This window comes from Bacillus cereus group sp. MG4, assembly GCF_040460055.1.
In the GTDB taxonomy this organism is placed as follows: Bacteria; Bacillota; Bacilli; order Bacillales; family Bacillaceae_G; genus Bacillus_A; species Bacillus_A wiedmannii.
On the sequence record NZ_JARVGZ010000003.1, the window covers coordinates 57672 to 115342 of the forward strand.

Genomic DNA, 57671 nt, shown 5'->3' on the forward strand with positions numbered 1-57671 from the left:
GGATTGGACTTCTTTCGACGCCCAATAGAGTCTTTGGGCCTTCTCCGCCGTTACTTGTTGGCCCGTTCGAATGATCATAGATCCGTTATCAAATGTGTAAGCTTTCGGTATATATTTTTTCTTCCCTGCTTCTTGGATTTGTTTATACGAAATCAGATTTCCTTTATAATCTTTTCCATTATATCTTTCGTCAATTTGTTGAGCGGCAGTTAGATATGCTTCACTTAAATAGGGATACACTTGTAATGCATTCGTAATAATTTGTAATCCCTTTTGTGCCGTGGCATGAAAGACACCCATTCTACTTGTATAATAAATTCCATTATTAATAATCCATCCCGTGTCGGCATTGACTTGACCGTATAATGCCATTTTTCCAATCTCATCGATAAAGGTGTTTATTTTCCCATACCAAGGTGATTGGTTAGATGATGTACCCGTTTGGTACAAATACGTTTGAAGATCATAGTCAATGCCACTTAAGAGACTGTATACCGCTGTTCCTTTTGAATATTCTTTCGCGTACATTTGTAAATTTTGATTAAATTGATTTAAAATGGGAACCGCTAACGATACAATTTCTGGATTACTCGAGGCATTTCCAATTAAATTCCCATAAGCCGTCACGACTCGATCTTGTTCCATTGTTCCAAGTCGAAAAGCGGGGTTGCTTGCGATTGCTTGTAAAGCAGGTAAGCATGTATCATGAAACGTTCGCTCATTGAGATAGGCAAGCTCTTTATAGTAATAGCCTAAATAGAATCCTGAACGCAATACTTCCACTAACGTTTCTATCCCATTTGAATTGGTTGCGGTATACGTCGCTCCTCTTTTTTCTAATGCTTGAATTAAGAATTGAACACGACTTTTATCCTGATAGAATGCGAGTGAGTCTGTATTAAATTGAAATAAATCCGTAATGTCACTCCAACGTATGGTTGAAAGTACTTGTACAAGGTTTCCATAGCTAAGTGCTTGTAATTGTGCCATCGTATATGTTTGTTGAGTGGCTGATGTAGCAGTGAGCGTTGCAAAGTTTAGTTTCTCATCAGGTGGTTGAATCGATCGGTCGATTTGAAATGGTGTAGGGAACAAATTTGAAGTATAGAGATATGGCTTGTGAAAAGGTTTTTGGGACATATATTGTCGTTTTATTTTCGATGAATGTAAATGTAAATCATATGGGCTCGGATTGGATGGTGGTACCCATGCATTCCCAAGCATACCTTGCGCTACGCTACTAACCGGCCTAGATACAATTAATTTGCTAGAAACTTGTATAGAACTTGCCTGTACAACATGTACGGAACCTAACATCGTACAACACAACAACATGATCATAATCTTACCTATACGTTTCATCCAATTCCTCCATTTCAAAAATCAAAAATTCTAGTTGACTGTCACATGATGGTTCAGATTTTCTCATAGAGTATGGAAACCAAATGGTTTGACTATGGCAAGGATTCATGAAAAACACAAATAGTTTTCATAACTATTCCTCCATTCTTCTTTTTTGTCTTGTTGGGATTGTACCAATATAAAGGTATCTAACTTGTATGAGCTTTTGGCCTATCGTTTATTGGTTTAAAATCATCCCAACAGTACTTATATATATGGCAAATCATTTTTTTAACCTTTGCCAGTGTATTGAGAAATATATTCTATTTAAATGGCTAGATACTGTGTGTAATGAAAACATTCCTCTTATCATTTTCTCAACAAAAACACGAAACATCTATGATAGAATGGATATAGGATGGGCTAAGTCCGTATATACATCTACAAAATCATATGTTATTAAAATTGAAGTGGTTATCAAGTCAAGGGGAAACACTCGTAAGAGTGTTTTTTCTTTGACCATTTTTGATTGTCATATATATTCGAATACGATAAAATACGTATAAATTCTTCTTCAGTTATGGAATACCAGGCATCTTTATAAAAAGATGCCTACGAAATAACCATAGTGGGCTACAATTTTTTCAAGTATAGGATTTTAGGTTTTGCTGCAAAGTGTGAAAAAACATAAACTCATTTGCAAAATATGGTTAACGTTTAAGGGAGCCTGAATAATTGCTGTGCATGCAATTAAAAAAGTCTTACGAAATGCTATTTGTAATAGTTTAGCTTATACAATTTTAGGGGATTACTATCATTTTGTGCCATTATTATTAACCTAATTTCCAAGAAATAGAGGTGAATGTAGGATGACTAAACCTTTTAAAAAAAGTAGTCGTTATATGGCTGGGTTGGACAGTCTAAGGGGCCTAGCTATACTAGGTGTTATGTTGTATCATATTAATTTTAATTGGATGCCTGGAGGATTTTTAGGAGTTACTGTATTTTTTGTGCTTTCAGGTTATTTAATTACAGATATTCTAGCGATGGAGTGGCAAAGAAATAAGAGAATTGATTTAAAAAAATTCTGGCTTAGTAGGGCAAGGAGATTGCTTCCAGGAATGCTTGTTATGCTCGTTATAACGTTGGCATGGATTACGATTTTTCATAGCTCTTTACTTGAAAAAATGCGCGGAGATTCATTAGCGGCATTATTTTATGTAAGTAACTGGTGGTATATTTATCATAAAGTATCGTACTTTGATAATTTTAACCAGCTTTCTCCCTTGAATCATTTTTGGTCGTTAGCAGTTGAGGAACAATTCTATGTTGTTTGGCCGTTTATCATTAGTTTAGGGCTTTACTACACAAAAAAACAATCCCGTATGATTTTATTAATTTGTCTAGGAGCCCTTGCTTCAGCTGTAGCGATGGCAACTTTGCATGAACCTGGAGCTGATCCGAGCAGAATATATTATGGGACAGATACGAGGGCCTTTTCCTTACTTATCGGAGCGGTACTTGCCCTAGTTTGGCCAAGCAATAGGCTTGCAAATAAAATTATTCCAAAGGCACGTTTTATTCTTGACGTCGTGGGGGGCATTGCCCTTATTATTATTTTGGTTATGTTTTGGAAGACCAATCAATATGATCCATTTCTATACAAGGGAGGAATGGTTCTCTTATCAATTGCAACAGCATTGTTAGTGGCAAATCTAGCTCATCCAGCTAGTCGTATTGCTCAATTTTTACGATTTAGGCCTTTACGTTGGATAGGGATAAGATCGTATGGCATATACCTCTGGCATTATCCAATTCTTACATTGACGACTCCAAAGGTAAATACTGGGGATTTCTCATTAATAAGAGCAATCCTTCAATTTCTTTTGATTATATTGATTGCGCAAATTTCATGGAAGTTTATTGAAAAGCCAATCCGACAAGGTGCGCTCCGGAACATTCAGTTTAAAAATTTAAGAATTCAAAATGTCACTTTAGGTGTTAAGTTAGCTTTAATTTGTACATTATTCGTTTCGGCGATAGCGGTCGTAGGGTTATCAAAAGCTAGTAAGGCTAGGGAGAACTCTCAACAAGATAAGGTGGAAGCAGCACAAACACAACCGGCGCCACATCCAGTTGCAGTTTGGGAAAATCCAAATCAAGAGACGCCTCAAAAACAAGGGGAATCAAAAGAAGTAAATTCTGCGCAACCTAAAAATTCACTCACAGTTACTGCGATAGGCGATTCCGTTATGATTGATATTACTCCGTATTTAAAAAATGCTTTTCCTGATATTAGGATTGATGCCCAAATTGGTCGCCAGCTGTCAAAAGCGATTCCGGTAGTTGAACAGTTAAAATATGAAGGTAATTTAGGAAATTATGTCATTATTGGATTAGGTACAAATGGAGCCTTTACTACTGAGCAACTTGTCTCATTAATAAAAGTAATTGGAAACGAACGTAAAATCATATTTATTAATACGAGAGTACCACGTCCGTGGGAATCAATTGTGAATGAGAGACTGAAAATAACGGCATCTGAATATCCGAATGTAACTCTAGTTAATTGGTATGTAGCAAGTGCTGGAAAGCAAGACTACTTTGCACCTGACGGTGTGCATTTAACCAAAGTAGGTGCAGCAGCATACGCAGCACTTGTAGCCAAAGCGGTGAACCAAAAATTAACCATGTTTTATTAATTTTTGGTTCCATCACATTGTATTAAGCTAACGGATTCTGGTGCACAAAGTGAAACGCTTTAAAATTGAAATAGTTAAAAATAGATTCATATAAGGGGAACCGAATTAAGTATGAGAAAATATTTTTTTAGTATGACTATGTTGATTTTATTCCTGGTTTATCTTCCTGTATCCGTTACATATGCACAGGAAAACAACAGCCATTTAAGTAATATTGAGAAAATGATTAGCGTTTTTAATGATAATACTAATCTAGGAGAAAAAATCAGCTATATTAGAAATAATGATTTGAATGATTGGCCAGTTCAAGAAATGAATCAGGTCCTAGATAAATTAGATAATTTAAATCTGAGTATAATGGAACGAGCAAGTTTAAAAAGCGAGGTCATACGTTCTTCAGGATTTTCTAATTTCGATTTTAAAGGAACAAATGCAGACGTATTAGCATTTAAGGAATTAAAAATAGAAATTATAGAGATTGATCAGGCACTTACATTATATAGAAGAAGCAAGGCTGGTGAACCAGAATCTAAACGTGGTCTTGGTTATTGGTGGGGAGATAAAGAAAGAAATATTGATGAAACTAGAAATGAGTTAGCCGTATTAGAGGCTTGGGGGAATCCGCTCAATATACAATATAAAATCACGGTACCTGAAGGGAGCTGAATACTTAAAGGAATTACAGCTTCTCAAACTCAATACCTTGAAAGTTCAAGAATATAGGGAAGGTGGGGCTATGCAATACTGGATTAATAAGGTAGATAACTACTGGTTACAATAAAAAATTATTAGGAGGATACCGTGACAAATCATCATGAATTTATAAGTTTAGCTCTAGATTGTGAGCGTATTATAAAACAAAATATTCCTAGTAATCCTGAAGATGCTAAAAGATATCATTTAATGTTAAACGAACTTAAAGGTTTAAGAATGACTATAAAATCAAATCAATTAAATGACAGGTTATATTATTTATCCATCACACAAATGCTTGAAGAAGATGATCCAAGAAAAGTATTACAAGCCGTTTTAAAGCTTAATACATTTTATTGTAACTACTATCAAAATTTATAACATTATTAGGCTCTGTTGCAAAGTTCGAAAAAGTATACGATAATTCACAAAATCTGGTTAGATTTTAAGTACCCTGAATAACTCCTGTAATTCCTTGCACGCCGCAAAAGAGAAGTCAAGAATGTGACTTCTCTTTTGCTTATATATAGCATGAATCGTTTCGATTTCTTTTGATGTACTTGAAGCATGGCGAAGATTTTGAAAGGAATCGAAATCCATTTATTGATTACCCTGAATGGGTTCAGTAAATTTGGAACTCATACTAAAATATTTACATAATCTCTAGTACGTTAAAACCCTTTGAAAAACTAAAATCGTTTTTCAAAGGGTTTTGTTTTTTAATATAAGGCCTCACCATACATGCCCATCAACTTAAGTTACTTTCACATATTTCATTGCACTATGCCCTCAAAAAAACGGGCAAAACCTGCCCGTTTTTTTGAGGCATTCCTTGATCTTTTTACAATTTATACGCATTCCATTTGGAATCGTATGTTCCATCCATGATGACATGTCCCATCCAAAAATACTATTTTACATTAGTGATACTGGACTTAAGGTAACCAATAAGTAGTGGATGCTGTTCCTTGATATTGCTGATTTTTATTATAAAAATCAAATCGAAGTTCTTGTACATATGGATAACTTGTATAACGCATATATTTATATATATACCATCCTTTTAAATTATTTGTATTTTTTAGGAATAGGTCACTCATTTTTTTAGGTAAAACTAATGGTCCTGGTGCATCCATCGCTCCCTCTGGAGCTAATCGAAGGTAAACGGTATTATTTTTTTGAAAAACTTGTGAGATATCTAACCATTCCGATCCTGTGTATTGATACGTTGTAGAGCTGCCTAGTTGATTTTGTAATTCCTCCACAACTTGTCTTGAAGAATAATCTATACTTTTCCCTGCTGGTAACGCCGCAGCAGAACAAGGAGCCCCTATCATAAAACTACAACAAGCAAGTATACCTGGAATAACAATAGATTTATTGTTTCTCAATTTCATCTTGTGAAACCCCTCCAATAAAGTGTTGTATATGGCATATACAACCATACAATAATGAATTTTGATTTACTAGATTTCATAGGTTGAGAAATATCTTACGGAATAATCTGCGTACAAAACAAGGATAACGAGAATATTTCACCATTTGACTTCATCAATATCACATGATTTTAATAATCCTAATACTTGTATAATATCAATTATTTTTTTATCTATTACTTTATAATAAACTTCTAAACCTTTTCGTTCATACGATACAATTTTAGGTGTTTTTAATTTACTTAAGTGTTGTGATACGACGGATTGAGGTACATACATAAAACTTTGCAATTCAGCAACATTTAAAGAACCCATGGTAATCAATTTTTGTACAATCAATAAGCGCATAGGATGAGCTAACCTTTTTAAAATTTCGGCATGGTTCTCATAATCAGTAGCATCCATTTGAAATATTTTTGACATAAACTACATCTCCTTAAAAATGAATACTGATGATACTTATATACCATGTAAAAGGTATAACAATAGTACATGGCATGTGCTTGAAAAAGTAATAAAATATAACCTGTATCTTTGATGTATTGGATGATACATCAATCCAGTAAGTATTGATAATAGCATTTGAAATTATTTTTCTTTATGTCTTAAAAACGTCCCCTAATTATTCAAAGCATTTACTATCTTCATTGTAATACATATATTTCTAATACTAATTGTATTGCCAAAGAGTTACATTCTCTCGTTTGTTGAATGTTAAACGAACAGTGGTAGGTGATATACTCATTTAAAAATAAACCATACTTTTTTCGCATGGTTTATTTTAGAGCTCCCTATCCCTTTAAACGGATGATTCAGGTGTCTCTACATGTACCCATACATAGAACGTGTCGATAATAGAAGAATCTCCTTCCCATGAGCGCCATTTTTTCAATTGTAGCTTTGTGACACCAGGTTCGATAGCTTTAAACTGAAATTTGTGAACTCCAGGTTTCCCTACTGTCCCGTCTCCCGTATTGTTAGGTTGAAAATGTTCACCTACTAAAGGAATTTGGTGATTTATATTTGTTGTTGTCCAGCGATATCCGGTCGTTGGATTTTCAGCAAGGGAAAGGGAGAGGAACTGTCCTGTAGATATGTGAATATGTTCCCCATTGTTTTCTTGTGTAATGATAGTAGGACGTTTCCATTCCTCTTTGTACGGTAAACTCATTTCTGCTTTCACTATATGGGGAATCGTGCCTCCAAATCCTAATGCCAAAGGAATTCCGAGTACGCAACAAATCGCCTTTTTATATGTACACATCATATATCTCCTGTCTATTTTTGTTTGATACGAAATACATTTATGCTCCTAATTTCGGCAAATAAAATTGAATGCTAGATCCGGTAGTGTTGCTTTGTAACCACCCTTTATAAGCCCATGCCCAAGGTTTCGTTTCCTCCTGATTGTATGTATTGAAGGTGCCATTTTCAAATGCATACACATCGTAATTTGTGCCATAATAATTTAGCTTCGCATGGAATTTTATACCTTGAAAATGATGTTGAAATTTAGAATCTGATGTAAATACCATCACATTGTAACGGTTTTTTGCAAAAATAAATGTCTGATCTGTCATTTCTCTAGTTATATTTTGAAATGTAGTATGTTGTAATAAACCATTCATTTTTTCAGCCATCCCTAACGTGTCTATCGATACTGTTAGATTCCATTTCATTATCGTGGATTGTGTTTGACCGAATCCCAATGAATGAGAGCTTCCTTCATTTGTGAGAAATTGCGTATAACTCTGCTCTCCTTTTGTAGTTTCTGCACTGGCATATAGTGGTATCATTCCTGCGCTACTCCCTCCAATCGCGCCTGCCAACAAAAGACTCGTTATGTTTTTGAATACTTTCATGAAAAACATCCCCCTTAATTTTGGTAATGAAAGAACAGGTTTAGTATATAAGAAAAAAGTAGTGATTTATATAATGAGTAGGTTGAGAAATATAGATGGTCAACTATTTATCTTGTTAATTGTTTGGTACAGTTGGGTATAGATAAAAAAAATTATGCAGCGCTACGATAATTAATGTATCATGAAAATGGTTTCTTAAGGTTATTTCCTATTAATCTCATAGCCGTTGTATTCCTCATTTATTTGTTAAAATCATAATATGACGACTATAAGTTATAATGTTTTACATATTAAAAAGCTACGCTGATTCGTTAATTCTAGTCCTCAGATTATTCTATTTAGCACATTTCACTTACAGTGTATCCACATTAAAAATTTGCCACAAACAATCTCTACAATAATTTCTCAATGCATAACAGTTCATAAGTCAGAGAGGGTATTTATAGAATAATGAGAGTACATTCTACATCTTAATAGTTATTATAGTGAATGGAATAGTCCACATGACACTTTATTTTTAAACGAACTTACTTATTGTTTGCTAGTTATATGTAGAAAAATAAAAAGAAATGAGGAAATGTATAATGCCGATGAACAACATCAATTTAAAAGGTATCCAAAATGCTTTAACATCTTTAGAAAGTCCTTGGATAGCTGGCGAAGCAGCTATTTCCTTACTTACAACCGATAAGAAAAAATTACGATTAGGTGTAATACCTCCTCCACATGAACAAAGTCTTGAAGATCTAGAACATTATGTAAAAGGTATGAAACAGTCTATCCAACAACAAGTATTACAAGCTGACGGGTCTCCTACAAAATATGATTGGCGTAATGTTGATGGGAAAAATTTTATTACACCGATTAAAGACCAAAAAAATTGTGGTTCTTGCGTCTCTTTTGGAGCCCTTGCAACGCTAGAAAGCCGATGGCGTATACAAGACAATAATCCAAATAAAGAAGTTGATTTGAGTGAGGCACAATTATTTTTTTGTTACGGCTATAATGAAGGGCGTAATTGTAATAATGGATGGTGGCCTGCAAATGCGTACGAGACCCTACGGACGAAAGGCATTGTAGATGAATCCTGCTATAGTTATAGTACAGGATTAGCAAAACAAAATTGTAGCGGATTATGTTCCGATGCCAACAATAGACTTGTAAAAATCACTGGATATACCGATTTAACGCAGAAGCCTGCCGCAATCAAACAATGGATTGCAACAAAAGGACCTGTAAGTGCTTGTTTTAATGTATACGAAGATTTTTATTACTATCAAGGTGGGGTCTATCGACATATAACAGGATCCAGTCTTGGTGGACATTGTGTCACGATTATTGGCTATGATGATCAACAAGGGTGTTGGATTTGTAAAAATAGCTGGGGTGAACAATGGGGCGAAAAAGGATTTTTCCGGATTGCTTACGGAGAGTGTGGCATTGATAGTTGGGCAAATCATGGTGTCGATGGAATTATGACAAATCAGCAAGCCAATGAAGATCTCATTACAGGACTATGGGCACATGCTACAGAACGCAATGCATGGGTGTATTTAAAAAATACAGGATGGCGAAAAATACATGCCGGTAATGATACTATCTTTTTGTCTATGTTAACACAGCTAATCACAGCAAAAGCATCCGGATATACGGTACAATTTACAGAAAGCAATCAAGTGCTAACGGATATTTCTGTTTTTTCTAGTCAGGAAAATAAAACACGAACAGAACAACCTTCGTTTGAAACACAAACAGTTTATCCAACACAATTACCACCTACTGCATCAAATAAAATGATTGATAGTAACGATACTCCTATAAAACAAGATAATGTAAAGGTTGATGCTGTACGAGCTACCACACAAAGTACAGGCTCTATGATGCGATCAGGTGATATATGGAAAAAACTGCTTAGCACTCCAATGAGTTCCGGTATTGCATTATCTATGCTAGCATCGCATGCATGCGAATACCAAAGAACTGTGAATTATACAGAAAGTAATGAAACTGTGAATGAAATGTATGTTTGGTGAAGCTTACCTCGTCATCATGACAGAATAAAATGAGTAAGTATCTTTTTTATCCATAGTTAGCAATTCACAAATCGAACTTCTATCATGCACACTAGGGATAGTAGGAGATAGCCATATATCATGTCGCATAGTCAACCCGTAGTTATATTGACACAAAAGGATCAAGGAAAAGTTATCACCCTTCCTATAGGTCAACTATTTTCTATACAATTGATAGAAAACCCCACTACAGGCTATCGTTGGACTGCCTGTAATATATCAGGCGTCCATTTACTTGCAGAAACATTTCACCTTAACAGTATAAGCGAAGGGGCAAGTGGACATGGGGGAATACGCATATTTCAATTTCAATCCATACATGCCGGCAAGCATAGACTTCAATTCAAGCACTGGCGTGAATGGCAAGGGGACTCCTCGATTATAGGGACATTTCAAGTGTATGTACATGTTATATAAACACTGGATTTCATATACACATGCATGAGAAATGAACTCTTCTTAAACGGTTTACTGTGTGCTACATGCTAGGATGTAGCAAAAAGCAGGCGTACAATGTTATCATTATGCGCCTGTCTTATCATATTGGGAGACTCTGTTGTAAAGTGAAAAGACGATCAAAATTGTTCAAAATTACATCTCTAATTTTGCAAAGATACAACGTTGGGGTGCTGTTTTCTTTGTATTATTTATTGTGTTGCTTCCATACGCCATGATTTTTATAATAGGTGTTCCGTCCATTCATAAAATCAGCCGTATGACCAGGAATACTATATTTTTTTATTCTTTTTTCTCACTTTCTTTTCCAAGCGTCTTTCTTCTCGCATCACTTGGACATCCGCTTTCCATTCTTTAAGTGCATTCTTTTTACTCCGCATTATATATAAACCCCTTTATTGCGCGCACATACACAAAAAGCCCCCTATCATGCAGGTTCTTTCCTAGAATGCCAAAAATAACTCTTACTTTACTTTTTTCAATTATTATCATAGCGAATTAGCATGATAAAACCTAGAAATTCTTCAATATATAGCATTTCTATTTTGTCCAAAAAACAGACAAAATGTTAGCGTCCAATTTATATAATAAAAAGGAATATTGCATTGCACATTTTTGATACTGTAGTTTCATTGCATTGGACTTAATAAACGAGAAAAAATAGGTCATGTTGATAGATGGACTGAATTGTTTTGGTTCCTTTTGTAGAGGTAGTAGGCGTTTCTCAAGTCAATGCATCTAATTTATTGTGTGTACCTGCAGAAAAAGCACCTGGCGTTACAACCAATAATTCATACGAATTGGTTATAACAACCAAACGTTCTCGCTGTCAGTTCATTTGTGGCGCTGACATTCTATTGTAAGGCGTTTTAAATTAAGTTGAATAGCAAAACGAATAAATCGATTACTAACCGTTTATAAAGGTTTTAGATACCTTTAAATACAATAGGTGTTTTTCGTAGGTGAAATACAACTCCATATACACTGTATGCTCCTTATTTCGATTGATTATCCTCTGAATCAGCGGAGGGGGATTACCTTTGTATCGCTCTATCTTCAGTGACCTTACCCATTTATATTTCTAAAATCTCGTATTACGATTCATCCTAATTAGACATAGCGGTTCGTAATCAAGTTCCATATCATGAAACAAGAAACATCAATACCATTGAGAATTATTATTTTTTAAAATGAAACTCGCTTATTTTTATACATAAAAAGTCTCCCCGTTATTTAGTCTGGTCTATACAAAGTCGATATTTTTTATGATTCACAACGGTTCTATCATATGGAAAGTCGCCACCCATAGCGGTTACAATTTCAATTAATAGGGATCGTTCATACTTTTTGATCACGATACCAGTAATCTCCATACCATCTCTTTCAAATACGATTGTTTCTCCTATTTTCGCTTGCATAACAAACCTCCTTTAAATTTTCAATTTATATATACGCATATAATAAATCGAGTCTCTCCTCTTGTAAACACAATCCGAATTTTCTCAATTAAAATTTGGATACATGTTACAAAAGAATAAGATGCTCCATGAGTTATTTGTGTCGAAAATTGTAAAACAAGCTATTTTAGCGCCGGAATTAGTTTCATAAACAAAATATGTTTCTTTTGTTATCATAAGGAAAAAGAAACATAGGGGAGAATGGAAGATGAATGCAAAAGAAACGAGAATTCAAATTATAAATATACAAGAACAGCATTGCCGTGGATGTGAATATCTATTCGGCTCCTATCAACATTGCATTGCAAATTGTAAATGGGGGAAAGAAGTATACCAGTTAGGAAAGCATTTGTCTGGGGAGGAAAATGTGAGAGCAAAGAATGCAGAATGGAAATGGGATCAATTGTGTGAGGATACGGTTCAGTTACGGAATACAGGAATGGGATATGTGGAAATTGCAAAACGGTTGAAATGTCGCGCCAGTAGTTTACGTGAGCATTTGAAAAAGCGTGGACTATATGAATGATGTATCAACGATGTTATAAGAATATGGATAGTATTTAAAAGTGCATAAAAAGCTTGCAATGTTAGTATGCACTATTTTTGCTCATCTGCCAGTTCTTATTGAGATACATGCTAGCATGTATGGAAGGAAGTAAATTTGTTTCCATACGATGAACATAATCCGTATGCTAGCCAAACGAAGCCAAAACCTGAGCTTAGGTTTTGGCTTCGCAACATATGATGTGCATGCAAACTTAGGTGTTATTTTTTTTATTAATTTTTCCAATGGTATTAAATTCATCATCAGGTTGTAAGGAACGAGTTAGTTCATTACAACGTAAAATTTTCCCCTCTTTCAATTCAAAAATCGCTATGATTTCTACGACACCACTATTCCCATTTTTCTTCTTTACATGAATCTCATATCTTAGCGTTGCTGTCTGCTTCTCTTCATCAAATAAAAAATCGTAAAAAGGTGACAATGCCAGTGTGTCTACTATACTTTTTAAAGTTTCCATATGATTATGAAACCCTTGTATATTCACCTCTGTACCATCCGTAACTTGCATATATTGGTCACTAAAATAATCTGATATTTTATCTAACTTCAAATCTAAGATAACATCTTGATACACTTGCTTTAAAAATGTATAAGCTTGTTCTTTATGCAACACGATCACTCCTTCCATATTTCATTTGTCCATTCATTTCAAAAAGGAATAATAACATCTAATCTTATTCCATCAAATGTATTAAAAAAATGATGATGGTTCTCTGCTTTTTAATGAAGCTTTTCAGAAATGGAGGCTAATTGGGGTACGGCAACATCGCCATCAAGCTAAGGAAACTAAATTGACAAAAATACATAAGAATTCTTCTCCGACTATGGAATAGTAAGAATCTTTATAAAAAAGTGCAGAGGAAATAACCCTAGCGGGCTACAATTTTTAAAATTGTATTCATTTTATTGTTCTATATGGCTTAGTGACAGGGTAACTGCTGTGGTCCGCAAGATTGTTTCCAGTTATAGTAAAAAATATGAGTTTATCATTAACATAAATGTTTTCTTTTTACAAAAAGCTTCATAACTCTTAAGTTTTGACTCTGTTTTTGAAGTGCTGTAATATCAGTATGTAGACCGGTGTCATAACTTAAGGTCTAAAGTTATGTGTAAAAGGAGCAATTTTTATGAAATATGGCTATGCACGCGTAAGTACATTACACCAGGACCTGCGGTCTCAAATTCAAACATTGCAAAATGAAGGCTGTGAAGAAATTTATTCTGAAAAGTTTACTGGAACAAAAACAGATCGTCCAAAGTTTCAGGAATTATTATCTATATTAAAAACAGGGGATACGCTTGTTGTGACAAAACTAGATCGTTTTGCACGTTCAACAGTTGATGCGATACATATAATTAGAACGCTATTTGAAAAAGGTGTAAAGGTTCATATACTCAATATGGGATTAGTGGAAGATACACCAACAGGTAGGCTTGTATTTAATGTAATGAGCGCATTTGCGGAATTCGAAAGAGATATGATTGTAGAACGTACACAAGAAGGAAAAGCAATTGCAAAGCTAAATCCTAATTTTAAAGAAGGGCGACCAAAGAAATATAATAAGAAACAAATAGAACATGCTTTATTTCTTTTACATAATCATTCTTACAAAGAAGTGGAAGAAAAAATGGGGATTTCAAAAAGTACATTAATCAGAGCAAAGAGGCAAGTAAAAAAAGAGAGTGCCACAGAAATTACAGTTACACCATAGCATTTATCTCCCAATTTACTTTTAATGGAAAAAGTCCTGCGGACTAGAGCAGCTACCCTGTCATTAAGCCATATAACGACTATTTTTTTTAAAAGGTTTAGCCACCCTACATTCACCTCTATTTCTTGGAAATTAGGTTAATAATAGCGGCATAAAATGCTATTAATCTCCTAAAATCGTATCTGCTAAACTATTACAAGTAGCATTTGGTAAGACTTTTTTAATTGCATGCACAGCAATTATTTAGGCTCCCTTAAACGTTAACCATATTTTGCAAGTGAGTTTATGTTTTTTCAAACTTTGCAACAGAACCTTTATTTGTCACTTATCCTTAGGAGGCAAGTAAAAAAATGCTGGTATGTTATTGTACATCCACACTCATATGATGTTTAGCAGTGTACTACATATAAGAATGAGATACAGAAACAATCCCATGAGAAGTATATATTTCATATAAGTTGTATCATAGAAATCACTAAAAAGAATGATACCTATAATTGTAATCAACATAATAGATAATAAAACGACGGGATGCAAATTGAGCGGGTTCTTGGTTACATAGATGACGTAACAAGAAAAAGAGATCATAAATAGTAAGAAAGCAACGAAATTAGATTTATACATACGAGGGTTCCTTTCTTAAAAAAATATATGTAAAAACATTGACGAATTACAGCGAATCCGTAGGGGGTTCGTACGAGGACACCGAATCAAACGTTTGTTTAAAACATAAAGATTGGGATAGAAGCCCTCTATAGTTGATACATTAACAATTTACCGTCAAGGCAATTCCCTTGATAGATATTGTGTATTCGTCATATGTTGCAATCTAATCATGGGATCGTAAAAAATAGGAAAAAAGATTGAGCGAATGCGCTCAACCTTCCAAATGACAGCTTACCACAGCTTATAAAATAAATAGTAAACATCCCTCTATTTGACCGCTATTTCACATCTTCAAATACACGCAATGCATCGTTACGGAGTTTATCTTTTTCAGCATCTGACTTTTTAAAATCATATTGATATAAAGCGGATTCCCAATCCCCATACATCGGATTCGGGAACATAATAAACTTTTCTCCAAATGCTTCGTGCATCTCTTCGACCGCTTGATTTCTATCTTGTACAGATTTCTCATCAAATCCGGTAAAATCAGATAAATTATCTCCAAAAAATAGAACGATATCGTTTTCTGTCGCCACTTTCTTTCTTCGCTCTTCTTTCCCTTTTTCCCCTGGTCCTTGTAATAAGACGTGCTCTTTATCAGCTTGCGGAATATTCAACTTCTGTAAATTCTGTAAAGTGGCATCTAATTGATTTTGTTTGCGATTGGAAATGTAGTAGATTGCTACACCTTTTTCATTTGCATATTGTAAAAAGGAAACTGCGCCAGGGAGAGCTTCTGCCTTCGCTTGTTGAATCCATTCCGCCCATTTATAAGGGAACCCTTTTTTCTCTTGTACTGTCATGGCTTGATACGGACTATTATCCACGACTGTTTCATCTAAGTCTAAAACGATGGCAGGCTTTTTCTCGGTACCTTTGGTAAGTGCCGCATCTAATTTCATTTTTCCGATATTATACCCTTGATGATAGAGCGCTTTGACTTCTCCAGCCGTTTGATACCAAGCATCTGCCATAACTTGTTGTTCGGTTAGTGAAGATGTTTGTTTCGGCTTTGCTTGTGGTGACTGACATCCCATGAGAGAAAGAGAGAACAGCATTAAAGCTATACTGGTTTTTAAAATAGGTTTCATTGTGTATCACACTCCTGGACGTATGTTTTGTATGTTATGCGCTTACCTTACAGGAGTTATACTAAAAATACAATCCTCTTTTATTTTTTGTAACTACTCAGCTTAGTTAAACAAAAAAGCATGCCAAATACATGTTTCCTGTTCGAAAACATGAAAAAGAACACACTCCGATAAGAGAAAGAATCTATATGAAATAGAAACATTCTCTTACGAAAGAGTGATATTCCAAGGAACCGTTCCGGTTTTTAACACCTGACTTATCGCTTGTAATACTGATTGATTTTGTTTTTTCATGGTGCTCATAAAACTGCGTATGTGGCAAAATGATTCTGCACCTTCCTTACTTCGAAACGTCCCAGACACTTTTTGTTTGACTTTCGTCATCCGAATATCTCGCTCCGCTTGATTGTTATCAAATGGAATATCTGGACTTTCTAAGAACGCTAGAATTCTGTCAGCATACTTGGCAAAGCGATTCCATAAATTTTGAGAAGGCGTCTGCTTTCTTTTCTTTTTTTGTTCTGCAGAAGGCACCTGTTTGCCTTTCAATATAGCCTGGTATGCGGCAAACAGATTCTTTTTCTCCATTTCTGGAATATTTCCCTTGTATTGCTTTTTTATTGTCAAAGCTTGTGTAAGGAATTCTTTCATTTGTTGTGCCCATGTTTCTCCGGTACTATCTATAATCCCTTGCAAATCTCGCAAGAGATGGGCATTACATAAAACATGGCGACACTCTGTATACACATCATACGGTTTCCACCCATCATGCATGGCAATTCCAGAAAAAGAAGGCAAGATTTCACCTGCATCCATCGCTTCTTTTCCGCGTTTTTCATGAATATGTTGAAATGTCACCTCCGGTGTACTCGCAGTATGTAACCATTGTGTTTTATTTTCTACTCGCATACCGGTTTCATCAAAATGGACAACAGAAGACTGCAGAATCTGTTCTTTTACTTCTTCGAGAAACGGCCGCAATTGAGCAGAAAAAGCATGGGTATGATTGACTAACGTACCTTCGCTTATCGAATGGCCAAAACAATCTTGAAAGAATTCTTTTGTTCGTTTCAAAGAAAGGCATTGATAATGTGTTAAATAAGGAATCAGTCTTTTTATATTTGGACCATATTGAACAGGACGAGAGATAGTAGAGGGAAACTGGGATTCTTGGATAGAATGGCAATGTGGGCACTCTTTTTGTTCCACTTTATGTTCTGTTACTTCTATCAGGATAGGTGGTAAATCATACACTTGGCGAATGGCGGTATCCTTTTACAGGTTCATGTTTTAAGGACATGTCACAACAAGTACAATGCGTAGGAGAATAGGTAATCGTATGGTCAGGAGTCGTTGTCAAATGAAGTGTATGTCCTTTGTGGCCCAACTGGCCACCGGTTTGACGCTGGGATGATTTTCGCAAACTTTTTGTAATAGGCTTACGAAAACCATCTGTAGAGGGTGGTTTATGACTATTTGTAGAGTTTTTTTTGAACGATTTTCTAATTCTTCTATACGCTCTTTTAAATTCTGTATTTGACTTTCTAATTGATGAACAAAATCGCAAATAGCTTGAGGTCCCTTTTGATAGACAGCTAGAATTTCTTGTTTTTTCAACATAAATACCACCTCCTTGTATGATATATCTAGTATTCACACAAAAAGTACATATCAGACTAGTAAATGAAAAAAGCCTCCGTGAGGAAGCTGAGTAGTTACTATTTTTTTTAAGAACGAAAAGGTGTTTATTTGCACTTTTATGATACGAAAATTACCTAAAAACATTTTAAGGGCATTTATAGCATCGTGGGTTCGCATTAAATCGACAGGGTATTTTAAAGTCGATTGTAGGTGAATCTGAAGAGTGTATTTGAGGTAAAAAGGGATGCGTTTGGTTAAAGGAACCATTGTCATGTTCTTAGTTTGTTATATAAGCAAAAAACTATGATAGGCAAAAGTGTACATTTAAATCCTGTTTATTGTTTGAATGAAAAAGCGAAGACAGAAGAAACCTCATAGACTCAGTTTGTGGGTTTAGAAGACAGGCATATAAAAATTTTATTTTACAAGAAATACTATCTTTATTGTGAGATTAAATAAGACAGATACACCTTGGATATTTAACTTTGTAAAACAAGGGCTCTCATCAACCACATTCTAAACGCCTCGTGTTCGACAAGTATTCAGAATTTCTTAAACGATAACCGTATTTTGTACAAGAAATTCGTTTTTTGAAATTTTGCAACAGAGCCTCAAAAATAAAATATTCAAGATATACAAAAGGATAGATTGAATGTCTCTCTTTTTGTACATGATAAAAACACGGATGAAATTTTTTCCTACTACAAATAAATGTGTATGGATGTGACGATCGATATGTCATTTTTATTTTTTAAGCATTGGTTTGTAACCCAAATAAATTTGTATACGATTCTATTTTAGGGGTTATCTTACTATCACCTCGGAGGGGGTTATGAAAGTCTAAGTATCTCTTTTGTATATACAAAAAAATTAATGTTTTAAAATGATAGACAGGTGAAATCAAATGAAATTATTTTATGTAAAAAGAATGTTAATTGGATGCATCGTATTCTTTTTAGGCAGTGGCTGTCTCCCTAAAACAATCATTGATGATGTAAACCTTGTGCAAGCGGTCATATTTGAAGCGTATAAAAAACAACTACGGATGACGTTTATTGCTCCTCAGCGTACAAAAGGAAATAAAGTACAAATATTTCAAAGTACTGCGCATTCCATGAAAGGAGCAAAACAACTTGCAAATATACAAGCGGGACGTCCGCTAGTGAGTGGCCAACTACGCGTTGCATTATTTTCTCAATCATTAGCGAAGCAAGGATTGTCTGCGTCTATTGATGTATTAACGAGGGAAGCTTCTATTGGACATGCTTTACAAATTGCCATTATAGAAGGGGATGTAAAAAAATTCGTCACCTACCCGTATCAAACAACGGAAAATGTTTCGCTTTATTTGTATCGATTGTTAAATCATAATATGGATCAAGGAGTATTGCCTCATATGAATTTACATGCCAGTAGCTTTAAATTTTATCAAGAAGGAAGTGACACATTTTTCCCCATTGTGAGGCATACAAATGGAAAAATACATATTACTGGAGTCGCTTTATTTAAAGGGGAAAAGATGGTTGGAGAGGTAAAAGCGAAGGACTTATTTATTTTCAAGGGTTTGTTAGAAAAGCACGCTTTTGATATGCATACCTTTTCTTACGGTTCGAATTCTATTGTCATACAAAATATTGTATCTCAACCAAAGTACACACTAAAAACATATCAAGGAACACCCGCTTTCTTCATTGATGTTCATATAAAAGGGCGTATACAAGAAATCACAGGTAATGAAAATTTGCAGCAACGGCATGTTGTCAAACGTATAGAACAAGCAATAGAACAAGATTTAAAACGAAAAAGTCAATATTTGATTCAGCAATTCCAAGTATTGCATACAGATCCGTTAGGATTAGGAAAGAAGTGGAAAGAAGAGAATCGATCGTTTCAAGAAAAAGAATGGGAAGAACAGTATCCGAATTTCTCTATTCATACATCTTATCATGTCACACTTACAAATTCTGGTGTTGTAGAATAAGAACAAGTAATACATCTTCCTTCATTTTATGTAAATCATTTTTCTATTATAGTGAGGAAAGAGGACAAATATCTGTAATCAGGTATACGCTCGTCTTGCGCCTTTGTGCAAATACGTGATGCTTTCTTAACTCTTAAATATGTAATTATGCATATTTTTCATTTTGATACTATTTTTTATTGAGAAAAAATCCAAGTATACTTATACTAAAAAATATCCTTTTAGAAGGAAAGGGGGCATATATATGACGCTTACACTTACTCTATTCACACTTTGGGGAATTGCTCTTCCTCTTTTAAAAGCCGTGATGTCATAAGTGATGTTGCAAGCAAGTTTACAAACATTAAACTTGCTTGCAACATGTGATTAACGTTTAAGGGATTCTGAATACTTGCTGTCATTCCTTGTACGTCGCAAAAGAGAAGTCCGGAATGTGACTTCTCTTTTGTTTGTATATAGCATGAATACTTTCCATTCCTTTTATTGTACGAGAAGCCCGACGAAGAGTTTGATATGGACAATAGTCCCCAAAAACTATCAAGGGAATCCCCTTAACACGTGTTGCGTATTCGTCAAATTTTGCAAGACATGATTAGGAATGCTAGGGCGTGCTAAAGTACCAATTATCCTTCTTATATAATAGGAAGAAATTCGATTGGCTGCCTTTTAAATATCATTCAGTTTCAGCTGGATGTTTCCATTTTCCTTGTCCTTCATATTCTTTTACTAGTCTATAAAAAGAAGAACATTTTATATCATATTTTCTTATCGCTCTGACAGATGAAATCTTTCCGCATTGCCATTCTTGATATACCTCAATAAATTGATTTGTAATTTGTAGGTTGATTTATAGACATATTCAAAACAGAAATATGCAAAAAGTACATATTTCAAAACGTGTTATGACGTGTATCGTAAAGAGAAAAGGGGGGGAAATAAGATGATAAATGAGGAATAGCATTGTATTCGCAATGATAAAGTCAATACTATTAGTAACACAATTACTAAGAATAGTGAGGTAGCTTGCAGTTCATAACATGCTAAAAACGTGAAAATATATTTTTAGCATGTTAATGCTTTTCACTTAATCGCCCATTTGTTGCTTTTAATATGAAGATAACCACCACAAGTAGGGGCCTGTGGTGGTTGGGAGAAAGTTATAAAAAGTTAGTATAAGTGTTAGCATCTTTATTTTACATGAAATTATATATATTGGTATTGAGAAAATTATTTTCTAAATCCGAGATAACAAACAATACATGCAACGATTATCACGATAATGAGATAACTCAATAGAATATTTATGCCAAGTACAAACATGATGTTTCCTCCCATCTATTGGTTATTTTGCTAGTTGAGCTTCATATTTTTGAACCAGTCGATAAAACGTAGTTTTGGGTACATTCGCTTGCTTCATTGCTTCTACTGCTGTAATGGCCCCAGTTTTCCAAATATCATATGCAGTGATAAATGCAGGTGTAATTTTTGCTTTTGGTCTACCAGGCCTCACGATACATGCCCATCAACTTAAGGATAAACACAATATTAACTTTTGTTCATTTGAACTAAAACTGTCCCTACAAGGGATCCAGTTATTAAATTTAAACACGCCAAATAAACCCTAACGGGTTTCATTTTTTTCTTATGCAGCTTTCTTTTGCTTGCTGCATCCACTATACTCATAGATAACACCCATAATATCAAAGATAGTCTTTTTTTCGTATCTATGAGATTTCCGTCCGTTTTGTTGTAGAAGGTGGAACAGGCGGATTAGAAGCTTTGTTATCTCTTGGGTGTTTTGTATAGATTGATAGAGGAGAAATAGATGGTCTTGAATCATTCCAATTGCTTTATATTCACTTAATTCTTTTTGCTTCTTCTGTAATAAAAGTTGACGCATTTTAAACATGGTAGAAGAACATAAGAAAATAGCGATTAGTTTTCCGTATAAATGGCACTCTATTCTTTCTTGTTTGACAGTGCGACAATAATCTATATCAAATAATGATTTCCACGTTTTAAAAACAATTTCTATCTGCCAGCGCCATGTATACAATTCATGTACTTGTTCCATCGGAACCCACTCCCAAGGTGCATTTGTCACATATACATTTAATCCAGCTACTAATTTACTTTTCTCTGAATAGGTTCTGTGTTTTGACTTTTCTTTTTCTGCAATTTTCTCTAGGCGTTTTTGTAATTGTGCCGCTGTTAAACGATGAAAAACGAGACGTGAAAATAACTGCTGTTTATCTCCAATATAAGCTTGCTGATATTCTATCGTTTCCCCTGGTTGGAGTTGATTCAAAATCTGTATGACATTGATTTGTATGTATTCTGATTGTTTTTTAATGGAACCATTTTTAAAATATTCCGGATCTGGATTTTTTACATATACGTTTGTGTTTAACTTTAACCGCGAAATATAATACGTACCCCGTTGATCCATTTGATCTAAATCCTCTAATGAAAAATACCCTAAATCACGAATACATAAATCGCCTGGCCGTAACGTATCTAAACATTCTGTTCCGAATGTTTTATCATTATTTTTTCCAGGTCCCACTTGAAAATTAAGAAATTGTCCACTATGCAAATCATATTCTAATTGAATTTTGATCCCAGCTGTTTGCGCACAGCCACCTGAACCAGGATATATATGTTCCAAAGTATGGGGTACTTGAAACATAGTGGCATCCATGATGCGAATGCGTTTAAAATGCGCAAAAAGTTGGCTAGAAATGTGAGTCTGTTCACAGATTTTTTGTTGTAACAACAAAGAAAAGATATGTTTTAAAAATAACACTGATTTTTCGTTAAATCGTTTATTTAAGCCCTCCGGGCTAAGTACAGTACCTGTAACTGCATGAAGTCTACTACATAATCGTACTAAAGGATCACTGGCCACCCTTTGACTAATCCAAATACAAATGGTAGCTAAATCTGACCCCGAAAATTTGCGTTTTCTCTTTACAAACTTCATCTCTCTTGCTAGTTCTTCCAAAAATTAGGGTGTGATATAGCGCTGTAATTCTTCTGCAAATGGTTGTAACTCCTCTTGAATCGAGAGATTCATAAAAAACGTCACCCTTTCTCATAGATTATTAAGAAAGAATAACGTTTTTTTGTACTTGGGGGTAGTAAAAAGTCTTAAGTTGATGGGCATGGGGTAGAACCAGCATCTCCGAGTAAAACGAACATTTTTGAATATTCAGAAAAATATTGTGGTATTAAAGTGGTTTCACCTTTAGCTCAAACGTCTAAATAATTTAATCGTCCATAGCAACAACCTAATTTTTAGATATTGCCACACCCTACCCTTCTAAAAAGAGATATTAACAAAAGTGTCACAGAACTATTATTCTGTGACACTTTTTGTTAATATTAGACTGAATATAATAAAAAATAGGAGGTTTAAGCTTGAAAAAAAGTGACATAGAACTCGAAGGGTTTGGAACGTATCTTTTAGAACAAGGTAAACGAGAAATTACAGTTGAAGATTATAAACGGCATATTCGAAAGTTTCATTCTTGGTTAGTACATGAAAATAGTTCCTTACAAGATCTTACTCGTTATGATATTCAACAATATATTTATTTCTTATCAGGTTGCGGAAATCAAGCTACAACGATTACGCCAAAATTTAGCGCTATTGTTTCATATGTTCATTTCATTGATCGTGAGGACTTACTTCACGATATTAAACGACCGGAGCTCCGACATATTCGTCACATCTCTCCTAAATCTCTGTCCAGAAATCAAAGGAATCAATTACTTAGAAAAGTTGAACAATCTGAAAATCTTCGGAATATAGCCATTATCTATTTAACCCTGTACACAGGCGTACGTATTTTTGAATTAGTAGCTTTAAATCGTGAGGATATAGAAATGCGAGAAAGATCTGAATTTTTAACCGTTCAAGATGGCAAAGGTGGTATTTCACGAAAAATACCTTTACCAGTTGAAAGTCGGTACCATTTACAACGCTATTTACAAAGTCGAACAGATTCTCAAGGTGCTTTATTTCTTTCCAATTATGGGAACCGCTTATCAAAACGTTCTGCTCAAAGAGTGTTTGAAAATTACGGGATTCATGCGCATATGTTAAGGCATACGGTAACTACTCAGCTTCCTCACGGAGGCTTTTTTCATTTACTAGTCTGATATGTACTTTTTGTGTGAATACTAGATATATCATACAAGGAGGTGGTATTTATGTTGAAAAAACAAGAAATTCTAGCTGTCTATCAAAAGGGACCTCAAGCTATTTGCGATTTTGTTCATCAATTAGAAAGTCAAATACAGAATTTAAAAGAGCGTATAGAAGAATTAGAAAATCGTTCAAAAAAAAACTCTACAAATAGTCATAAACCACCCTCTACAGATGGTTTTCGTAAGCCTATTACAAAAAGTTTGCGAAAATCATCCCAGCGTCAAACCGGTGGCCAGTTGGGCCACAAAGGACATACTCTTGGTTTGACAGCGACTCCAGACCATACAATTACATATTCTCCTACCTATTGTACTTGTTGCTATACTTCTTTAGACCATGAGCCTGTAAAAGGATACCGCATTCGCCAAGTGTATGATTTACCACCTATCCAGATAGAAGTGACGGAACATAAAGTGGAACAAAAAGAATGCCCACATTGCCATTCTATTCAAGAATCCCAGTTTCCTTCTACTGTCTCTCGTCCTGTTCAATATGGTCCAAATATAAAAAGACTAATCCCCTATTTAACGCATTATCAGTGTCTTTCTTTAAAAAGAACAAAAGAATTCTTTCAAGATTGTTTTGGACATTCTATCAGTGAAGGAACGTTAGTCAATCATACAAACAGTTTTTCGGCTCAATTGCAGCCTTTTCTCCAAGAAGTAAAAGACCAGATCCTTCAGTCTTCTGTTGTCCATTTTGATGAAACCGGTATGCGTGTAGAAAATAAAACACAATGGTTACATACTGCCAGTACACCGGAGGTGACATTGCAACATATTCATCAAAAACGCGGAAAAGAAGCAATGGATGCTGGAGAAATCTTGCCGTCTTTTTCTGGAATCGCGATGCATGATGGTTGGAAATCATATGATGCGTATACAGATTGTCGTCACGTATTATGTAATGCCCACCTCTTACGAGATTTACAAGGAATTATAGATAGTACCGGAGAAAAATGGGCACAACAGATGCAGGAGTTTTTAACGCAAGCCTTAACGCTAAAAAAACAATACAAAGGACTCCTGCCAAAAGCAGAGCAAGAGAATCTGTCGACTGCCTATCAAGCTATATTAAAAGAAAAACAAGTATTTTCTTCAGAACCAAAAAAGAAAGGAAAACAGACGCCTGCTCAAAATTTATGGAATCGCTTCGTCAAATATGCTGACAGAATTCTAGCATTTTTAGAACATCCAGACATTCCATTTGATAACAATCAAGCAGAACGGGATATTCGAATGACGAAAGTCAAACAGAAAGTGTCTGGAACGTTTCGAAGTAAGAAAGGCGCAGAATCTTTTTGTCAGATACGAAGCTTTATAAGCACCATGAAAAAACAAAAACAATCTGTCTTACAAGCGATAGGTCAGGTTATAGAAACCGGAACGGTTCCTTGGAATTGCACGATTTCATAAGAGAAATTCTCGATTCGATCTAGATTCTTTCTCTTATGGGCATATTTTTTTTCATGTTTTCGAATTGGAAACATGTATTTAGCATGCTTTTTTGTCTGAGGAAGCTGAGTAGTTACCATTTTTCAAACAACGTCTTATGTCCGTACGCCTGGTAATGGAAGGGCACTCTGCTACATCTGCAGCTCAAATTATAGGGATTTGTCGTCAATCTGTTTCTACTTATGTGCAAACATTCAATTCCGATGGAATTGAGGGCCTATTAGAACGTCGTTATCCACCCGGACGTACTCCTTATTTATCTCCCGGTGAAGAAACAGAAATTCGAAACATGCTAATAGAAAGTACACCGAATCAAGAAGGGATTGGACCTGAAACTCATTGGGATACTCGTGTCCTTCAATACTTGTTAGAGGAGCGTTACCATGTTTCTATGTCTAGAGGTGGAATTTGCGATATGCTACACCGTTGGGGATTTACTTATACAAGGCCTACTTATCGTTTGAAAAAAGCAGATCCTCTGAAACAACAAAAGTTCTTACAAGAGCTTAACTGGATAAAAAAAACTTATCCAAAGATATGATACTGTTCTATGAAGACGAAACGCATATACGTGATTATCAAGCTCTACATACTTCTTGGTTTCTTCGTGGTAAACAAAAACAAATCCCTACATATGGACGTCACGCAAGCGTCATGTTATTTGGTGCAGTAAATATGTCAAATGGGTATTTGCATTGTATGGAAGCTACTGCTTGTAATGCGACTGCCTTTCAGGAGTTTTTACAATATGTTGTAAAAGAAAACCCAAAGAAACACATTGTCATGTTATTGGATAATGCTCGCATTCATCATGCAAAGTTATTGAAACCTTTCCTAAGACAGAACAGCCAACGGCTGACATTGATCTTTTTACCACCCTATTCGCCGAATTTAAATTTACTGGAGCGTATTTGGAAATGGTTAAAGGAAAGCGTCATCTCTAACCGTTTTCATGCATCCCAAGAGGAAATACGTGCATCTGTAGTATCTTTTTTAGAATATATCGCTCAATGTCCAGAAAAAGTTTTACACAGATTAGGCGTTGAACAACTGTTAAAATATTAAACTGGATTTATATATTTAGCTTTTTAGAAAGAATAACGTTTTTTTACACTTGTGGGTAGTAAAGATTCTTAAGTTGATGGGCATGTGGTTCTACCCCTATAAGGGGACATGAAGTGTCATTTTTTCCTGACCAATGAAAAATTAGAGTTTTCCAATCGAATACAAATGTATACACGGGGAAAATTGAGCATACTACAAAAAAGGAAAGTAGAGGGTTTTCTATGAAAAAACTGGCATCACTCGTAGGATGGATAATTTAGGACGTATTGTGTTATCAAAAGAAATGCGAAAAACATTTGATTTAGTTCCCAACACCCCTGTAAAAATCTATGTCCAAGAAGGACAAATTCGTATAAAACAACAAGCAAAAACTTGTTTTATAACAGGACAAACATGTGAGAATCACATGTAATTGTATAATGGTCGTTTGATTTTGATTCATGAAGGGGCTCAAGATTTAATGAATACCCTAAAAAAGGGATAATCGAATAACAAAAAGATTCGTTACCTTCATGATGTTCTACACCTTGCATCGCGCTTTACCTCTCTTTATACTAAAATGGATTCCGTTGCAAGGTTAAAAATCAATCCGAAGCAATGAATGTTAATACATAATATTGTATATTTTATACAGTTAATTCTTCCTATGTGTATTTTAATTCTATATTTTTAGGGTATTGTAAATCTTTGCAACAGAACAACGCTGTCTTTTTGAAAGAAAATAAAGGGACATTACAAATCATTACTAAAGGAGTTAAGTGACTCATATGAAAATATACGGTATATTTTTTTTATTCTTCTTATTAAGTATTCTCTTTACCATAATGTTTGATCTTCTTCTAGGTATGAGTTTTTATAATGCATTAAGAAATATAACGATCCATTTCTTTAGTATGACAATTCCTGAATACTGTATTGGAGTCCTAATACTATTGATGTTGTTTCTTGATCCTATCCTTAATTTTTTTAAAAAGTGGAACCAGAGATATATCAAATAATGGTTCTGTTACAAAGTTTTAATACCTTGAAAAGGTACGAATTGACATACACTAATTTGGAATAAATGTTCACTAATGTACAATGAAGGGTGTTTTTGCCCGAATCTCCGAAAAAGGGGAATTAGCTATATTTATGCACCATGTCAAAAAGTATACTTTTTGACATAGTGAGTTTGATTAGGTTTTAATGTTTCATAATTATAACATAATCACTTTTGAAACATGTCATTAGAATTGTATATAATTTGACGTTAAAATATAATAATTACAGTTATTGTTTGGAATTTAAAATGGGAGAGGGATACCTAATGAGGAAATTTTTTTATATTAGAGTAAGTAGTAAAGATCAATCTGTTGAGAGACAACTTGCGACTGCATCAGAAATAGGTATTCTTGAAGAGTATATCTTTATTGAAAGAGCTAGTGGAAAAGATTTTAAACGTCCTAAGAGGGTGTTGCAAAACTCATAAATATTCAAAAATAAATGCATAAAAAAATCCGGTTTCCTGGAAGAATGATAGTACCCTAAACTATCTCCAGAAAGGACGGATTTACTAGGGTGTGTCTAAAAACTATTTCTATGATAGGATTACCTCAAATCATTTAGAGAGGGGTATTTTCTATGACGCCACGCCGCTACGAACTTACAAATGAACAATGGGAACAAATCAAAGACTTTTTCCCACCGTATTTTACTGGTCGTCCGCCTAAAAGGAGTAATCGTGAAATGTTCAATGCTATTTTATGGATAGCTAGGAGCGGCGCTCCCTGGCGTGATTTGCCGGACCATTACGGATTATGGAAAACCGTGTATGCTCGCTTCTGCAAATGGCGTGATGAAGGTGTCTTACTGACTATTTTTCAAGAATTAAATGCTGAACCGGATCTTGAAAACCTCAGCATAGATTCAACCAGTATCAAAGCGCATCAACATAGTGCTGGTGCAAAAAAAAGGCTGTAAATCATGAGTGTCATCAGCATATTGGCATGAGTCGCGGTGGAAAAACTACCAAAATCCATGCAATTGTTGATGGTTTAGGCAACCCCATTTTATTTCATTTGACTGGCGGAAATATTTTTGATAGCACTCCTGTTTGCGAGCTTTTGGATGAAATACCGATTAAGGGCAGCAATATTCTTGGTGACAAGGCCTATGGTTCTCATACGATTCGTAACTATATTACCGATCATGAAGCAACCTATACCATTCCACCCAGGTCAAATGCGAAAGCTCCTTGGAATGTGGATTGGTATTTATATAAAGAACGCCATTTAGTGGAGTGTTTTTTCAATAAAATCAAGCATTTCCGTAGAATCGCAACACGTTATGATAAGCTGGCATCTTCTTTTTTAGCCTTTGTGTATATCGCTGCCATTTTTCGATTAACACAATGAACAACAGTTTTTAGACACACCCTAGTATGATAACCAATTTTGATCACAATCAATCCATTTTACAAATTTTATTTGCCTACGTAGACAGTTTAACCATTGGAGGCGTTCCGCCTATTACAGGCCGCCCACCTATCTGTAGAAAAGCTTTACTCAAATGTTTTTTTGTGAAAACGGTATTCCAAATCAATTCATTACGCAAGTTAACTCGCTTTTTGCATCAATATCCTTCATTTCGTGTATCTTGTGGTCTTTCCTTTGTTCCTCATATATCCACTTTCTCACGTGTAGGAACTTGGTTTCGCAATGAAGGTATTCCGTTGATTCATAAACAAACTCTTGAAGAAATGAATTTAGGATTAATTCCGTGTGTTTTAATTGATAGCACTGCCTTACGGAGTAGTTTATATGATTCCCAAGCAAAATGGGGGAAATCTACTCGTTATGGTTGGTATGGTCAAAATCGCTATTTATTACATGTTCAGCTAGTTTTTCTGATTCATAACATTGCATATTTATTTTAGTTTTGCAACACCCTCGTCCTAAATATCAACTTATGAAGCGTATGCTGAGAAATGGAGATGTTTTATACATTCAATCACTAGATCGTTTGGGAAGAAATAAACAAATTATAAATGCTATATAAATCCAGTTTGATATTTTAACAATCTTTAAAATTGCCTATACTGCTTACCATACAAATAGGTAAAGGGGCGGTTAGATAATGGCAAAGTTACATGTATCAACGAAATATGGAATTACTGTACACGATTTATTACAAGAAGAGCGTAAAATGAAAAATTCATTTTTCAAACAACGTCTTATGTCCGTACGTCTGGTAATGGAAGGGCACTCTGCTACATCTGCAGCTCAAATTATAGGGATTTGTCGTCAATCTGTTTCTACTTATGTACAAACATTCAATTCCGATGGAATTGAGGGCCTATTAGAACGTCGTTATCCACCCGGACGTACTCCTTATTTATCTCCCGGTGAAGAAACAGAAATTCGGAACATGCTAATAGAAATTACACCGAATCAAGAAGGGATTGGACCTGAAACTCATTGGGATACTCGTGTCCTTCAATACTTGTTAGAGGAGCGTTACCATGTTTCTATGTCTAGAGATGGAATTTGCGATATGCTACACCGTTGGGGATTTACTTATACAAGGCCTACTTATCGTTTGAAAAAAGCAGATCCCTACATATGGGCGTCACGCAAGCGTCACGTTATTTGGTGCAGTAAATATGTCAAATGGGTATTTGCATTGTATGGAAGCTACTGCTTGTAATGCGACTGCCTTTCAGGAGTTTTTACAATATGTTGTAAAAGAAAACCCAAAGAAACACATTGTCATGTTATTGGATAATGCTCGCATTCATCATGCAAAGTTATTGAAACCTTTCCTAAGACAGAACAGCCAACGGCTGACATTGATCTTTTTACCACCCTATTCGCCGAATTTAAATTTACTGGAGCGTATTTGGAAATGGTTAAAGGAAAGCGTCATCTCTAACCGTTTTCATGCATCCCAAGAGGAAATACGTGCATCTGTAGTATCTTTTTTAGAATATATCGCTCAATGTCCAGAAAAAGTTTTACACAGATTAGGCGTTGAACAACTGTTAAAATATTAAACTGGATTTATATAGATGCTCGTATGACGAAAGAACTATATAAGTCCACTATAAAATATCATCATGTATAAATCACTTTGGAATACCCGATAATGTTTGTAAAAAACATTAGGGGAGAAAATACGCTATGTCATATAAAATACAAAAATCACAACCTTTCACAATATCAGATTTACGAAAATTAGAGAAGAAAGAAAAACAAACTTCTCGTCAACGACGTATTACAGCTGTTCGAATGGTAATGGAAGGATACACAATAGTGGACGTAGCGGCCATACTTGGTATGCATCTTCAAAGCGTTGCTAGTTATGTAAAAAAGTTCAAAGAACATGCACTGGAAAGATTACTTACTCGTAAACAAATCCCAGGTAAAAAGCCGTATTTAACTACGCAACAACAGGAAGAATTGAAGCAACTCATTTTACATACAACTCCAGCGGAGTTACAATTCGGTCAAGAATCTTTCTGGAATACACGTAATATCCAATACATCATCAAAGAGAAATTTGCGATTTATATGTCGCGTGAAGGCATCCGCAAAATGTTACATCGGATGAATTTTTCCTATACAAATGCTACTTATGTATTGAAAAAAGCGAATAAAGAAAAACAAATACAGTTTCAAAAACAATTAGAGATGGTAAAAAAAAATTAATTGATGAAAATACGGTACTCTTGTATCAAGATGAATGTCACTTTAGAGATAGTCAAACCGTTCATGCTACATGGTTTGCAAAGGGGAAGCAAAAGAAAATTGCAGTATTAGGAAAGCGTATTTCAACGTCTTTATTCGGCACAATTGATGCAATCACTGGTAAATTTCTCTGTACAAAAGCCGAGCGCTGTAATGCTGAAACATTTCGGGAATTTTTAACATATGTATTAAAGGAATACAAAAATAAGCACGTCGTGCTTGTATTAGATAATGCAAGGTATCATCATGCTAAACTACTAAAATCCTTTTTACGAGAAAATAACCGCCGTCTAACTTTGCCTTTTTTACCTCCATATTCCCCGAACTTAAATATGATTGAACGTGTATGGAAAGTAATGAAAGGAAATGTATTAGCAAATTGTTATCATGAAACGAGGGATCATTTAGTGGATTCAATCTATCAATTTATAGAATCTATTGATAAAAATCCTGATGCAATTCTCAGCCGTATTCAACGTGCAGACATGTCGATTTTTTAAAGGGGACTTATATAGTAATCCAGGCATTACAACGCGCTGTAGCCCAAGAAACGATTGCCGAAGGCATCATTCATCATAGCGATAGAGGAAGTCAATATGCTTCTCATGAATATCAAAAAATCTTAAAAAAAGAAAAATTCCAAGTAAGTATGAGCCGTAAAGGAAATTGTTATGATAATGCAGTGATTGAATCTTTTCATAGTGTATTAAAAAAAAGAATGGGTCTATCCGAAAAAATATAGAACACGAGAAGAAGCAAAATCCAGTATTTTTAAGTAACTACTCAGCTTCCTCAGACAAAAAAGCATGCTAAATACATGTTTCCAATTCGAAAACATGAAAAAAAATATGCCCATAAGAGAAAGAATCTAGGGTGTGTCTAAAAACTGTTGTTCATTGTGTTAATCGAAAAATGGCAGCGATATACACAAAGGCTAAAAAAGAAGATGCCAGCTTATCATAACGTGTTGCGATTCTACGGAAATGCTTGATTTTATTGAAAAAACACTCCACTAAATGGCGTTCTTTATATAAATACCAATCCACATTCCAAGGAGCTTTCGCATTTGACCTGGGTGGAATGGTATAGGTTGCTTCATGATCGGTAATATAGTTACGAATCGTATGAGAACCATAGGCCTTGTCACCAAGAATATTGCTGCCCTTAATCGGTATTTCATCCAAAAGCTCGCAAACAGGAGTGCTATCAAAAATATTTCCGCCAGTCAAATGAAATAAAATGGGGTTGCCTAAACCATCAACAATTGCATGGATTTTGGTAGTTTTTCCACCGCGACTCATGCCAATATGCTGATGACACTCATGATTTACAGCCTTTTTTTTGCACCAGCACTATGTTGATGCGCTTTGATACTGGTTGAATCTATGCTGAGGTTTTCAAGATCCGGTTCAGCATTTAATTCTTGAAAAATAGTCAGTAAGACACCTTCATCACGCCATTTGCAGAAGCGAGCATACACGGTTTTCCATAATCCGTAATGGTCCGGCAAATCACGCCAGGGAGCGCCGCTCCTAGCTATCCATAAAATAGCATTGAACATTTCACGATTACTCCTTTTAGGCGGACGACCAGTAAAATACGGTGGGAAAAAGTCTTTGATTTGTTCCCATTGTTCATTTGTAAGTTCGTAGCGGCGTGGCGTCATAGAAAATACCCCTCTCTAAATGATTTGAGGTAATCCTATCATAGAAATAGTTTTTAGACACACCCTAGATCGAATCGAGAATTTCTCTTATGAAATCGTGCAATTCCAAGGAACCGTTCCGGTTTCTATAACCTGACCTATCGCTTGTAAGACAGATTGTTTTTGTTTTTTCATGGTGCTTATAAAGCTTCGTATCTGACAAAAAGATTCTGCGCCTTTCTTACTTCGAAACGTTCCAGACACTTTCTGTTTGACTTTCGTCATTCGAATATCCCGTTCTGCTTGATTGTTATCAAATGGAATGTCTGGATGTTCTAAAAATGCTAGAATTCTGTCAGCATATTTGACGAAGCGATTCCATAAATTTTGAGCAGGCGTCTGTTTTCCTTTCTTTTTTGGTTCTGAAGAAAATACTTGTTTTTCTTTTAATATAGCTTGATAGGCAGTCGACAGATTCTCTTGCTCTGCTTTTGGCAGGAGTCCTTTGTATTGTTTTTTTAGCGTTAAGGCTTGCGTTAAAAACTCCTGCATCTGTTGTGCCCATTTTTCTCCGGTACTATCTATAATTCCTTGTAAATCTCGTAAGAGGTGGGCATTACATAATACGTGACGACAATCTGTATACGCATCATATGATTTCCAACCATCATGCATCGCGATTCCAGAAAAAGACGGCAAGATTTCTCCAGCATCCATTGCTTCTTTTCCGCGTTTTTGATGAATATGTTGCAATGTCACCTCCGGTGTACTGGCAGTATGTAACCATTGTGTTTTATTTTCTACACGCATACCGGTTTCATCAAAATGGACAACAGAAGACTGAAGGATCTGGTCTTTTACTTCTTGGAGAAAAGGCTGCAATTGAGCCGAAAAACTGTTTGTATGATTGACTAACGTTCCTTCACTGATAGAATGTCCAAAACAATCTTGAAAGAATTCTTTTGTTCTTTTTAAAGAAAGACACTGATAATGCGTTAAATAGGGGATTAGTCTTTTTATATTTGGACCATATTGAACAGGACGAGAGACAGTAGAAGGAAACTGGGATTCTTGAATAGAATGGCAATGTGGGCACTCTTTTTGTTCCACTTTATGTTCTGTTACTTCTATCTGGATAGGTGGTAAATCATACACTTGGCGAATGCGGTATCCTTTTACAGGCTCATGGTCTAAAGAAGTATAGCAACAAGTACAATAGGTAGGAGAATATGTAATTGTATGGTCTGGAGTCGCTGTCAAACCAAGAGTATGTCCTTTGTGGCCCAACTGGCCACCGGTTTGACGCTGGGATGATTTTCGCAAACTTTTTGTAATAGGCTTACGAAAACCATCTGTAGAGGGTGGTTTATGACTATTTGTAGAGTTTTTTTTTGAACGATTTTCTAATTCTTCTATACGCTCTTTTAAATTCTGTATTTGACTTTCTAATTGATGAACAAAATCGCAAATAGCTTGAGGTCCCTTTTGATAGACAGCTAGAATTTCTTGTTTTTTCAACATAAATACCACCTCCTTGTATGATATATCTAGTATTCACACAAAAAGTACATATCAGACTAGTAAATGAAAAAAGCCTCCGTGAGGAAGCTGAGTAGTTACATTTTTAAATATATTGAAGTGTTTTACAATCGAAAACGTAGCCATTCTGCACGGAAGTATGTATCACCGATTCAATTTGAAAAAAGGTTTTATGAAAAACAACAATCTCAAGCTGCGTAACGAATAAAATGTCTCTGTTTAATGTGTCTATTTTCTTGACATAACACCAATATATATCCATTGGACGTGTGCGTCCTTTAATTGCTTTTTTCAAATCAGTTAAATCTTCATTTAATTCTAAACTAATCATGTCATAAAAATCATATTCATCACAAATCGTGGCTATTTTTTCTGCTTGTGCTCTTGTTCTTACTTTGATTATAATCGGATTATTCTCTGAGCCTAATGGATACATAAGCATTCGCCTCTTTTCTTTTTATCTCTATTTTATAAAATGTAAGGTAAATCGGAGGCGAATCGACGAAAAAGTTATCAAATTTTAAAGAATTTCGGTAACTACGCAGCCACCTTTTGGTGTCTTTTTTTATTTTACTAGTTTCATATGCCTCCCATTTGTAAATACTGAGTATATCAAACAGGGAGGTGAATAGGATGATCCATCGAAAAGTCATTTTAGATGCATATAAAAAAGGACCTGAAGCTGTTATTTCTTTATTTGAAGAAACATTTTCTAAATTAGAAAAACGGATACAGGAACTAGAAAATGCTTCAAAAAAAAACCTACAAATAGTCACAAACCACCTTCTACAGATGGTTTGCGCAAATCACCCCAGCGTCAAACCGGTGGCCAGTTGGGCCACAAGGGACATACGCTTCATTTGACAACGACTCCGGACCATACGATTACTTATTCTCCTACGCATTGTACTTGTTGTAATACGTCCTTAAACCACGAACCTGTAACAGGATACCGCATTCGCTGTTTTGTGCAAGCAGCAATTGGTTCTTACGCATATTTGGTGAATATAAAATGTTATAATTATACTCAAATAAAGAAGGTGGGTATAGATTATGGAAAATATCATTAAAATGCTAGAGATACCAAATGATATGGAATTACTAAGCTATATAAATCCAGTTTAATATTTTAACAGTTGTTCAACGCCTAATCTGTGTAAAACTTTTTCTGGACATTGAGCGATATATTCTAAAAAAGATACTACAGATGCACGTATTTCCTCTTGGGATGCATGAAAACGGTTAGAGATGACGCTTTCCTTTAACCATTTCCAAATACGCTCCAGTAAATTTAAATTCGGCGAATAGGGTGGTAAAAAGATCAATGTCAGCCGTTGGCTGTTCTGTCTTAGGAAAGGTTTCAATAACTTTGCATGATGAATGCGAGCATTATCCAATAACATGACAATGTGTTTCTTTGGGTTTTCTTTTACAACATATTGTAAAAACTCCTGAAAGGCAGTCGCATTACAAGCAGTAGCTTCCATACAATGCAAATACCCATTTGACATATTTACTGCACCAAATAACGTGACGCTTGCGTGACGTCCATATGTAGGGATCTGCTTTTTTCAAACGATAAGTAGGCCTTGTATAAGTAAATCCCCAACGGTTTAGCATATCGCAAATTCCATCTCTAGACATAGAAACATGGTAACGCTCCTCTAACAAGTATTGAAGGACACGAGTATCCCAATGAGTTTCAGGTCCAATCCCTTCTTGATTCGGTGTAATTTCTATTAGCATGTTCCGAATTTCTGTTTCTTCACCGGGAGATAAATAAGGAGTACGTCCGGGTGGATAACGACGTTCTAATAGGCCCTCAATTCCATCGGAATTGAATGTTTGTACATAAGTAGAAACAGATTGACGACAAATCCCTATAATTTGAGCTGCAGATGTAGCAGAGTGCCCTTCCATTACCAGACGTACAGACATAAGACGTTGTTTGAAAAATGAATTTTTCATTTTACGCTCTTCTTGTAATAAATCGTGTACAGTAATTCCATATTTCGTTGATACATGTAACTTTGCCATTATCTAACCGCCCCTTTACCTATTTGTATGGTAAGCAGTATAGATAATTTTAAAGATTGTTAAAATATCAAACTGGATTTATATAGTTAAAAAAGTTTTTTCGGAATGAAAGAACCTTTTTCATATAACACTAATATCTTTTCTTACTTCTATTTTTTTTAATAAATTCATAAATTTTATCCATAACAAACGCTTCATTCTCTTTCCAAATAGCCCCAGCTTCTTCTAACGCAACTACTCTCACTAGTTCCTCAATTGCTGTCTCTTTAACTAAAAATGTAGCTACAGCCCCTGTAGATGCTGAATATTTACTAATAACTGAATCTATAATGTTCTCAACCTCTAATATACTACTATTATGAGACTCATTTTCAATTTGATCGCCTAGGTTTGGTATCTCTTGATCGGACAGTTCTTTTAATCGGGAATTTAGAATAAATTCTACATAACCGATTGGTGAATCAATATCTGAACGAAAACGTATATCTTCAATTATTTCTAATACAATTTCTTTATGAACTTCCCATTTCTTAAATACTTTAGGAAACACTTTTTCTTTACAACGTTCTTCAAATCTTTTTATTTTTTGTTCAAATGTATTGGGCTGTTGAAATTTATCCAATTTCTTTTCAAAATAGGCTAACTCAGGATCTTTCTTTTTCTGGGCACGGATAATAAATCTAATTTTATGTACTTTCCTGCCCGATTTAATTTCTTCAAATTCAAAAGAAATGTCTGTCTTTCGGTTTAATTCTTTTTGAGAAGGTTTCAACACACGTTGCTTAAAATTTGCATAGTTAGGGTATACATCCATTGCATCTAAGTAATACCTTAAATTTTCCAAACTAATTGTACGTTCTTTTAAATCTTCATATTGCTTAAGTAGTTCATAAATACGTATAGCATATGTACTTTTTAATTTAACAACATTGGCCAATCTATAGCTTGTAAATTTACTACTTAATTCTAATAAGAATGGCTTTAATAAAGGATCGAAACGCATGTCAATTGTCCCCTTATTTCTATTGTAAATTGCTGAAGAAAGCCAAGATACTTGTATCAATTCTTCCCCTGCTCGAATTTCAATTACTTTAGATAGTAATTCCTTTGTAATTTTACTTAACTCTGTATATTTAGTAGATCCACTCAAACCAAGTAGATCATGAAATTGTTTAATTGGGAATGTGTATGTTTTAAAATCCCGATCATTGGGTTCAATATTACTAGCCAAACAAAGTAATATTTTTTGTTCAACTAAATTCAAACGTGAATTGGCTTCAATCAAAGTATTTGATTTGGAAACAATATTATTCTCTTTAATTTGTAAATTTTGATTTGTAGACATATCTACATACGTCCTTTCTTTACTACCTCTACTGCTACACTTACTATAACAAATAAAGTAACTTTGTTATAGTTGATTTGTAACTACTCAGCTTCTTCAAATAAAAAAACAGGCCAAATACATGTTTCCGATTCGAAAACATGAAAAGAAAATACTCCAATAAGAGAAAGAATCTAGATCAAATAGAGAATTTCTCTTATGAAGTTGTGCGATTCCAAGGAACCGTTCCGGTTTCTATAACCTGGCCTATTGCTCGTAAGACAGATTGTTTTTGTTTTTTCATGGTAGTTATAAAGCTTCGTATCTGACAAAAAGATTCTGCGCCTTTCTTACTTCGAAAAGTCCCAGACACTTTCTGTTTGACTTTCGTCATTCGAATATCCCGTTCCGCTTGATTATTGTCAAATGGAATGTCTGGATGTTCCAAGAATGCTAGAATTCTATCAGCATATTTGACGAAGCGATTCCATAAATTTTGAGCAGGCGTCTGCTTTCCTTTCTTTTTTAATTTTGCAGAAAAGACTGGTTGTTCTTTCAATATGGCTTGATAGACAGTAAACAGATTCTGTTGCTTTGCTTTTGGCGACTTCCTTTGTATTGTTTTTTCAGCGTTAAAGCTTGCGTGTTGCGTGAGAAATTTCTGCATCTGTTGAGCCCATTTTTGCCCCGTACTATCTATAATTCCTTGCAAATCTCGTAAGAGATGGGCATTGCATAATACATGTCGACAATCTGTATACGCATCATACGATTTCCAACCATCATGCATCGCAATTCCAGAAAAAGACGGTAAAATTCCGCCTGCATCCATTGCTTCTTTTCCGCGTTTTTGATGAATATGTTGCAAGGTCACCTCCGGTGTACTAGCAGTATGTAACCATTGTGTTTTATTTTTTACTCGCATACCGGTTTCATCAAAATGGACAACAGAAGACTGAAGGATCTTGTCTTTTACTTCTTGAAGAAAGGGCTGCAATTGAGCCGAAAAACTGTTTGTATGATTGACTAACGTTCCTTCACTAATCGAATGCCCAAAATAATCTTGAAAGAATTCTTTCGTTCGTTTCAAAGAAAGACACTGATAATGCGTTAAATAGGGAATCAGTCTTTTTATATTTGGACCATATTGAACAGGACGAGAGACAGTAGAAGGAAATTGTGATTCTTGGATAGAATGGCAATGTGGGCATTCTTTTTGTGACACTTTATGTTCTGTCACTTCTATCTGGATAGGTGGTAAATCATACACTTGGCGAATGCGGTATCCTTTTACAGGTTCTTGGTGTAAGGAAGTGTTACAACAAGTACAATGTGTAGGAGAATAGGTAATCGTATGGTCCGGAGTCGTTGTCAAATAAAGCGTATGTCCTTTGTGGCCCAACTGGCCACCGGTTTGACGATGAGACGGTTTGCGCAAACTTTTTGTAACGGGCTTACCCAAACCATCTGTAGAAGGTGGATTATGACTATTTTTGGAGTTTTTTTTTGAAGCATTTTCTAGTTCTTGTATACGTTTTTCTAACTTAGAAAATGTTTCTTCAAATAAAGAAATAACAGCTTCAGGTCCTTTTTTATATGCATCTAAAATGATTTTTCGATGGATCATCCTATTCACCTCCCTGTTTGATATACTCAGTATTTACAAATGGGAGGCATATGAAACAAGTAAAATAAAAAAAGACACCAAAAGGTGGCTGAGTAGTTACCCTTATCGTTTGGAAGGGACCACTCAAACTTTACTTTGACATTGTCATGGATAGAGAACTTTTCTCTTTGTTTCCCATTTTCATCTGAAAGTTCTACTTTTGTAATAAATTCCATACCATATTGTTGTGCTGCTTTAACCACGTTCAGAGGGAGAATATTGCTAAACATGATTAATACCAAGAGTACTTTTAGAATACTTTTCATTACATAGCTCCTTTTGATTACAAAATCTTTTTAAATAGGTGTTTGGATTTCTATTAGATTACCTGTATCTATATTTGAAACATAGTAGTAGCCTCCTTCCTTGAAGTTAATAATGTAAATGATTCTGTCAAATCATACAATGGGGAAAAATTACCAATTACAAGATTGTAAAGAGAACATCCCAACATTTATAAGTAAGAATCATCATGGTTACGCATACACTTTTATCATTATAAAAATGTCATTTTCAAAAAGACTTTTTTCGCCTATTTAATGTGGGTTTTTTATGATAAAATACCGTTATTTTTAGAAACGGACGAACTCCATTTCAAATCTACGCCACGTAATATAGACACAACCATTTGGTACGATTTGAATCCCAACATAGAACGTATACGTTTCTTAATAAAGCGATGATCTTGTTCTACAATGTTATTCAAATATTTAAGTTTTCTAGTTTTGATGCTTACGGACATCCCTTTTTTCTTTCTTCAGTTTTTCAATAGCGATTGGATATACTGGATTTTTGTCAACTGTAATCACACGAGATTTAGAAGCATGGAGAGACCGCCAGGCTTTAGAATCGCCTGAAAATATGGAATTAAAATAAAGTAACTATATAAGTCCTCTTTAAAAAATCGACATGTCTGCACGTTGAATACGGCTGAGAATTGCATCAGGATTTTTATCAATAGATTCTATAAATTGATAGATTGAATCCACTAAATGATCCCTCGTTTCATGATAACAATTTGCTAATACATTTCCTTTCATTACTTTCCATACACGTTCAATCATATTTAAGTTCGGGGAATATGGAGGTAAAAAAGGCAAAGTTAGACGGCGGTTATTTTCTCGTAAAAAGGATTTTAGTAGTTTAGCATGATGATACCTTGCATTATCTAATACAAGCACGACGTGCTTATTTTTGTATTCCTTTAATACATATGTTAAAAATTCCCGAAATGTTTCAGCATTACAGCGCTCGGCTTTTGTACAGAGAAATTTACCAGTGATTGCATCAATTGTGCCGAATAAAGACGTTGAAATACGCTTTCCTAATACTGCAATTTTCTTTTGCTTCCCCTTTGCAAACCATGTAGCATGAACGGTTTGACTATCTCTAAAGTGACATTCATCTTGATACAAGAGTACCGTATTTTCATCAATTAATTTTTTTTTACCATCTCTAATTGTTTTTGAAACTGTATTTGTTTTTCTTTATTCGCTTTTTTCAATACATAAGTAGCATTTGTATAGGAAAAATTCATCCGATGTAACATTTTGCGGATGCCTTCACGCGACATATAAATCGCAAATTTCTCTTTGATGATGTATTGGATATTACGTGTATTCCAGAAAGATTCTTGACCGAATTGTAACTCCGCTGGAGTTGTATGTAAAATGAGTTGCTTCAATTCTTCCTGTTGTTGCGTAGTTAAATACGGCTTTTTACCTGGGATTTGTTTACGAGTAAGTAATCTTTCCAGTGCATGTTCTTTGAACTTTTTTACATAACTAGCAACGCTTTGAAGATGCATACCAAGTATGGCCGCTACGTCCACTATTGTGTATCCTTCCATTACCATTCGAACAGCTGTAATACGTCGTTGACGAGAAGTTTGTTTTTCTTTCTTCTCTAATTTTCGTAAATCTGATATTGTGAAAGGTTGTGATTTTTGTATTTTATATGACATAGCGTATTTTCTCCCCTAATGTTTTTTACAAACATTATCGGGTATTCCAAAGTGATTTATACATGATGATATTTTATAGTGGACTTATATAGAATGGCAACGTGGGCATTCTTTTTGTGCCACCTTATGTACTGTCACTTCTATCTGGATAGGTGGTAAATCATACACTTGGCGAATGCGGTATCCTATTACAGGTTCATGGTGTAAGGACGTGTTACAACAAGTACAATGCGTAGGGGAATAGGTAATCGTATGGTCCGGAGTCGTTGTTAAGTTTGCGCAAACCATCTGTAGAAGGTGGTTTATGACTATTTGTAGGGTTTTTTTTGAACGATTTTCTAATACCTCTATACGCTCCTTTAAATTCTGTATTTGACTTTCTAATTGATGAACAAAATCGCAAATAGCTTGAGGTCCCCTTTGGTAGACAGCTAGAATCTCTTGTTTTTTCAACACAACTATCACCTCCTTGTATGATATATCTAGTATTCACACAAAAAGTACATATCAGACTAGTAAATTAAGAGAGCCTCCGTGAGGAAGCTGAGTAGTTACAAATTATGTAAAGTGCCCAAATACCTGTATTGACCATGTAACCAAGTTTGTTATCTTTAGAACCGTTTTCGTTATATATAGGCAACCAAACTTGTTATTTTTAAAACCATTTTTGTTATTTTTAAAACCATTTTTGTTATAAGTAAAACCAAATTTGTTATCTTTAAAACCATTTTTGTTATATATGGGTAACCAAACTTGTTATCTTTAAAACCATTTTTGTTATAAGTAAAACCAAATTTGTTATCTTTAAAACCATTTTTGTTATATATAAGTGTCATAATCCCTTATATATCAATATGTTTCAGCCTCCTAAAACATATAAACATATAAAACATATAAAACAATTATTATATAAAACATACAAAACATATAATATCATGAGGGTGTTGCAAAACTAAAATAAATATGCAATGTTATGAATCAGAAAAACTAGCTGAACATGTAATAAATAGCGATTTTGACCATACCAACGTGGCTGTTCCAGCCCTTTATCTTTGAGATGACCAAACTGTTGTTCAATTTTCCCACGCTCTTTCATCAACTGTTTGCCAAAGATGGTTTGTGCAAAATGAGATAATACACGGCGATGTGTACTTTTGCTTTGTTCGCCATTACGTGGGTTAATTGGATTCACCGCAAAAATATCACATGTTTTTGCAATTTCATAAATGCGCTGACTATCATAAGCAGCATCTGCAATGGAAAATAACACATTTTGATTTTGTATATCTTGAAGCAATACAGGAGCCATTTTGCTATCATGTACGTTCGCTGTTGTAAATGCATACGACAATACAACACCTTCTGGTGTAGAACAGACATGAGCTTTATATCCCTTATACCAACCATAACGAGTAGATTTCCCCCATTTTGCTTGGGAATCATATAAACTACTCAGTAAGGCAGTGCTATCAATTAAAACACACGGAATTAATCCTAAATTCATTTCTTCAAGAGTTTGTTTATGAATCAACGGAATACCTTCATTGCGAAACCAAGTTCCTACACGTGAGAAAGTGGATATATGAGGAACAAAGGAAAGACCACAAGATACACGAAATGAAGGATATTGATGCAAAAAGCGAGTTAACTTACGTAATGAATTGATTTGGAATACCGTTTTCACAAAAAAACATTTGAGTAAAGCTTTTCTACAGATAGGTGGGCGGCCTGTAATAGGCGGAACGCCTCCAATGGTTAAACTGTCTACGTAGGCAAATAAAATGTGTAAAATGGATTGATTGTGATCAAAATTGGTTATCATACTAGTAAATCCGTCCTTTCTGGAGATAGTTTAGGGTACTATCATTCTTCCAGGAAAACGGATTTTTTTATGCATTTATTTTTGAATATTTATGAGTTTTGCAACACCCTCATATGTATTAAAAGAATACAAAAATAAGCACGTCGTGCTTGTATTAGATAATGCAAGGTATCATCATGCGAAACTACTGAAATCCTTTTTACGAGAAAATAATCGCCGTCTAACTTTGCTGTTTTTACCTCCATATTCCCCGAACTTAAATATGATTGAACGTGTATGGAAGGTAATGAAAGAAAATGTATTGGCAAATTGTTATCATGAAACGAGGGATCATTTAGTGGATTCAATCTATCAATTTATAGAATCTATTGATAAAAATCCTGAGGCAATTCTCAGTCGTATTCAACGTGCAGACATGTCGATTTTTTAAAGAGGACTTATATAGTACCAGTATAGTCTAGTTTGAAAGAATACTTTCAAATCGTTTCGATTTTTTGCACCAGAACCTTTATGCCACAACAAATTATGGCATAGGTGAGTATATCACAAGAAAACTTTGTGGGAAACACCGGCCGCATTAACAAGCTATTTTAACACCAGTTTCAAGGTGCATGTTAGCTCATACAAGGAGTTCAAGAATCATTTTGGCACCAAAAAAAGCGTACAGTGAAATTATATCCCCCCACCTTTTTAGTTGTTTACACCAAAAAGGTGGGGGGATATAATATATATTAAATAAAAATTATCGCAAAGATATATTAAAATTCAGAAAGGAGCTCTACATATATGAGACCTGTTCCAAGCAGGATTCATTTCTTTCATTTGCAAGAACATCATTGTAAAAACTGCCAATTTCAATACATGCCCTCTAAATATTGTATGGAAGAGTGTAATATTGGAAAGGAATTAACTACCTTAAATGAAAAAGCATTCAAGCGAAGGTGTAAAACTCTATTGACCCCCGAAGAAAGGTGGGATAATAAATGTAAGGAAGTTATAATCTTATTTGAACAAGGAATAGAATATCCTTATATTTCCAAAAAATAGGTTGTCATGTAAGTAGTTTATACCGAGAATTAAAAAAACATAACTTACTGTTCCCAAAAAAACAAAATCATAACTAATGAAACTAATATTGCGAGAAGGTAATTTATATGATGGTTATTTGACAGCCTAGCTATTTTAAAAATCCAAAATGAATTATTTGGGTAAAATTGTTCTAAGAAGCTTTAAAGCAACAACATGTTCAAAACAATTAGTAAAATATATTTTTGGGTTTTGAAGTCAATTGACCTCCCCCCACTTAGACTTAGCAAGGCTTGAAGTGGGAGATTCCCAGTTCCACGAAGAAAGTAACCTTCTGTATCCCTGATCGTTATTTCGAGGAATTCCACTCCTAGGTGTCCGGCGCTTAGATGCCCCCTGGTACGGGGGACATTTTACACAGGAACCTAATGGCTTGGTTTTCACACTCTATGTTCTTCCCACAGTCTTATATGCCAACGTATCAAGGAACTTCATACACTGGAGGAAGAAGAATTCTTTCGGTAAATTTGTTGGAAATATTAATTTTTTGTTTTTTAAAATTATTTAACTTGTATAAATAACCTATCAGGACGTTATGTAAAAGGAATTCAATATTCACTTTACAAATATATTATTACACTATTTAGAAAGGAGACTACCTATCTTTTAGGTGAACATTAACCCATGTTAATAAGAAGACAAAAAGATTTATTATTTTTTTTATTAAAAGATAAAAAATGGCGTACTTTCTCACAAATTGCAAATGAAATAAACTGCTCAACTAAAACTGTTCAACGAGATATTGTAATTATTAAAGGGCTGTTACCTTCTAATTGGAATTTACAAGTTTGCAAAGGGAAAGGAGTAATTTTACACAAACCTGCAGATAGTTCTTGTTCTGAATTAAATTCCTTATTTATTAGAAATGAAATAACCTTTAAAATTTTAGATACCCTTTTCAAAACAAATATCACTAGTATTTCCGGAATATCCGAATATATATATATATCACCCGCTTCGTTATATGTCTATTTAAAAAGTACAGAAACATACTTAAGTCAATTTGATTTGTATTTAAAACGTAAACCACTAAAAATTCATGGTGATTCAATAAATATACTTTTTATGTATCAAGAATTTTATATCAATTCTTACACAGATCATGAATGGCCCTTTACAACCCAGAAAGAAAAAGAAGTTTATCTATATGTATTAAAGATAGAAAAGAAACTAGGAATAAAATTATATCCCCTGTATAAAAGAAGATTAATGTATTTAATAGCTATTATATCTGATCAGAAAAAAAAGGGTGTTATACTTGCATTGAATCAGTCTCTAATTAACAAAGTAATAGATACTCCTTCTTATAAGGAGATATTTCATTTAAATGAAATAGATTTTCGAAAAAAATTCAGTATAGAGGAAATAGTTTTCATTTTAATAGCTGTTAATTGTTCAAAATATGTTCATCAGAACTTATTGGCATACAAGAAAAATGTACTTCAACACTTTTATAATAATGACGTAGCAATTTATAGGGATATTAAGGAGCTTATACTCAAATTAGAATATACCTTCGGATGTGAGCTCCTAAACAATTCCGACCTTATCTTTGCAATAATACAATACTTAAAACAAATTCTTTCTAAATACCATTTTTTCCCGAATCTTAATTTTCCAGAGGATGTAACAGTCCCCTATATAATGGCCGCTCATACAGACACCTTTTACAAAATTAAAAATATTTATACTGAATGGGTCAATAAATATTCTATTAAAACCTCTATTTCTAATGAAGAAATTGCGACTTTAACCCTTCAGATTGAGGGGATTTGTATGATAGAACAATCAATTAATATTCAAGTTTTACTACTAATTGAAGATGGGGAGAAATGGAAACTTTATTTAAAAGGTATCCTCACATCGTATTTCGGTTCAATTTTCCATTTTGTGCATGTTGACATAAATGATATAAATACGTACGATTACACACTATTAAAAATAGATTTAATTATTACTACCTTTTCAAGTGTTCAGGCGGAAATCCCCATTATTAGAATTTCAATTATCCCAACGAGTAGGGAATTGCAGGACTTAAAAAAATTTATTTATAAAAATTCGTAACTACTCAGCTTCCTCACGGAGGCTCTTTTAATTTACTAGTCTGATATGTACTTTTTGTGTGAATACTAGATATATCATACAAGGAGGTGATAGTTGTGTTGAAAAAGCAAGAGATTCTAGCTGTCTACCAAAGGGGACCTCAAGCTATTTGCGATTTTGTTCATCAATTAGAAAATCAAATACAGAATTTAAAAGAGCGTATAGAAGTATTAGAAAATTGTTCAAAAAAAAACTCTACAAATAGTCATAAACCACCTTCTACAGATGGTTTGCGTAAGCCCGTTACAAAAAGTTTACGCAAATCGTCTCATCGTCAAACTGGTGGCCAGTTGGGCCACAAAGGACATACTCTTGGTTTGACAGCGACTCCAGACCATACAATTACATATTCTCCTACCTATTGTACTTGTTGCTATACTTCTTTAGACCATGAGCCTGTAAAAGGATACCGCATTCGCCAAGTGTATGATTTACCACCTATCCAGATAGAAGTGACGGAACATAAAGTGGAACAAAAAGAATGCCCACATTTGTTTAGTGCAAAATAAAAGTACAGAGTCGAGCGACGATTTTGTACATAGATACAGTGCATAAAAAAAGGCTTGTCAGCTCTTAATAAATCCCTTACTGTTTTCGTTACCACGCGAAACAGGAGGACTAGAAAGGATGCTAACAATGCCTGAAATCCATTATATCAAACATTTAAGAGAAAATGATGATTTAAGTATATCTGAAATTGCAAGAAAACTAGGAAAGAATTGGAGAACTGTCAAAAAGTATGCTGATGAAGAAGTGTATCCTTCGGATACTGGTCCAGTTTGTACAAAAACAGGAATGATGTATGATAGTGAGTTTGGTGAAATTGTAGATTTATGGTTAGAGGAAGATAGTAAGCTTCGCCGTAAGGAACGAAGAACAAGTAAAAAGATATTTAATCAATTAAAAACAGAATATAAGTTTCAAGGTTCGTATCGAACCCTATGTGATTATATCCAACATCGAAGACCACAAATAAAAACAGCAAAAGAAAAACGTTACGAACGATTAGAACATCCTCCTGGAGAAGCACAAGTTGATTTTGGAAATATGACAGTTGTCAAAGATGGAGCATATAAAGATATTAAAGTACTATTGTTAAGCTTTCCCCATAGCAATGCAGCATTTGCTTATCCATTACCAGCGAAAATAAGGAATGCTTTTTAGAAGGCTTAAAACAGCTATTCCATCAAGCAGGTGGTGTACCAACACACCTTAGGATTGATAATCTATCCGCCGCTGTAATCACCATAGGAAAAGGTGAAAATCGTATTTATACAGAAGCGTTTTTACAATTTCAAATGCATTATAACTTTGAAACACAACCATGTAACCCTTATAGCGGGCATGAAAAAGGTAATGTTGAGCGTAAAGTTAGTTATACACGTAATAATTGGTTTACAACTTCACCGGTTATGGAAAGTTTTTCACAACTTGCACAGTGGCTAGAAGTACAAGCATTAGAGGATCAAAAACGACCGCATTATGATAAGAAAATCATGATAGAGGAGTTGTGGAAAGATGATAAAAATGCATTAAAGCCATTGCCTTTAGAATACCTATCGGTCTTTTCACTAGATACTACAACTGTAAATAAATATGGAGAAATTACAGTAGATCAAGAACGATTTGTTTTACGCAAAACAAATGTCAAACAAGTTATTGTCATAAAAAAAGAATGGGATCAATTTACATGTTTTACTTCTGAAGGAGAAGTAATCTTTAAAGAATATAGAGCTTACATGCATACAAATAGGCCCATTCCTTGGGAAGAAATTTTTGAAGATTGGGAAAAGAAACCACGTGTAGTACGTTATTCAAGATATTTTAAATACTTACCTATGAGAGTTCAGGATTATCTCCTCTTCCAAACGGAAGAGCGTAAATCACGCTTAGTAGGGATAAAAAGATTACTCAAAAAGTATTCTTTACAACAATTACATATTGTTTTAGAAAATGAGGAGTGGCTATCAAAAACTCCTTATGAACTTGATGGCATATTACAAGCGAAACAAGTAACTTATCCGCAGAAATGGGAAGAGAAACACACACCATCCGTTTTAGTGGATTATGAAACGGATTTAGAACAATACGATCGAAAACTCTGTCCAACTTTAGAGAGGAGTTCATTTTCACTATGATACACAGAAACCTACAAGAAGCTTGTAAAGTATTACATTTGAGTTCTATTCTAGAGCATTATGATGAAGTTGTATTTGAAAATAAAGAACAATTCTTACAGGATATTTTAAACTTAGAGATTGAAGCTCGACAAAGTAAAAAAGTATCAACTTTAATAAAAAAAGCAAAATTTAGAGAGTTAAAATGGTTGAAAGATTATGAATGGGGTGAACAAATTCATTTACCTTCTACGACAAGCAAAGAACATATTAGTGAGTTGCGATTTTTTGAAGGAAAACAGAACCTTTTATTACTCGGATCTCCTGGAACCGGAAAAACACATTTAGCAACAGCATTAGGTTTAAAGGCCTGTGAACAAGGATATCAGGTAAAGTTTTTTCGAGTAGCTGATTTAGTAGGCATATTAGAAGAAGCTTTAAAACAAGGGAATCTAACTCGTATAAAAAAACAAATTGAATCATGTGATCTCTTAATTTTAGATGAACTAGGTTATGTACCGTTTCAAAAGCAAGGAGCGGAGCTCCTATTCCATATTATTGCCGACTGTTATGAGCAAAAAAGTGTGATAGTTACTTCGAATTTAGAATTTGGTCAATGGAATCGTATATTTGGTGATAATCGACTTACTTCTGCATTGGTGGACCGTTTGGTCCATCATGCCCACATCATTGCATTTACGGGAGAAAGCTATCGTTTACGCAATGCGTTGTCTTCTGGAAACACTAGAATTACTATTTAAAAATCGAGCTGCTAGCCTCTGCACTTTTCGCTGCAACTCTCTGTATTTTCTGCTTGCACAAAACAACCACATTGCCATTCTATTCAAGAATCCCAGTTTCCTTCTACTGTCTCTCGTCCTGTTCAATATGGTCCAAATATAAAAAGACTAATCCCCTATTTAACGCATTATCAGTGTCTTTCTTTAAAAAGAACGTAACTACTCAGCTTCCTCAGACAAAAAAGCATGCTAAATACATGTTTCCAATTCGAAAACATGAAAAAAAATATGCCCATAAGAGAAAGAATCTAGATCGAATCGAGAATTTCTCTTATGAAATCGTGCAATTCCAAGGAACCGTTCCGGTTTCTATAACCTGACCTATCGCTTGTAAGACAGATTGTTTTTGTTTTTTCATGGTGCTTATAAAGCTTCGTATCTGACAAAAAGATTCTGCGCCTTTCTTACTTCGAAACGTTCCAGACACTTTCTGTTTGACTTTCGTCATTCGAATATCCCGTTCTGCTTGATTGTTATCAAATGGAATGTCTGGATGTTCTAAAAATGCTAGAATTCTGTCAGCATATTTGACGAAGCGATTCCATAAATTTTGAGCAGGCGTCTGTTTTCCTTTCTTTTTTGGTTCTGAAGAAAATACTTGTTTTTCTTTTAATATAGCTTGATAGGCAGTCGACAGATTCTCTTGCTCTGCTTTTGGCAGGAGTCCTTTGTATTGTTTTTTTAGCGTTAAGGCTTGCGTTAAAAACTCCTGCATCTGTTGTGCCCATTTTTCTCCGGTACTATCTATAATTCCTTGTAAATCTCGTAAGAGGTGGGCATTACATAATACGTGACGACAATCTGTATACGCATCATATGATTTCCAACCATCATGCATCGCGATTCCAGAAAAAGACGGCAAGATTTCTCCAGCATCCATTGCTTCTTTTCCGCGTTTTTGATGAATATGTTGCAATGTCACCTCCGGTGTACTGGCAGTATGTAACCATTGTGTTTTATTTTCTACACGCATACCGGTTTCATCAAAATGGACAACAGAAGACTGAAGGATCTGGTCTTTTACTTCTTGGAGAAAAGGCTGCAATTGAGCCGAAAAACTGTTTGTATGATTGACTAACGTTCCTTCACTGATAGAATGTCCAAAACAATCTTGAAAGAATTCTTTTGTTCTTTTTAAAGAAAGACACTGATAATGCGTTAAATAGGGGATTAGTCTTTTTATATTTGGACCATATTGAACAGGACGAGAGACAGTAGAAGGAAACTGGGATTCTTGAATAGAATGGCAATGTGGGCACTCTTTTTGTTCCACTTTATGTTCTGTTACTTCTATCTGGATAGGTGGTAAATCATACACTTGGCGAATGCGGTATCCTTTTACAGGCTCATGGTCTAAAGAAGTATAGCAACAAGTACAATAGGTAGGAGAATATGTAATTGTATGGTCTGGAGTCGCTGTCAAACCAAGAGTATGTCCTTTGTGGCCCAACTGGCCACCGGTTTGACGCTGGGATGATTTTCGCAAACTTTTTGTAATAGGCTTACGAAAACCATCTGTAGAGGGTGGTTTATGACTATTTGTAGAGTTTTTTTTTGAACGATTTTCTAATTCTTCTATACGCTCTTTTAAATTCTGTATTTGACTTTCTAATTGATGAACAAAATCGCAAATAGCTTGAGGTCCCTTTTGATAGACAGCTAGAATTTCTTGTTTTTTCAACATAAATACCACCTCCTTGTATGATATATCTAGTATTCACACAAAAAGTACATATCAGACTAGTAAATGAAAAAAGCCTCCGTGAGGAAGCTGAGTAGTTACCAATTTTCTTTGGTTTACATACTGTTGAAACTCTGTTGTTAAAATAAGGTCCCCGGCATTCTCGTTCTTACTAATTAAAATATCTTGATCATACACCATTTCTTTCGGCATACCACCAAAAAATTGAAATGCAGTTTCATGTGTATGGATGACATCTTTTATCGTAAAAGGACGATCTAACCATTCCACATATTTATAGCGAGAATGCGCTAAAACAAATGTAATAAACCATAATCGAATGACCGTGTTTTCTTTTGTTACCATACAAGTTCCAAAATCCACTTGTGCCTGATGACCCATGGGCGGATCTGGAATTGCTTCATACTTTCGAGTTTGTAGAATTTTGGGTATCTGGTAGTCTTCCCGTAGGGAAGAAACATATAATCTAACTGTACTCTCCCCAACACTTAAGCTAGGATAACGTTCTGTTAACCAATCATGAATCTGTGCGGCACTTAGGTCCGGATGCTCTTCTAGCCAGCATAAAATTTCATCTTTATGCGCATCTAATTTTTTGGTTCGAACTTTTGTACTCGCCATCCAAATTGCCATTTCACCCGGTTCTTTTTCTAAATAACGATACACTGTATTTCGTGAAATATTTAATTTTTTTGCGATTTTACTCACATCAAATCTTAGTTTGTTAAGTCTATGAATTTCCACGTACACTTCCCATTTATCCACCTTTCCATTCCCCCACCACGTAAATATATATTTCTATCATACGTGATAAAGATTTGTATTTTTTGAAAAAGTGTTCAATTTTATTTATCAGAATCTGTTGATTTTATTTTAGCAGTCACATACTTGCAAGACCTTTAGAGTTTTTGCACCAGAACCAGAAAATTAATGATTCTAAATAGCTGGTTTTTATTTTGCACAAAATACGGCTTTTGTATGGGAATTTCTGCGATGCATTCACCATAGATAGGGTTGTCTCATATCATGTGGAGACTACGTTATTAAAATTTTCAGGGGATGTGAATGTATTGGAAGGTGTATATGTAAAAATCGACAGTTTAAAAGTAGAACACAAAGAAATTATGCAAGATATTCGTAATTTAGAAACGCGCACAACAATTAATGAGAAAGACATCGCCACAATTAATAAGCAATTAGAAAAGATTAGCATGAATACAACTTGGATTTTACGAATTATTATTAGCGCACTCACTATGTCAGTTTTAAGTTTAATATTAAAAGGAATGATTTAATATCTTAAAATAAAAATACTTATTGAGGGAGGGAAAGGCGTCTCCCTTTTTTCTGTAAAAAGAATCGAGTTATCATGCCAAACTTCATATGTACTGTAGAGGTAAGCAATCTTAATATGTGTGTGATGACTTAAAAAGGGCATAGAAAAATAAGCAACATGTTATTAAAATTTTTAACAGTAGCTAAAGAAATATGAAATTGAATGGGGTAATTATGAAGGGGATTTTGAATATTCAATAAAACGAGATCGTTGATCTAATATGCGATAGATAATTTGTAACTACTCAGCTTAGTTAAGAAAAAAGAATAACTATAAAATTTCACGTACTGTACCTAATTGACAAAACCAAATTCTGCAATAAAGGATATTCTAACCATCTGTACCCTTATCCTCTAACCAAGTAAGTACTTCCTTAGAATCTGTTTAAAATCTTTTCAATAAAATTGCCACATCTGCCAATAAGCAACTCTGTCTACTGATGTTAGACTAAAAAGTAGACACAGGTTAATATGATAAAAAATGAACTAAATGAGGTGTCTACATGGGGAAAGTAAAACAATATGAAGAAGAATTTAAACGCCAAAGCGTAAAACATATTTTACAAACAGGAAAGACTGTAGCTCAAGTTGCTCGAGAATTAGGGATTTCAGTAAATACCCTTCACGGTTGGGTAAAGAAATATAAAAAAGAGCCCAAATTTGTAAAGCAACGAACGTTCCGTTCTGAAGATCAAAAAACAAACGAGATGGAGCGACGTATTTTAGATTTAGAGGAAGAAAATGCAATCTTAAAAAAGGCGATGCACTTCTTCGCGAAAGACCATCGGTAAAATTTCAACTTATCCATCAACACCGCTTCACATACCGAGTGGAGAAGATGTGCCAAGTTCTACATGTATCCCGAAGCGGATATTACAAATGGAAAAATCATACTAAAAATCCCAGGCAAGTACAAAGAGAACAAGTCACTAAAGAAATACACTGTATTTTCTTAGAATCACGTTGTTTATATGGAAGCCCTAAAGTAACGTCCATCTTACGCCAAAAGGGCAGGCGTATCTCACAAAAAACAGTGGCAAGAATCATAAAAGAACAAGGGTTAAAATCAAGAACTGTAAAAAAATATAAAGCTACTACAAATTCCAAACATTCTTATCCGGTACATAACAATGTGTTAGATCGTCAATTCAAGGTAGAAAAGCCAAATCAAGTTTGGGTAGCCGATATTACCTATGTATCGACGAAAGAAGGCTGGTTGTATGTATATAAATCCAGTTTAATATTTTAACAGTTGTTCAACGCCTAATCTTTGTAAAACTTTTTCTGGACATTGAGCGATATATTCTAAAAAAGATACTACAGATGCACGTATTTCCTCTTGGGATGCATGAAAACGGTTAGAGATGACGTTTTCCTTTAACCATTTCCAAATACGCTCCAGTAAATTTAAATTCGGCGAATAGGGTGGTAAAAAGATCAATGTCAGCCGTTGGCTGTTCTGTCTTAGGAAAGGTTTCAATAACTTTGCATGATGAATGCGAGCATTATCCAATAACATGACAATGTGTTTCTTTGGGTTTTCTTTTACAACATATTGTAAAAACTCCTGAAAGGCAGTCGCATTACAAGCAGTAGCTTCCATACAATGCAAATACCCATTTGACATATTTACTGCACCAAATAACATGACGCTTGCGTGACGTCCATATGTAGGGATTTGTTTTTGTTTACCACGAAGAAACCAAGAAGTATGTAGAGCTTGATAATCACGTATATGCGTTTCGTCTTCATAGAACAGTATCATATCTTTGGATAAGTTTTTTTTATCCAGTTAAGCTCTTGTAAGAACTTTTGTTGTTTCAGAGGATCTGCTTTTTTCAAACGATAAGTAGGCCTTGTATAAGTAAATCCCCAACGGTGTAGCATATCGCAAATTCCACCTCTAGACATAGAAACATGGTAACGCTCCTCTAACAAGTATTGAAGGACACGAGTATCCCAATGAGTTTCAGGTCCAATCCCTTCTTGATTCGGTGTACTTTCTATTAGCATGTTTCGGATTTCTGTTTCTTCACCGGGAGATAAATAAGGAGTACGTCCGGGTGGATAACGACGTTCTAATAGGCCCTCAATTCCATCGGAATTGAATGTTTGCACATAAGTAGAAACAGATTGACGACAAATCCCTATAATTTGAGCTGCAGATGTAGCAGAGTGCCCTTCCATTACCAGGCGTACGGACATAAGAAGTTGTTTGAAAAATGAATTTTTCATTTTACGCTCTTCTTGTAATAAATCGTGTACAGTAATTCCATATTTCGTTGATACATGTAACTTTGCCATTATCTAACCGCCCGTTTACCTATTTGTATGGTAAGCAGTATAGACAATTTTAAAGATTGTTAAAATATCAAACTGGATTTATATAGCTGCTCTAGTCCGCAGGACTTTTTCCAATAATAGTAAAACAGGGTGTTCTTGAAGGTAATGCTCTCTCTCAATTATACTATTTATTAAATAAATGTAATGAGATGAGGGGAAATATTGAAAAAAAGTTGGATTAAAGAAGAATTATATGCTGTTACCAAATGAACGTCATTTAGTATTGAGTAAAAAAACAAACGCCAATCGGCTGGGATTTGCTGTCTTACTAAAATATTTTCAACAGGAAGCTCGTTTTCCAAGCAAAAAACAAGATATCTCGAAAGATATTGTTCAACATTTAGCACATCAAATAGATGCCTTACCTGAAGATTTTTTTGAACATTATAAATGGGGCGGAAAAGAAAGAAGTTATACAGATCATCGAAAAACCATTCGTGATCTCTTTGGTTTCAGAGAGCTTACTTCAAAAGATAATCTCCAATTGATACAATTGCTAAAAGAACAAGTACAATTTACACATGATATGGAGGATTTATCTGATCAAGTTTATCATTTATTTCGCAAATGGAAAGTAGAACCACCTTCTAAAGGTAGTTTAAAACGAATGATTCATTCCGCTATTGATACGTATGAGAAAGATTTATATTATACAATTTCCGAACAATTATCCGTTGCAACTTGTTGTCGATTAGATGCATTATTAGATGTGCAATCAAATGAGGATTTAGAAATTGTAGACATCATGTATGAAAAAACAAATTCAAATCAGTTATCTTTTCGATATCTTTTATCGTCTGCATGTAAACCGAGTGTAAATACTATGGAAACAGAATTAAAAAAACTGTTAGCCATCCAACAATTAGAAATTCCTCCTAGACTATTTCAGCATTTACCTCCAAAGTTAGAAAAGAAATATCGTTTCCGCGCAGCAACAGAAACTGTAACGGAATTACGTGCGCATCCGTCCCACATTCGTTATACATTATTAGCTATCCTTTTTTCACACCAATATGGGAAAGTCATTGATTCTTTAGCAGATTTATTAGATGAAATTACACTTAAAATCAAAAATAGAGCTAAAAATACAACTCGGAAAGAAGCCATTGCAGAATTGGAACGGGTAAAAGGAAAAAATAAACATATTATAAGCTTATTAAAAGCAACTGTAGAACATCCCGAAGGGATTATTCAAGATACCTTATTCCCGATTGTTAGCGCTAACACAATTCAAGATATAATAAAAGAGATGACAAAAAATGATCGTGAATATAAAGAAAAAATGTAACTACTCAGCTTCCTCACGGAGGCTTTTTTCATTTACTAGTCTGATATGTACTTTTTGTGTGAATACTAGATATATCATACAAGGAGGTGGTATTTATGTTGAAAAAACAAGAAATTCTAGCTGTCTATCAAAAGGGACCTCAAGCTATTTGCGATTTTGTTCATCAATTAGAAAGTCAAATACAGAATTTAAAAGAGCGTATAGAAGAATTAGAAAATCGTTCAAAAAAAAACTCTACAAATAGTCATAAACCACCCTCTACAGATGGTTTTCGTAAGCCTATTACAAAAAGTTTGCGAAAATCATCCCAGCGTCAAACCGGTGGCCAGTTGGGCCACAAAGGACATACACTTCATTTGACAACGACTCCTGACCATACGATTACCTATTCTCCTACGCATTGTACTTGTTGTGACATGTCCTTAAAACATGAACCTGTAAAAGGATACCGCATTCGCCAAGTGTATGATTTACCACCTATCCTGATAGAAGTAACAGAACATAAAGTGGAACAAAAAGAGTGCCCACATTGCCATTCTATCCAAGAATCCCAGTTTCCCTCTACTATCTCTCGTCCTGTTCAATATGGTCCAAATATAAAAAGACTGATTCCTTATTTAACACATTATCAATGCCTTTCTTTGAAACGAACAAAAGAATTCTTTCAAGATTGTTTTGGCCATTCGATAAGGGAAGGTACGTTAGTCAATCATACCCATGCTTTTTCTGCTCAATTGCGGCCGTTTCTCGAAGAAGTAAAAGAACAGATTCTGCAGTCTTCTGTTGTCCATTTTGATGAAACCGGTATGCGAGTAGAAAATAAAACACAATGGTTACATACTGCGAGTACACCGGAGGTGACATTTCAACATATTCATGAAAAACGCGGAAAAGAAGCGATGGATGCAGGTGAAATCTTGCCTTCTTTTTCTGGAATTGCCATGCATGATGGGTGGAAACCGTATGATGTGTATACAGATTGTCGCCATGTTTTATGTAATGCCCATCTCTTGCGAGATTTGCAAGGGATTATAGATAGTACCGGAGAAACATGGGCACAACAAATGAAAGAATTCCTTACACAAGCTTTGACAATAAAAAAGCAATACAAGGGAAATATTCCAGAAATGGAGAAAAAGAATCTGTTTGCCGCATACCAGGCTATATTGAAAGGCAAACAGGTGCCTTCTGCAGAACAAAAAAAGAAAAGAAAGCAGACGCCTTCTCAAAATTTATGGAATCGCTTTGCCAAGTATGCTGACAGAATTCTAGCGTTCTTAGAAAGTCCAGATATTCCATTTGATAACAATCAAGCGGAGCGAGATATTCGGATGACGAAAGTCAAACAAAAAGTGTCTGGGACGTTTCGAAGTAAGGAAGGTGCAGAATCATTTTGCCACATACGCAGTTTTATGAGCACCATGAAAAAACAAAATCAATCAGTATTACAAGCGATAAGTCAGGTGTTAAAAACCGGAACGGTTCCTTGGAATACCACTCTTTCGTAAGAGAATGTTTCTATTTCATATAGATTCTTTCTCTTATCGGAGTGTGTTCTTTTTCATGTTTTCGAACAGGAAACATGTATTTGGCATGCTTTTTTGTTTAACTAAGCTGAGTAGTTACGAAAAAACAAAAACAATCTGTCTTACGAGCAATAGGCCAGGTTATAGAAACCGGAACGGTTCCTTGGAATCGCACAACTTCATAAGAGAAATTCTCTATTTGATCTAGATTCTTTCTCTTATTGGAGTATTTTCTTTTCAT

47 protein-coding genes and 18 pseudogenes (1 of these 65 only partly in view) are annotated in these 57671 nt (G+C 34.7%); 34 read left to right on the top strand and 31 right to left on the bottom strand.

The genetic code is table 11. The annotated features are described in order from the left end of the window. Positions 1–1362, bottom strand: partial view of a collagenase gene (locus tag QCI41_RS29625; RefSeq protein ID WP_353839014.1) — the 5' portion only. It extends 1359 nt beyond the left edge of the window; only the first 1362 of its 2721 coding nucleotides appear in the window; the start codon lies at positions 1360–1362; its stop codon lies beyond the left edge, outside the window. An 848-nt stretch (positions 1363–2210) separates the two neighbouring features. Between QCI41_RS29625 and QCI41_RS29630 the strand changes: the two genes are divergently transcribed. The 3 genes and pseudogenes from QCI41_RS29630 (at position 2211) to QCI41_RS29640 (ending at position 5117) form a co-directional block, all read left to right on the top strand. Further along, positions 2211–4043 (top strand): acyltransferase family protein, encoded by a 1833-nt coding sequence (locus tag QCI41_RS29630; protein ID WP_353839015.1) that lies wholly within the window; start codon positions 2211–2213, stop codon positions 4041–4043. Between the two features lie 111 nt (positions 4044–4154). After that, a pseudogene (locus QCI41_RS29635) lies at positions 4155–4824 on the top strand (autotransporter). A gap of 20 nt (positions 4825–4844) precedes the next feature. Beyond that, on the top strand, positions 4845–5117 hold the full coding sequence (locus tag QCI41_RS29640) for a hypothetical protein (RefSeq protein ID WP_353839017.1): 273 nt from the start codon (positions 4845–4847) through the stop codon (positions 5115–5117). Positions 5118–5174: 57 nt separating this feature from the next. Here the strand turns inward: QCI41_RS29640 and QCI41_RS29645 are convergent. The 5 genes and pseudogenes from QCI41_RS29645 to QCI41_RS29665 all read right to left on the bottom strand — a co-directional run. Continuing rightward, positions 5175–5321, bottom strand: a pseudogene (locus QCI41_RS29645) (IS6 family transposase); the annotation flags it as partial. 350 nt (positions 5322–5671) lie between these two features. After that, a complete protein-coding gene (locus tag QCI41_RS29650) occupies positions 5672–6133 on the bottom strand; it encodes a hypothetical protein (RefSeq protein ID WP_353839018.1) in 462 nt (153 codons plus the stop codon). A 138-nt stretch (positions 6134–6271) separates the two neighbouring features. Further along, positions 6272–6595, bottom strand: coding sequence for an ArsR/SmtB family transcription factor (locus tag QCI41_RS29655; protein ID WP_353839019.1), 324 nt, complete (start codon positions 6593–6595; stop codon positions 6272–6274). A gap of 376 nt (positions 6596–6971) precedes the next feature. After that, a complete protein-coding gene (locus QCI41_RS29660) occupies positions 6972–7436 on the bottom strand; it encodes a protease inhibitor I42 family protein (RefSeq protein ID WP_326267878.1) in 465 nt (154 codons plus the stop codon). Between the two features lie 40 nt (positions 7437–7476). After that, complete coding sequence (locus QCI41_RS29665) at positions 7477–8034, bottom strand: hypothetical protein (protein ID WP_326267877.1); 558 nt, start codon at positions 8032–8034, stop codon at positions 7477–7479. Positions 8035–8618: 584 nt separating this feature from the next. On the opposite strand from QCI41_RS29665, the gene QCI41_RS29670 reads away from it, so the two are divergent. After that, positions 8619–10067 (top strand): C1 family peptidase, encoded by a 1449-nt coding sequence (locus tag QCI41_RS29670; protein WP_353839020.1) that lies wholly within the window; start codon positions 8619–8621, stop codon positions 10065–10067. A 120-nt stretch (positions 10068–10187) separates the two neighbouring features. Then, positions 10188–10523 (top strand): protease inhibitor I42 family protein, encoded by a 336-nt coding sequence (locus QCI41_RS29675; RefSeq protein WP_087967842.1) that lies wholly within the window; start codon positions 10188–10190, stop codon positions 10521–10523. 226 nt (positions 10524–10749) lie between these two features. Here QCI41_RS29675 and QCI41_RS29680 read toward each other — a convergent pair. Then, positions 10750–10942 (bottom strand): annotated as a pseudogene (locus QCI41_RS29680) (hypothetical protein). 849 nt (positions 10943–11791) lie between these two features. Beyond that, complete coding sequence (locus QCI41_RS29685) at positions 11792–11980, bottom strand: DUF2187 family protein (RefSeq protein WP_353839022.1); 189 nt, start codon at positions 11978–11980, stop codon at positions 11792–11794. A gap of 247 nt (positions 11981–12227) precedes the next feature. On the opposite strand from QCI41_RS29685, the gene QCI41_RS29690 reads away from it, so the two are divergent. Continuing rightward, positions 12228–12545, top strand: coding sequence for a hypothetical protein (locus QCI41_RS29690; protein ID WP_065486709.1), 318 nt, complete (start codon positions 12228–12230; stop codon positions 12543–12545). Between the two features lie 232 nt (positions 12546–12777). On the opposite strand, the gene QCI41_RS29695 is transcribed toward QCI41_RS29690, so the two are convergent. After that, positions 12778–13194, bottom strand: a complete 417-nt coding sequence (locus QCI41_RS29695; RefSeq protein ID WP_429696870.1) for a nuclear transport factor 2 family protein — start codon at positions 13192–13194, stop codon at positions 12778–12780. Between the two features lie 517 nt (positions 13195–13711). On the opposite strand from QCI41_RS29695, the gene QCI41_RS29700 reads away from it, so the two are divergent. Continuing rightward, complete coding sequence (locus QCI41_RS29700; RefSeq protein WP_353839024.1) at positions 13712–14296, top strand: recombinase family protein; 585 nt, start codon at positions 13712–13714, stop codon at positions 14294–14296. Positions 14297–15240: 944 nt separating this feature from the next. On the opposite strand, the gene QCI41_RS29705 is transcribed toward QCI41_RS29700, so the two are convergent. After that, entirely contained in the window at positions 15241–16056 is an 816-nt protein-coding gene (locus tag QCI41_RS29705; protein WP_353839025.1) for a 5'-nucleotidase, lipoprotein e(P4) family, read from the bottom strand. Between the two features lie 207 nt (positions 16057–16263). Further along, positions 16264–17676: pseudogene (gene tnpC, locus QCI41_RS29710) on the bottom strand (IS66 family transposase). Positions 17677–18601: 925 nt separating this feature from the next. Between tnpC (QCI41_RS29710) and QCI41_RS29720 the strand changes: the two are divergent. Further along, on the top strand, positions 18602–19678 hold the full coding sequence (locus tag QCI41_RS29720; protein WP_353839029.1) for a Ger(x)C family spore germination protein: 1077 nt from the start codon (positions 18602–18604) through the stop codon (positions 19676–19678). A gap of 397 nt (positions 19679–20075) precedes the next feature. Here the strand turns inward: QCI41_RS29720 and QCI41_RS29725 are convergent. From QCI41_RS29725 to QCI41_RS29735, 4 pseudogenes are all read right to left on the bottom strand, one after another. After that, positions 20076–20192 (bottom strand): annotated as a pseudogene (locus QCI41_RS29725) (IS6 family transposase); the annotation flags it as partial. Positions 20193–20351: 159 nt separating this feature from the next. Beyond that, positions 20352–20519, bottom strand: a pseudogene (locus QCI41_RS30795) (recombinase family protein); the annotation flags it as partial. 501 nt (positions 20520–21020) lie between these two features. Continuing rightward, a pseudogene (locus tag QCI41_RS29730) lies at positions 21021–21179 on the bottom strand (recombinase family protein); the annotation flags it as partial. A 141-nt stretch (positions 21180–21320) separates the two neighbouring features. Continuing rightward, a pseudogene (locus QCI41_RS29735) lies at positions 21321–22754 on the bottom strand (IS4-like element IS231Q family transposase). Positions 22755–23098: 344 nt separating this feature from the next. On the opposite strand from QCI41_RS29735, the gene QCI41_RS29740 reads away from it, so the two are divergent. The 14 genes and pseudogenes from QCI41_RS29740 to QCI41_RS29800 form a co-directional block, all read left to right on the top strand. Next, complete coding sequence (locus QCI41_RS29740) at positions 23099–23842, top strand: tyrosine-type recombinase/integrase (RefSeq protein WP_353839030.1); 744 nt, start codon at positions 23099–23101, stop codon at positions 23840–23842. Between the two features lie 51 nt (positions 23843–23893). Continuing rightward, the gene (gene tnpC / locus QCI41_RS29745; protein WP_353836078.1) at positions 23894–25306 is read left to right on the top strand and encodes an IS66 family transposase; all 1413 of its coding nucleotides are present in this window, start codon (positions 23894–23896) and stop codon (positions 25304–25306) included. Positions 25307–25442: 136 nt separating this feature from the next. Then, positions 25443–25886: a helix-turn-helix domain-containing protein gene (locus tag QCI41_RS29750; protein ID WP_353839032.1), complete on the top strand. Its 444-nt coding sequence runs from the start codon at positions 25443–25445 to the stop codon at positions 25884–25886. Beyond that, positions 25883–26410, top strand: coding sequence for an IS630 family transposase (locus QCI41_RS29755; RefSeq protein WP_353839033.1), 528 nt, complete (start codon positions 25883–25885; stop codon positions 26408–26410). The genes QCI41_RS29750 and QCI41_RS29755 overlap by 4 nt, the downstream gene beginning before the upstream one ends. A gap of 767 nt (positions 26411–27177) precedes the next feature. After that, on the top strand, positions 27178–27408 hold the full coding sequence (locus QCI41_RS30800) for a YczF family membrane protein (protein WP_483299076.1): 231 nt from the start codon (positions 27178–27180) through the stop codon (positions 27406–27408). Positions 27409–27716: 308 nt separating this feature from the next. Continuing rightward, a pseudogene (locus tag QCI41_RS29760) lies at positions 27717–27872 on the top strand (recombinase family protein); the annotation flags it as partial. A gap of 158 nt (positions 27873–28030) precedes the next feature. Next, positions 28031–28803 (top strand): IS5 family transposase gene (locus tag QCI41_RS29765; protein ID WP_483299041.1). Its coding sequence is split into 2 segments (ribosomal slippage): positions 28031–28361 and positions 28361–28803, totalling 774 coding nucleotides; the frame shifts between segments, so codons are not numbered across the junction. 26 nt (positions 28804–28829) lie between these two features. Continuing rightward, positions 28830–29282: pseudogene (locus QCI41_RS29770) on the top strand (transposase); the annotation flags it as partial. A 56-nt stretch (positions 29283–29338) separates the two neighbouring features. Beyond that, positions 29339–29434, top strand: a pseudogene (locus QCI41_RS29775) (recombinase family protein); the annotation flags it as partial. Between the two features lie 90 nt (positions 29435–29524). After that, on the top strand, positions 29525–30094 hold the full coding sequence (locus tag QCI41_RS29780; RefSeq protein WP_353839035.1) for a helix-turn-helix domain-containing protein: 570 nt from the start codon (positions 29525–29527) through the stop codon (positions 30092–30094). Next, positions 30051–30440, top strand: a complete 390-nt coding sequence (locus tag QCI41_RS29785; RefSeq protein WP_353839036.1) for an IS630 family transposase — start codon at positions 30051–30053, stop codon at positions 30438–30440. The genes QCI41_RS29780 and QCI41_RS29785 overlap by 44 nt, the downstream gene beginning before the upstream one ends. Before the next feature lie 127 nt (positions 30441–30567). Further along, positions 30568–31095: a helix-turn-helix domain-containing protein gene (locus QCI41_RS29790; protein ID WP_353839037.1), complete on the top strand. Its 528-nt coding sequence runs from the start codon at positions 30568–30570 to the stop codon at positions 31093–31095. A 20-nt stretch (positions 31096–31115) separates the two neighbouring features. Further along, on the top strand, positions 31116–31634 hold the full coding sequence (locus QCI41_RS29795) for an IS630 family transposase (RefSeq protein WP_353839038.1): 519 nt from the start codon (positions 31116–31118) through the stop codon (positions 31632–31634). A 20-nt stretch (positions 31635–31654) separates the two neighbouring features. Next, a pseudogene (locus tag QCI41_RS29800) lies at positions 31655–31904 on the top strand (transposase); the annotation flags it as partial. Positions 31905–32027: 123 nt separating this feature from the next. Here QCI41_RS29800 and QCI41_RS29805 read toward each other — a convergent pair. Together QCI41_RS29805 and tnpC (QCI41_RS29810) are read right to left on the bottom strand one after the other, a co-directional pair. Beyond that, positions 32028–32800, bottom strand: a protein-coding gene (locus QCI41_RS29805; RefSeq protein WP_483299041.1) for an IS5 family transposase whose coding sequence is annotated in 2 segments (ribosomal slippage) — positions 32028–32470 and positions 32470–32800 — 774 coding nt in all. Because the reading frame shifts where the segments join, the coding sequence is not laid out codon by codon here. Positions 32801–32887: 87 nt separating this feature from the next. Further along, positions 32888–34300 carry an IS66 family transposase gene (gene tnpC, locus QCI41_RS29810; RefSeq protein ID WP_353836078.1) on the bottom strand — a complete coding sequence of 471 codons (1413 nt, stop codon included), beginning with the start codon at positions 34298–34300 and terminating at the stop codon, positions 32888–32890. 63 nt (positions 34301–34363) lie between these two features. On the opposite strand from tnpC (QCI41_RS29810), the gene QCI41_RS29815 reads away from it, so the two are divergent. Both QCI41_RS29815 and QCI41_RS29820 read left to right on the top strand, forming a co-directional pair. Then, positions 34364–34519 carry an IS3 family transposase gene (locus QCI41_RS29815; RefSeq protein ID WP_353839039.1) on the top strand — a complete coding sequence of 52 codons (156 nt, stop codon included), beginning with the start codon at positions 34364–34366 and terminating at the stop codon, positions 34517–34519. A 432-nt stretch (positions 34520–34951) separates the two neighbouring features. Further along, positions 34952–35280: pseudogene (locus tag QCI41_RS29820) on the top strand (DUF6444 domain-containing protein); the annotation flags it as partial. Positions 35281–35439: 159 nt separating this feature from the next. On the opposite strand, the gene QCI41_RS29825 reads toward QCI41_RS29820, so the two are convergent. The 10 genes and pseudogenes from QCI41_RS29825 to QCI41_RS29870 form a co-directional block, all read right to left on the bottom strand. Then, positions 35440–35829 (bottom strand): IS630 family transposase, encoded by a 390-nt coding sequence (locus QCI41_RS29825; RefSeq protein WP_353839036.1) that lies wholly within the window; start codon positions 35827–35829, stop codon positions 35440–35442. Continuing rightward, positions 35786–36355 (bottom strand): helix-turn-helix domain-containing protein, encoded by a 570-nt coding sequence (locus QCI41_RS29830; RefSeq protein ID WP_353839040.1) that lies wholly within the window; start codon positions 36353–36355, stop codon positions 35786–35788. Before QCI41_RS29830 ends, QCI41_RS29825 begins: the two co-directional genes overlap by 44 nt. 130 nt (positions 36356–36485) lie before the next feature. Beyond that, positions 36486–37700, bottom strand: a complete 1215-nt coding sequence (locus QCI41_RS29835) for a replication initiation protein (protein ID WP_353839041.1) — start codon at positions 37698–37700, stop codon at positions 36486–36488. A gap of 196 nt (positions 37701–37896) precedes the next feature. Further along, positions 37897–39306, bottom strand: a complete 1410-nt coding sequence (gene tnpC, locus QCI41_RS29840; RefSeq protein WP_353839042.1) for an IS66 family transposase — start codon at positions 39304–39306, stop codon at positions 37897–37899. 26 nt (positions 39307–39332) lie between these two features. Further along, the gene (locus tag QCI41_RS29845; protein ID WP_353839044.1) at positions 39333–39611 is read right to left on the bottom strand and encodes a hypothetical protein; all 279 of its coding nucleotides are present in this window, start codon (positions 39609–39611) and stop codon (positions 39333–39335) included. A gap of 284 nt (positions 39612–39895) precedes the next feature. Then, positions 39896–40190: pseudogene (locus tag QCI41_RS29850) on the bottom strand (DDE-type integrase/transposase/recombinase); the annotation flags it as partial. Positions 40191–40241: 51 nt separating this feature from the next. Continuing rightward, the gene (locus QCI41_RS29855) at positions 40242–40760 is read right to left on the bottom strand and encodes an IS630 family transposase (RefSeq protein ID WP_353839038.1); all 519 of its coding nucleotides are present in this window, start codon (positions 40758–40760) and stop codon (positions 40242–40244) included. Positions 40761–40780: 20 nt separating this feature from the next. Next, the gene (locus QCI41_RS29860) at positions 40781–41308 is read right to left on the bottom strand and encodes a helix-turn-helix domain-containing protein (protein ID WP_353839037.1); all 528 of its coding nucleotides are present in this window, start codon (positions 41306–41308) and stop codon (positions 40781–40783) included. Positions 41309–41395: 87 nt separating this feature from the next. Beyond that, positions 41396–41764, bottom strand: a pseudogene (locus QCI41_RS29865) (IS66 family transposase zinc-finger binding domain-containing protein); the annotation flags it as partial. A gap of 496 nt (positions 41765–42260) precedes the next feature. Beyond that, a complete protein-coding gene (locus QCI41_RS29870) occupies positions 42261–43130 on the bottom strand; it encodes a transposase (RefSeq protein WP_353839046.1) in 870 nt (289 codons plus the stop codon). Between the two features lie 91 nt (positions 43131–43221). Between QCI41_RS29870 and QCI41_RS29875 the strand changes: the two genes are divergently transcribed. From QCI41_RS29875 to istB, 5 genes and pseudogenes are all read left to right on the top strand, one after another. Beyond that, positions 43222–43560 carry a transposase gene (locus QCI41_RS29875; protein WP_353839047.1) on the top strand — a complete coding sequence of 113 codons (339 nt, stop codon included), beginning with the start codon at positions 43222–43224 and terminating at the stop codon, positions 43558–43560. 1280 nt (positions 43561–44840) lie between these two features. Beyond that, a complete protein-coding gene (locus tag QCI41_RS29880) occupies positions 44841–46280 on the top strand; it encodes an AcpB/EbpR/MafR family transcriptional regulator (protein WP_353839048.1) in 1440 nt (479 codons plus the stop codon). Between the two features lie 86 nt (positions 46281–46366). Beyond that, positions 46367–46810, top strand: a pseudogene (locus QCI41_RS29885) (DUF6444 domain-containing protein); the annotation flags it as partial. A gap of 136 nt (positions 46811–46946) precedes the next feature. Then, positions 46947–48457, top strand: a pseudogene (istA, locus tag QCI41_RS29890) (IS21 family transposase). Then, a complete protein-coding gene (gene istB / locus QCI41_RS29895) occupies positions 48454–49197 on the top strand; it encodes an IS21-like element helper ATPase IstB (RefSeq protein ID WP_197201756.1) in 744 nt (247 codons plus the stop codon). The pseudogene istA and the gene istB overlap by 4 nt, the downstream one beginning before the upstream one ends. Positions 49198–49507: 310 nt before the next feature. Here istB and tnpC (QCI41_RS29900) read toward each other — a convergent pair whose 3' ends face one another. Next, on the bottom strand, positions 49508–50920 hold the full coding sequence (tnpC, locus tag QCI41_RS29900; protein ID WP_353836078.1) for an IS66 family transposase: 1413 nt from the start codon (positions 50918–50920) through the stop codon (positions 49508–49510). A 51-nt stretch (positions 50921–50971) separates the two neighbouring features. Further along, positions 50972–51703, bottom strand: coding sequence for a helix-turn-helix domain-containing protein (locus QCI41_RS29905; protein WP_353839050.1), 732 nt, complete (start codon positions 51701–51703; stop codon positions 50972–50974). Between the two features lie 305 nt (positions 51704–52008). On the opposite strand from QCI41_RS29905, the gene QCI41_RS29910 reads away from it, so the two are divergent. The 3 genes from QCI41_RS29910 (at position 52009) to QCI41_RS29920 (ending at position 53522) form a co-directional block, all read left to right on the top strand. Then, positions 52009–52233 carry a hemolysin XhlA family protein gene (locus tag QCI41_RS29910; protein ID WP_353839051.1) on the top strand — a complete coding sequence of 75 codons (225 nt, stop codon included), beginning with the start codon at positions 52009–52011 and terminating at the stop codon, positions 52231–52233. Between the two features lie 543 nt (positions 52234–52776). Further along, positions 52777–53064, top strand: a complete 288-nt coding sequence (locus tag QCI41_RS29915; protein WP_353839052.1) for a transposase — start codon at positions 52777–52779, stop codon at positions 53062–53064. A gap of 11 nt (positions 53065–53075) precedes the next feature. Then, entirely contained in the window at positions 53076–53522 is a 447-nt protein-coding gene (locus QCI41_RS29920; protein WP_353839064.1) for an IS3 family transposase, read from the top strand. On the opposite strand, the gene QCI41_RS29925 is transcribed toward QCI41_RS29920, so the two are convergent. Both QCI41_RS29925 and QCI41_RS29930 read right to left on the bottom strand, forming a co-directional pair. Next, complete coding sequence (locus QCI41_RS29925) at positions 53511–54038, bottom strand: IS630 family transposase (protein ID WP_353839053.1); 528 nt, start codon at positions 54036–54038, stop codon at positions 53511–53513. The genes QCI41_RS29920 and QCI41_RS29925 overlap by 12 nt on opposite strands. Further along, positions 54035–54577 (bottom strand): helix-turn-helix domain-containing protein, encoded by a 543-nt coding sequence (locus QCI41_RS29930; protein WP_353836035.1) that lies wholly within the window; start codon positions 54575–54577, stop codon positions 54035–54037. The genes QCI41_RS29925 and QCI41_RS29930 overlap by 4 nt, the downstream gene beginning before the upstream one ends. A 232-nt stretch (positions 54578–54809) precedes the next feature. Between QCI41_RS29930 and QCI41_RS29935 the strand changes: the two are divergent. Both QCI41_RS29935 and tnpC (QCI41_RS29940) read left to right on the top strand, forming a co-directional pair. After that, positions 54810–55901: pseudogene (locus QCI41_RS29935) on the top strand (DUF4158 domain-containing protein); the annotation flags it as partial. Positions 55902–55999: 98 nt separating this feature from the next. Beyond that, the gene (gene tnpC, locus QCI41_RS29940; protein ID WP_353839056.1) at positions 56000–57412 is read left to right on the top strand and encodes an IS66 family transposase; all 1413 of its coding nucleotides are present in this window, start codon (positions 56000–56002) and stop codon (positions 57410–57412) included. Positions 57413–57671: the final 259 nt, after the last annotated feature.

Bases quoted from the DNA above. Each gene is read 5' to 3' on its own strand.
- QCI41_RS29630 (WP_353839015.1), top strand. From the start codon at position 2,211: ATGACTAAACCTTTTAAAAAAAGTAGTCGTTATATGGCTGGGTTGGAC.
- QCI41_RS29650 (WP_353839018.1), bottom strand. From the start codon at position 6,133: ATGAAATTGAGAAACAATAAATCTATTGTTATTCCAGGTATACTTGCT.
- QCI41_RS29655 (WP_353839019.1), bottom strand. From the start codon at position 6,595: ATGTCAAAAATATTTCAAATGGATGCTACTGATTATGAGAACCATGCC.
- QCI41_RS29660 (WP_326267878.1), bottom strand. From the start codon at position 7,436: ATGTGTACATATAAAAAGGCGATTTGTTGCGTACTCGGAATTCCTTTG.
- QCI41_RS29665 (WP_326267877.1), bottom strand. From the start codon at position 8,034: ATGAAAGTATTCAAAAACATAACGAGTCTTTTGTTGGCAGGCGCGATT.
- QCI41_RS29670 (WP_353839020.1), top strand. From the start codon at position 8,619: ATGCCGATGAACAACATCAATTTAAAAGGTATCCAAAATGCTTTAACA.
- QCI41_RS29675 (WP_087967842.1), top strand. From the start codon at position 10,188: ATGTCGCATAGTCAACCCGTAGTTATATTGACACAAAAGGATCAAGGA.
- QCI41_RS29685 (WP_353839022.1), bottom strand. From the start codon at position 11,980: ATGCAAGCGAAAATAGGAGAAACAATCGTATTTGAAAGAGATGGTATG.
- QCI41_RS29690 (WP_065486709.1), top strand. From the start codon at position 12,228: ATGAATGCAAAAGAAACGAGAATTCAAATTATAAATATACAAGAACAG.
- QCI41_RS29700 (WP_353839024.1), top strand. From the start codon at position 13,712: ATGAAATATGGCTATGCACGCGTAAGTACATTACACCAGGACCTGCGG.
- QCI41_RS29705 (WP_353839025.1), bottom strand. From the start codon at position 16,056: ATGAAACCTATTTTAAAAACCAGTATAGCTTTAATGCTGTTCTCTCTT.
- QCI41_RS29720 (WP_353839029.1), top strand. From the start codon at position 18,602: ATGAAATTATTTTATGTAAAAAGAATGTTAATTGGATGCATCGTATTC.
- tnpC (WP_353836078.1), top strand. From the start codon at position 23,894: ATGTTGAAAAAACAAGAAATTCTAGCTGTCTATCAAAAGGGACCTCAA.
- QCI41_RS29750 (WP_353839032.1), top strand. From the start codon at position 25,443: ATGTCCGTACGCCTGGTAATGGAAGGGCACTCTGCTACATCTGCAGCT.
- QCI41_RS29755 (WP_353839033.1), top strand. From the start codon at position 25,883: ATGATACTGTTCTATGAAGACGAAACGCATATACGTGATTATCAAGCT.
- QCI41_RS30800 (WP_483299076.1), top strand. From the start codon at position 27,178: ATGAAAATATACGGTATATTTTTTTTATTCTTCTTATTAAGTATTCTC.
- QCI41_RS29780 (WP_353839035.1), top strand. From the start codon at position 29,525: ATGGCAAAGTTACATGTATCAACGAAATATGGAATTACTGTACACGAT.
- QCI41_RS29785 (WP_353839036.1), top strand. From the start codon at position 30,051: ATGTCAAATGGGTATTTGCATTGTATGGAAGCTACTGCTTGTAATGCG.
- QCI41_RS29790 (WP_353839037.1), top strand. From the start codon at position 30,568: ATGTCATATAAAATACAAAAATCACAACCTTTCACAATATCAGATTTA.
- tnpC (WP_353836078.1), bottom strand. From the start codon at position 34,300: ATGTTGAAAAAACAAGAAATTCTAGCTGTCTATCAAAAGGGACCTCAA.
- QCI41_RS29815 (WP_353839039.1), top strand. From the start codon at position 34,364: ATGAAAAAAGCCTCCGTGAGGAAGCTGAGTAGTTACATTTTTAAATAT.
- QCI41_RS29825 (WP_353839036.1), bottom strand. From the start codon at position 35,829: ATGTCAAATGGGTATTTGCATTGTATGGAAGCTACTGCTTGTAATGCG.
- QCI41_RS29830 (WP_353839040.1), bottom strand. From the start codon at position 36,355: ATGGCAAAGTTACATGTATCAACGAAATATGGAATTACTGTACACGAT.
- QCI41_RS29835 (WP_353839041.1), bottom strand. From the start codon at position 37,700: ATGTCTACAAATCAAAATTTACAAATTAAAGAGAATAATATTGTTTCC.
- tnpC (WP_353839042.1), bottom strand. From the start codon at position 39,306: ATGATCCATCGAAAAATCATTTTAGATGCATATAAAAAAGGACCTGAA.
- QCI41_RS29845 (WP_353839044.1), bottom strand. From the start codon at position 39,611: ATGAAAAGTATTCTAAAAGTACTCTTGGTATTAATCATGTTTAGCAAT.
- QCI41_RS29860 (WP_353839037.1), bottom strand. From the start codon at position 41,308: ATGTCATATAAAATACAAAAATCACAACCTTTCACAATATCAGATTTA.
- QCI41_RS29870 (WP_353839046.1), bottom strand. From the start codon at position 43,130: ATGATAACCAATTTTGATCACAATCAATCCATTTTACACATTTTATTT.
- QCI41_RS29875 (WP_353839047.1), top strand. From the start codon at position 43,222: ATGAGTTTTGCAACACCCTCATATGTATTAAAAGAATACAAAAATAAG.
- QCI41_RS29880 (WP_353839048.1), top strand. From the start codon at position 44,841: ATGTTAATAAGAAGACAAAAAGATTTATTATTTTTTTTATTAAAAGAT.
- istB (WP_197201756.1), top strand. From the start codon at position 48,454: ATGATACACAGAAACCTACAAGAAGCTTGTAAAGTATTACATTTGAGT.
- tnpC (WP_353836078.1), bottom strand. From the start codon at position 50,920: ATGTTGAAAAAACAAGAAATTCTAGCTGTCTATCAAAAGGGACCTCAA.
- QCI41_RS29915 (WP_353839052.1), top strand. From the start codon at position 52,777: ATGGGGAAAGTAAAACAATATGAAGAAGAATTTAAACGCCAAAGCGTA.
- QCI41_RS29925 (WP_353839053.1), bottom strand. From the start codon at position 54,038: ATGATACTGTTCTATGAAGACGAAACGCATATACGTGATTATCAAGCT.
- QCI41_RS29930 (WP_353836035.1), bottom strand. From the start codon at position 54,577: ATGGCAAAGTTACATGTATCAACGAAATATGGAATTACTGTACACGAT.
- tnpC (WP_353839056.1), top strand. From the start codon at position 56,000: ATGTTGAAAAAACAAGAAATTCTAGCTGTCTATCAAAAGGGACCTCAA.